We start from the raw sequence: 56,924 nt of genomic DNA on the forward strand, positions 1-56,924 counted from the left end.
CTTACACACAGACTTATCCACAACCACCGTGATATTAGCCGCTGCGCAGGCGGTGAGACGGGGTTCTGAATCATTCGGAGGCTTGCTCTTTTCCTACCAGAACTGTGGTCAGCATAAAGGACAACACCAGTGATATCGCCACGCCTGCCAGGGCGAAGACAAAGTACGGGCCTATATAAGCAGGCAAGCTGAAGATGCTCGACAAGATATAGCCATAAAGACGCACGCCGAAGAAGGCGATGAAGGCAGACGCGAGGGAGCTGGCCACCGTCGCCGCAATCAACGCTTTTTTGTAGCGCGTCAGTACCCCAAAGAGTGCCGGCTCGGTAATGCCCAGCAGCGCAGAGATGGCCGCCGACAGCGTGACGGTCTTCTCCTGACGATTACGGCTCAGGCGCCAGATAGCAAACGTCGCCCCCGCAATCGCCATATTGGCCATAAACATCATCGGCATCAACATGTCGTAGCCACGGTCGCTGAAGTTCTGCAGGGCGATGGGCGTCATCGCGTGATGCATCCCGGTCAGGATCGCCACCGGACGGATGGCCCCAACAATGAGCCCGGCAAAACTGGCCGACACACCAAACAGCCCTTCTATAAAGAAGGCGAGTCCTTTACCCAGCCAGATGCCGATGGGGCCGATCACCACCAGCGCCGCCAGCGCACCTATAAAGAGGGTGAGCGTGGGCGTAAATACGGTTTTGAGCACATCCGGCATAATGCTGTCGACCCAGCGATGGATATAGCTCAGTGCCAGCACCGAGAAAATCACCGGAATCACGCTCGAAGCATAGTTAAAGACGGATACCGGGATCGCATTCATTAACCAGAGGGCACTCACCGCACCTTCCTGATGTGTCGCCAGCGCTTTCGCTGCTTCTATTAAGGAGGGATACATCAGACAGGCAGCAACCGCTGCGGCGAGATACTCATTCGTTTTAAAAATCTTCGCCGCCGACACCGCAAGAAAGAACGGCAGGAAATAAAAGACGCCGCTGGCGATAAGGTCTATCACCATAACGGTATCGCTTTTTGCCGACACCACCTTAAGCGCGATGAGCCCAGCCAGCAGGCCCTTGATCATCCCAGCCCCGGCAATGGCCGGTACAATCGGACCAAATACGCCCGATACGGTATCCATAAAGAGAGAGACCAGGCTTTTACGCCCCTTTTTTGCCGTTGGTGCATTACTGGCATCCTGACCTAGCACGCTGAGCATTTGCTCGTACCAGCTGTTAACCTTGGGACCGATAATCACCTGAAACTGATCGCTCTGGAGTTGTGCCCCCAGCACACCGGGTACATTTTTGATCGCGTTTTGATCCACTTTATTATCGTCGATTAAATCAAACCGCAGCCGCGTCATGCAGTGCCAGACCTTATTAATATTCCCCTGCCCGCCAACCAGACGAATAATATTATTGATGGCTTCTTGCGTCCCCATAAAGACTCCTGCCTTTATTGTTGTCGTTTTATTGATGCAGTGAGCATAAATAAACCACAACAACAAAACAAACCAATAAAATTTGAAGTCGCTCACAATCAGCCTGCATAAGAGAAACAAAACTGTAGATAACGCAAAATTGGTACGGTTTTTAATTAAAAAAAAACCAAATAACTGACCAAAATAAATAATAAAAAAAACCATTTACCCGCCAACATTTTTGGGGTGATGATATTCCCATTCTGTATTTCCACAGCGCAGCAAAGGAGTTTCTCGTGACGCCTGTGATTATCAAAAATATCGAGTGTTTTATTACCCGCCCGGACCGACATAACCTGGTAACCGTGCGCGTCACAACGGAGCAAGGGCCTGTCGGACACGGCTGTGCCACCTTCCAGCAGCGCCCTCTGGCAGTTAAAACACTTGTTGATGAGTACCTTAAACCGCTGCTGATCGGCCGGGATGCTAACAACATCGAAGATCTATGGCAGATGATGAACGTCAACGCCTACTGGCGTAACGGTCCGGTGATGAATAATGCTATCTCCGGCGTAGATATGGCCCTGTGGGATATCAAAGGAAAACTGGCTGGTATGCCGCTGTATCAGCTGCTGGGCGGGAAATCCCGTGATGCGATCCCCGCTTACAGCCACGCCAGCGGCGAGACGCTGGAAGAGCTGTTTGCCTCGGTCGATAAACTGGTGGCGCAGGGTTATCGACATATCCGCTGCCAGCTCGGTTTTTACGGCGGCACGCCGTCGGCCCTGCACGCCCCGGAAAATCCAACGGCAGGTGCGTGGTTCGATCAGCATGAATATATGAGCAATACCGTGGAGATGTTCCGCGCCCTGCGCGAGAAATATGGCTGGAAGCTCCAGCTCTTACACGATGTGCACGAGCGCCTGTTCCCCCAGCAGGCGGTGCTGCTGGCCAAACAGCTGGAGCCTTATCAGCCCTATTTTATCGAAGATATTTTGCCGCCCCAGCAGAGCGCCTGGCTGGAACAGGTTCGTCAGCAAAGCTGCGTCCCGCTGGCGATGGGGGAGTTATTCAATAATCCGGCGGAGTGGCACGACTTGATCGTAAATCGTCGTATCGACTTTATTCGCTGTCATGTTTCGCAGATCGGCGGTATTACCCCCGCGCTTAAGCTGGCGCATTTATGCCAGGCCTTTGGCGTGCGCCTTGCCTGGCATGGCCCCGGCGATATGACCCCGATCGGCGTGGCGGTAAATACGCACCTGAATATTCATCTGCACAATGCCGCCATTCAGGAGTTTATCCCCCGCTCAGCCACGACCGACAGCGTGTTTCCCGGCGCGCCTGAGGTGAAGGACGGGTTTGTCTACCCGCCGGCCGCACCAGGCATCGGCACCGGCTTTAATGAAGAGCAGGCTTTGGCGTATCCGGTGGTTTATCGCCCGCACGAGTGGACGCAAAGCCGCCTGCCGGACGGCACCATTCATACGCCCTGATTTTGCCGCCAGGCTAAATTATCGCGATTCCAGGGGCTGACGTAAGTGCAGGTGTAGTTGATATCAATGATGTCGCTCACCTCAAATACCCGGCCCCCCTCCAGTATTCCCCGGTTATTGATATGCATTGCCGGCCCGCCTTTTTTGCAGCCCAGCAGCACCGCCTGTTCACGGCTGACGCTGACCGCCCGGTAGGTGGTGAGCATATGGGAAATTACCAGCCCCTTACTTAATACGTACTGCTGAATAGAGCGCTCAATGACCTGTTGATTAAGATCGGGGAAATCGGCGGCGGGCATGCTGGATACCTCCAGCTGTACGGGCTGGTCATCGACATAGCGCAGACGACAAAAGTGCCAGATAAAACTCTCTTCATCGATACCGAAGATCTGCTGTACCGCGCGGTCGGGCCGCGTTTTATGCAGGCTGATCATCCGGTAGCGCATCTGGTCGAATCGCTTTTCCGTGATCGAGTTGTAGATCAGCGGGTTATTGCGGGCGTGCTCGTTGATCCAGATACCCGACCCCTGAACTATCCGCACCACGCCAATGCTCACCAGCTTCTCCAGCGCCTGGCGGATAGTGAAACGTGACACGCCATACTCTTCAGCAAGCTGCCTTTCAGGGGGAAGTTTGCGTGGCCCCGCCGTGGTGTCCTGATAGATTTTGCTCAGCAGATCCTGAGTCACAAACTCTTTCTTTTTCATTATTCGATCCTGAAATCCTTCAACCGTCGCCGGGGTGCGTAAGGGTAACATTTTGCGATCGGTTTATTCAGCATCCCGGCAAACCTTGCGCCAGCAGTTGCGGCCAGACGTTAGCCCAGTCCGAGCCATGCGCCATTCCGCCGATCGTTTCTACCCGTGTGCAATTCTCCCCCACCGCCTGCTGAAACCGCCTGGCAACGGCGGGCGGCACGGTAGTGTCATCCCCACCGCTGAAGTGGATCTGCGGCAGACTGCGAAGCGCCGGGGCACTTTCAATGGCGCTCTTAGCCGCGGGCATCGGAGTGACATGATGCAGGGCGTTCACATACGCAATGTCGAGATTTCCCGCCACCGTGCGCAGGGAGCGCACATCGCTCCGCCGTGCCGCCAGCAGCGCGGCAATATTTCCGCCCCCGGAGTAGCCAATCAGATCGATTTTCACCCCGGGATAACGCTGTACAGCCCGGTTAAGCGCCGCGTTCATGGCCTCGATAACCGTAGGTGAGAAGCGATCCTGAGTCCAGATATTGACGCTGCAACGGGCCGGCAAAGGCGGTCCTATAAACTGACAGGGCCGGGCCAGATAAAGCACGCTGGCGTGTTTATCCGCTGCCGCCAGCTTCAGGCCGACGGGATTACGCGGCGTCGGGTTATCGGATGGCGTGGTGCGGTTTTTCCAGGCAAAGCCATCCCCCTCGATGTAGACATGCAGCGTCTTAACCGACGGCGAGATCCGATGCCAGCCGACAATCGGGTAGGGATCTGCGTCAAATTTTTCACTGGTAAGACCACCATGAGCGGCGATCTGCTGCGCGGCGGTGTTGGGATCTACGGAAATACACCCGCTCAATAATAAAGACAAACTAATCAATAAGGTTCCCTGCAAAAGGTGAGGATATATCCTCATGCCGCCACCAGCCTTAACTCAAATTATAAACATTACAAAAAATGTGGAATTAATTCAGCCTGAAATAATTAAGCATCCCTTATTGTTTTCGGCAACAAATTGTATATTCTGCGCCCGAAGATATCGGATTAATCCGAAGAAATCGCCCCAGCATTTTGCACAACATCGCAACTTATGACGGAATACCATGGAAAAGAAACGCCTTAGCCAGCTGATCTCCCTGCTGGTTGCCTCAAGCGCTGCGCAAGCCTTCGCAACGTCTCCCGAGTTAATTATCGACACGCCGACGAGTAATGTTCAGATCGCCGATTCAAAAGAGCTGGTGCACATCACGCAGGCGGGAAGCATTACAGGTACACCTACCACCGCATTAACCCTGAACGCGGACGATACTGTAACCACACTTACCAATGACGGGATCATTAACGGTAGCGTTGATAACCTATTATTGGGAAACGACAATATTGTTCAGATTAATGGAACAGTAGGTACGCTTAACAATAACGGCACCATCTCCAGCCTGAGCCAGTACCAAAACGGCAGCGTCGTGGCGGTGGGTGCAACGGGCGTGGTTGATACCTTCACCAACAGCGGCACCCTTGAGAGCATGCCGGGCTCTTACAGCATCTTCGGGTTTAATAACACCGGGACGCTGAGCAATGCCGGGACTATCGGCACCCTGACCAATACCGCAGATGGCAAGATTGTGGGCTATCGCGGCATCAACAATCTGGGCACCATTGATAACCTGACCAACGCTGGCCTGATCTCTTCCGTGAACAATGAGAACGGCATGTACGTTGGGCAGAAAAGCGCCATTTTTAACAGCGGCACGATTGGCACGCTGCATAACACCGGAACCATTGAAGGCGGCACGACCGACTATTACGGCACCTCCGCTATCATTAACCAGGGCGTCATCAACACCCTCGTCAATGACGATAAAATCAACGGCAGCTCCTACGGCATTATCAACTCCGGCACCCTCGGCACCCTTGAAAATAACGGTACCATCACCGCCAATGACACCGCTGTGTACAACAACAGCAGCAACAGCAAGATTGGCACCATCGAGAATAATGGTGAAATCTCAGGTAACTGGAGCGGGATCTACATCTGGAATTACAACAACCAGGGCAACACCGAGATCGTCAACAACGGTCAGCTAAGCGGTGGCGGCTATGCCCTGTTTGTAAACGGCAATAACAGCGACACGGTGACCCTCAATAATACCGGCACCGTGACCGGTGATATCTACTCCACCAGCGCGACGCCATTAACCATTAACGGCGGCGCCAACATGGGTACCCTGACCGGCCTCGACGGCGCGACGGGCACTATTACCGCCTCCAACGTGACATTCGGCAGCGGCGCCCTGCTGCTCAACGACAACATCAGTACCTTTAGCAGCATCCCCGAGTATGGCCTGATGTCAGTGCAGATGAGCGACGAAGTCGACGTGACGCCCGGCATCGTGCTGAACGAAGCCGCGTCCCTGCAGGTGAATAACAGCCTCAACATCCTGGGCGATTACCATCAGAAAGCGGCCGCCACGCTGATCTCCGGCGTCTCCGATCTGGCCGTGGCTGGCGGCGATCTGCTTGCCGACGCGGGCTATGGTCGTCTGAACGTCAGCGGCAACGCCACTATCGACGCGGGCTCCAGCATCAACCTGCTGCGTACCGGCAGCACCTATCAGTTCGCCGAAGGGCAGCGTTACGTGGTGATCAATGCCGCAGGTGCGCAGACCGACTATCACGCTGACCAGCTGAACTACAAAGCGCTCGGCTACCGTGGCACTGTTAATGGCACCGTCTATGAAGACGCCCAGAGCAAAGCGCTGGTGTTAACCCTGGGCGCAGAGCCGGTCACTCCCGATCCGGTAGAGCCGCAGCCTGAACCTCAGCCTGAGCCGACACCAGAAGTCACTCCGCCGGTGGTCACAGAGCCGGAAGTCACCCCGCCGGTGGTGACAACGCCAGTGCAGCCGACGCAGCCTGCGCCATCACAGCCAGCCCCTGCCCAGCCGGGCAAGCAGGGTTATGCCACTATCCCAAGCGCCACCGCTTCACTCGGCGGCCTGGCGAGCTATTCCGGTATCGCCTCTCCGGAGCTGCTGAACCTGTATAACGCCTCGCTGGCGATTGAAGGTAAAAAGGAGGCGAACCGCGTTGGCGAGCGTCTCTCTACCAGCCAGAACCTCAACACCAGTTCAGCGGCAACCGTTGCCACCTCTACTGCTCAGGCCGTAGTGGGTGCTCACATCGATGCCGTTCGTAACCCGCAAGCCTCCGGCGTCAGCGGGGTAGCAACCGGTGACGACTACGCGAATAACTGGCTCGTCTGGGGACAGCCGTTCGGCGGCTATGCCCGACAGGACAGCAGCGACGACGTGAGCGGTTACTCAGCGAAATTTGGCGGCCTGATCATCGGTGCCGACCGCGCGCTGGGCGACGACTGGCGTCTGGGTGCGGCGCTGAACTACAGCAACACCTCCGTGCACGGTAAAGACAACCTGAGCGGCAACAACTCCACCGCCGACAACTACGGGGTGATTGGTTACGCGGGCTACACCGGAAATCCGTGGTACCTGAACCTTTCCGCGGGCCTGAACCGTCAGAACTACAGCTCGGTTCGCCGGGCAGATTTCACCGGCTTCTCCGGCGCGGCCCACGGCAAGTTCAACGGTCAGTCCGTTACCCTGCAAGGTGAGTTTGGCTACCCGATCGCGCTGCCAGCCGACGTGGTCCTGACTCCGCTGGCGGGCCTGACCTACGGCTATCAGCATGTTGATGGCTACAGCGAAACCGGCGGCAACGGTATGGCGCTGGATGTGAGCAGCACCCACAGCCAGTCGGTCGTGAGCGATATCGGTGCCCGCATCGAGAAGACCTTCGCCACCGGTCTGGGTAACCTGACGCCGTTCGCCCAGGTCTCGTGGATCCACCAGTACGATAACCGTCAGGTCAGCAGCCATGCGACCTACGCCGCCGACGCCATCGGTGAAACCAGCTTTATCACCAAAGGTGCCTCACCGGTGGAAGATATGGCTGGCATCGCCATCGGCAGCACGCTTTACGACGCCAACGACCTGAGCTTCGACGCACGTTACGATCTGCAGGCCGGCGACCGTTACCAGGCGCACACCTTCAGCCTGCGTTTACGCAAGTCGTTCTGATTGTTATAAACGATCAACGGGGCCCACAGCGGCCCCGTTTTTTTATGCCCGGCGTAAAATGTTGTGTTTTTCGCCGGGCAGATCGATAGTGTCTGTTTTACTAAACACTTAAATAACATGACACAATCCGCTCTCTCCTCTGCATTAAAGGTCGGCGCGCTGCTTCTGCTGCTGATCCTCATTTATACCGGCCTGTATACCCAGGACCGCATCACCTGGCTAATGGAAGTGACCCCCGTCATCATCATCGTGCCGCTGCTGCTGGCCACTCAACGCCGCTACCCGCTGACGCCCCTGCTCTACTTCCTGATTTTCTGGCACGCCATCATCCTGATGGTGGGCGGAATGTACACCTACGCCAAAGTGCCCGTGGGCTTTGCCGTGCAGGATATGTTCCACCTGAGCCGTAACCCCTACGACAAGCTGGGGCACTTTTTTCAGGGGCTGGTCCCGGCGCTGGCGGCACGGGAGATCCTGGGGCGCGGCGGCTACGTCAGGGGCAATAAGATGACGGGCTTTCTGGTGTGCTGCGTGGCGCTGGCGATCAGTGCCACCTACGAGCTAATCGAATGGTGGGCGGCGCTGGCTATGGGGCAAGGCGCGGATGATTTCCTCGGCACCCAGGGCGATCAGTGGGACACCCAGTCGGATATGTTCTGCGCCCTGCTCGGCGCGCTCACCACGGTGCTGCTGCTGGGAAGATGGCATCAGCGCCAGCTTACGCCTTCAGGCTGATCCCACTCTCTGCCAGCACGCCCATTTCGCAATACATGGCCCCGGCGGCGCTGACGATCGACATCGCCAGCGCTGCCCCGCTTCCCTCGCCGAGACGCAGATCCAGGTAGAGATAGGGGGTTAACCCGAGGTGTTCCAGCGCCCGCTGGGACCCTTTTTCCGCCGAGAAATGCGACGGAATGCAGTAGTTTTTCACCTCGGGCGCAATCTGGCAGGCGACTATTGCCGCGGCATAGGAGAGAAAACCGTCCAGCACCACCGGCAGCCCGCAGGCTCCCGCCCCGAGGATCACGCCGGTCATCCCCACCAGGTCGTAGCCGCCCACTTTCGCCAGCACGTCGATGGCATCGGCAGGGTTGGGCTGATTCACGTCAATGGCCTGGCGCACCATCGCCTCTTTATGCGCCATCCGCTCCGCCGGCAGGTTCGCGCCGATACCCACAACCTCATGGGGATCGCAGCCGCACAGCACGCTGATAATGGCCGACGCGGGCGTGGTGTTGGCCATACCGAGCTCGCCGGTGCCAAACACCGCAATACCCTCTGCCGCACGCGTTTGCACCAGCTGTGCGCTACGCAGCAGCAGGTGCTCCGCCTCAGAGCGGCTCATCGCCGGGCCACGGGCGATGTTGCCGCTCTTGCGCCCCACCTTCAGGCTCAGCATCCCGTCGATGGGCTCGCAGTCGATGCCGATATCTACCGGCAGTACCGAGGCACCGTTACTTTTCGCCAGCACGCAGACCCCGGAGGTGCCTTTGAGCATGTTCAGCGCCTGCAGATGGGTGACCTGCTGCGGGCTGATAGCCACCCCCTCGTCGTAAACGCCATGATCGGCGCACATCACCACGATCTCTTTTTGCAGGTTGTCGAGCCGGGTTAACCCCGGCATCCCCGCCAGCTGGATCGCCAGCGTCTCGAGGCGGCCCAGGCTGTTGAGCGGCTTCACTAAACCATCGATATGCGCCGCTGCCAGCGCCTGCTTGTGCTGATCCAACGGCCGAATGGCGGCCACCAGGTCCTGTATTGTCTGCATGCTTGTTCTCATTCTTCTGCCCGGAAAGGGCTGCGGTCGTTAAAAACACGTAACACCATAAACCCGTCGCGATTTTCTACCATCGTGTACGCATCCTGCTTAAACGGGAAATGCCATAACGATTCTGTCGGCATGCGTAACCAGTGGGCCAGCAGCAGGCTGAGCACCCCCTGATGCGCCACGATCAGCATATCGCCCGGCTCCTTGCGCAGGGCTAACTCTTCCGCCACCGCCTTCACCCGTTCGGCAAAGTGGGTAAACGGCTCGCCGTCGGTCGGGGTGGCGTTTTGCCAGTCATCTATCCAGCGCTGCCAGGCTTCCGGCTCCTCTTCGGCGATGTCGCTGAAATGGCGCATCTCCCAGCGGCCAAAATCCATCTCGTTCAGCCGGGGGTCGAACCCGGTGATGGGGACGATTAGCTCGGCGGTCTGCTGGGCGCGCGTGAGCTGGCTGGAAAGCACCTGGCTGAAAGCGACTTCCGCCAGCAAACCGGCCACGCGGGTGCTCTGCTCAATGCCGAGCGGCGTCAGGGGAACATCTGTGCTGCCGTAAAACAGGCCGCTGGCGTTGGCCGCGGTCTGCCCGTGACGAACCAGAAAAATTCGCATGCGTTACACCCACAGTAAGGCCAGCAGAAACACCATCTCGGCGGTCTCTGCCAGCGCACCCAGCGTATCCCCGGTCTGCCCGCCCAGACGACGGCGGATAGAGTGCACCAGCGCGTAGCTCACGACGTAAGTGACCAGGATGGCCGCCAGCCCGTGGATGCCGGCGATCAGCCCCACGGCGATCGCCCCGGCCAGCAGCGTGAGCGCCGTTTTCCGCAAGCCTACCTGGCCGATATAGAGACTGCCCATCCCTTCCCCCTCGCGGGCGTAGCGCTGGCCGTACATCCCCAGCACCAGCACGGCGCGCCCGGCAATGGGGGCGCACACCAGCAGCGAGAACCACTCCTTCAGCGGAAGCTGCGCCAGGGTAAAGACCGCGCAGACCTTAATCAGAATGGAGAAGACCAGCGCCAGGCCGCCAAAGGTGCCGAGCCGACTGTCCTTCATGATCTCGAGCATCCGCTCCCGGGTGCGGGCGGAGAAGATGCCGTCGCAGGTATCGGCCAGCCCGTCCAGATGGAACCCGCCGGTCAGCAGCACCAGCGCCAGCACGTATGCCGCGGCAGCGATGTAGATGCCGCCCCCGGTCTGGTTCACCACCACCGCCACCAGCCCGGCCAGCACGCCAATGATGGCGCCAATCAGCACAAACCACGGCACCCCACGGGCAAGCTGGCGAAACTCCACCCCGTCGGCCCATTTTTCCGGCACCGGAATACGTGACATCAGGCGCAGCGTCGCCCATAACATCGCTAAGTTCATTTGATTTTCACTCCAATCCCTGAGACCACCAGCCAGACCTCTTCTGCCGCCCGGGCCAGTTTTTGATTCGCTCGTCCGGCGATGTCGACAAAATGCCGCGCCAGACGGTTTTCCGGGGTGATGCTCATCCCCAGTTCGTTAGTGACGATATAGACCGGGGCGCGGGTTTGCTGGCAGGCGGTAATCAGGGCGTCGATCTGCTGCTGCAACCCCTTCTCCAGCGCGTCAAAATCCAGCGTATCGGGATCGGCTCCGCCGGAAGCGTCGTACAGCAGGTTCGCCAGCAGGGTGGTGATGCACTCGATCACCACCGCTTCGCCCGGCTGCACCTGCTGGCGGATAACCGCATCCAGATCGCGATAACACTCCAGCGTGCGCCAGTGGGCTGGCCGCTGGGCGCGATGCCGGGCGATACGCGCCGCCATTTCATTATCGGTAACGGTGGAGGTGGCGATATATAACACCTGTGAATACTGGCGGGCGACCAGCCCCTCAACGTGGGCGCTCTTACCGCTGCGCGCCCCACCGGTCACAACAATCATTCCCTGCACTCCTGATGCTCACGCATGATCTGATAAATCTTCGCCATATCAATGTGCTGGCGCATGGTCTGCGCCAGCCGGTCAAACTGCTGTGCTTTATAGCTGGCGTATTGTGGCGCGGATCCAAGAGGAAGTAACCCCTTCCGTGCCCGCAGGCTGTCCACCAGCGTACGGGTGAACGTATCGTTGTCGAACAGGCCGTGCAGATAGGTGCCCCACACCAGCCCGTCGTCGCTCACGGCGCCGTCGGCCACCGCCCCCTCTTTTTGCAGCCACAGCGCCGGTTGCGCGCCCTCGGCCAGCGTGGTTTGCCCCATGTGGATCTCGTAACCCTGAAGCGTCATCCCGGCAAGCGGTGCCAGCCAGCCCGGCAGCGTTGCGGCCATTTGCGCGCTGACCTGGGTGGTGGTTTTGTGCGGGGCAAACCGGGTGACGGTATTGAGCAGCCCCAGCCCCGGCATGCGCCCGAGGCCGGATTCGATTTCGTCAATCAGGGTATCGCCCAGCATCTGATACCCGCCGCAGATACCCAGCAGCGGCACGCCGTCGCGGTGTCGTTGCAGCAGGGCGTGGGCCATGGCGCTTTCGCGCAGCCAGTTCAGATCGTGAAGGGTGTTTTTGCTCCCGGGCAGGATCAGCAGGTCGGCACCCGCCAGCGCTTCAGGCTGGCTGACGTAGCGCACCCATACATCCGGCTGCGCTGACAGCGCATTAAAATCGGTGAAGTTGGCGATATGGGGTAAGTGCACCACCGCGATGTCGATAGCGCGAGCCTGGAACTGGCGCGCACTGCCCCGCTGGAGCGCCACGCCATCCTCCTCTTCCAGGTCGAGATCCAGCCACGGCATCACCCCCAGCACCGGTACGCCGGTGAGGGACTCAATCTGCTGTAACCCGGAATAAAGGAGCGCCACATCGCCGCGAAATTTGTTGATGATGACCCCTTTGACCCGCCAGCGCTCGTGATCCTGCAACAGCGCCAGGGTGCCGTAGATGGCGGCAAACACCCCGCCGCGATCGATATCGGCCACCAGGATCACCGGGCATCCGGCGAGCTCCGCCATTCCCATGTTAGCGATATCCCGATCGCGCAGGTTGATCTCCGCCGGGCTCCCGGCCCCTTCCAGCACCAGGATGTCATACTCCTGCGCCAGGCTCTGATACACCCCGGCGATCTGCTCGCGCAGACGCGGCTTGAAGTCGTGATAGCGGGCGGCATCCATATTGCTTGCCACCTCGCCCATCAGCACCACCTGGGCCTGACTGCCCGCGGCGGGTTTGAGCAGAACGGGGTTCATGCGCACATCCGGCACAATCCCGGCGGCTTCGGCCTGCATGATCTGCGCCCGGCCCATCTCTTTGCCGTCCGGGGTGATCCCGGAGTTGAGCGCCATGTTTTGCGATTTAAAGGGGGCAGTGCGCCAGCCATCCTGATAAAAAATGCGGCACAGGCCCGCGGCCAGCACGCTTTTACCTACGTCGGACGCGGTTCCCTGCAGCATTATTGCCTGGGTCATGCACTCTCCTGTTTATAAAGCCCCGATAGCGCGACGCGTGCGCATCGGCATACTGTTTCACGGCGCGGGCTCAAACCTTAAACAACCAACAGGCCGCGTGATGGCCGGGGGCGATCTCCTGCATCGCAGGCACTTCGCGGCGACATACCGGCATCACGTGCGGGCATCGGCTGCAAAACTTACATCCGGGGAGCACCGAGGTTGGGCCGGGGATCTCCCCGCGCAACGTCGCCTGCTCCAGGTTACGAATCCGTGGATCGGGCTGCGGCACCGAGGCCAGCAGCGCCCGGGTATAGGGGTGCGCCGGATGTTGATACAACGCGTTCGCGGGTGCCACCTCCACCAGCTTGCCGAGATACATCACCCCGATGCGGGTCGAGATATGCCGCACCATCGACAGGTCGTGGGCGATAAACAGGTAGGTCAGCCCCAGCTCCTGCTGCAGATCCTGCAAAATGTTCACCACCTGGGCCTGCACGGAAACATCTAGCGCCGACAGCGGCTCATCGCACAGCACAAACTCCGGGCGCACCGACAGGGCGCGGGCGATGCTGATCCGCTGGCGCTGGCCGCCGCTGAACTCGTGCGGGAAACGCTGCAAATGTTCCTGCTTGAGCCCCACTTTATAGAGCAGGGTTTCGGTACGCTCCCGCTGCTCCTCCCGGCTGTAGCCGTGGATCTGCATCGGCTCCGCCACCAGCTGCTGCACCGTCATCCCCGGGTTCAGCGAGGAGTACGGATCCTGGAAGATCGCCTGCATCCGCTTGCGCAGCGGCTTGAGCTGCTTTTCGCTGGCCCTGGCAATCTCCTGCCCGGCAAAGTGGATCTCGCCGGAGGTGATATCAAACAGCCGCAGAATGGCGCGCCCGAGGGTCGATTTACCGCAGCCGGACTCCCCCACCAGGCCAAAGGTCTCGCCCGGCTGGATGTCAAAACTGACGCCATCCACCGCTTTCACCGCCCCCCCTTTGCGCAGCAGACCGCCGTTGAGGGTGAAGTGTTTATGCAGATCCCGCACGCTTACCAGCGGGGCGTGTTGTTCACTCATGGCTGAACCTCCTTATCGGCCAGCAGCCAGCAGGCGGCGCGATGCCCCGGATCGGGGCGATAAAACGGGGGCTGACGCTCGCACTGGGGCATCCGCTTCGGACAGCGTTCGGCAAACGGGCAGCCGGGGGGTGGATCCAGCAGCCCCGGCGGCGACCCTTCAATGGGCGACAGGCGATGGCTGGTCTGCTCCGGGTGCGGCAGCGATGCCAGCAGCCCCTGGGTATAGGGATGCGCCGGGCGATAAAAGATATCCTCCACGCTGCCCTCCTCCATCACCAGCCCGCCGTACATCACCACTACGCGGCTGCACACCTGCGCCACCACGCCCAGATCGTGGGTGATCAGCAGGATAGCGGTGTGGGTTTTCTGCTGCAGGCTCTTCAGCAGACGCAGGATCTGCGCCTGAATAGTGACATCCAGCGCGGTGGTAGGCTCATCGGCGATCAGCAGTTGCGGATCGCACGAGAGCGCGATAGCGATCATCACCCGCTGGCGCATGCCGCCGCTGAACTCGTGGGGATATTGTCCGTAGCGGCGCTCCGCTTCGGCGATGCCCACCTGCTCCAGCATGGCGATACTCGCCGCCTTCGCCGCTCTCTTATTTAAGCCTTTATTGCGCATCAGGATCTCGGACATCTGCCTGCCGATGGTCACCACCGGGTTAAGGGCGGTCATCGGATCCTGGAAAATCATCGCGATCTGGTTCCCAAGGATCGCACGCATCTGCTCCGGGGTTTTCTGCGCCAGATCGTCATTGTTAAAGCGGATCTGCCCGCCGGTAATGCGCCCGTTGCTGCCCAGAAGCTGAATGATCGACTTGCAGGTGACGCTTTTACCGCAGCCGGATTCGCCCACAATGCCCACCAGCTCGCCCGGCTTCACGTGGAAGCTCACCCCGCGCACCGCGTGGACATCGCCATCGCGGGTGCGGAAGGTGGTTTGCAGGTTATCGAGTTCGAGTAAGTTACTCATCACGGTTCGCTCCCGGCTCAAAGGCGGTGCGGAACACGTCGCCCAACACGTTAAAGCTGAACACCGTCAGCAGGATCAGAATGCCCGGGAACATCGCCAGCCAGGAGGCCTCGCCGATATACGACTGGGCGTTGTTAAGCATGCTGCCCCAGGACGCGGCAGGCGCCTGCACGCCGAGCCCGAGAAAGCTGAGGGTCGACTCCATCAGAATTGCCGAGGCGATATTCAGCGTAGCGGCGACGATAATGGTCGGCAGCACGCCGGGGATGATGTGGCGCAGGATGATCCGCAGCGGGTGTTCCCCCGAGGCGCGGGCGTAGAGCACATACTCGCGCTCCTTAACCGACAGGGTTTCGGCCCGCACCAGCCGGGACATGTTCATCCACGTCAGCAGGCTGATGATCATGATGATGTTATCCACGCCGGGCTTCAGGTAGGCGTTGAGCACCAGCAGCAGAAAGAAGGCCGGGATCGCCATCAGGATATCCACCGCGCGCATCATCAGGTTATCCAGCCAGCCGCCGAAATAGCCGCTCAGGGTACCAACAAGCGTGCCGATCAGGGTGGAGAAGACCATCGCCAGACAGCCCACCATCAGCGAAATCTGCCCGCCGTAGAGGGCGCGGGTGAAGTAATCGCGTCCGTACTCGTCGGTGCCGAACCAGTGGGCACCATCCGGTGGCAGCGTTCGTGCGCCGAGCGCCATCTGGTCCGGATCGTAAGGACTTAAGCCCGCACAGAGCGCGGCGACGATAAAAATAAAGAGTACAAACAGAGAGAACTGCGCCGGACGATTGCGGCGCAGCTGGTGTCGAACCTGTTGCCAGCGTCTGCTCATCCGGGGTTACCTCAGGGTGCGAATACGTGGATCGGCGAAGCGATAGAGCACATCGGCGATCAGGTTACCGACGATCAGCATCAGCGACGACAGCATGATGATGGCCATGATCAGCGGGTAGTCGAGGGAGGTGATCGACTGGATCCCCAGCAGCCCCATGCCCGGCCACGAGAAGACGCTTTCGGTGACGTAGGCTCCCACCACCAGCTCGCCAAACGACAGGCCGAACAGGGTGATCACCGGCAGCAGCACGTTTTTCAGCACGTGGCGGAACAGGATGCTGGTGCGCGTGGCCCCATAGGCCAGCTGGGTCTGCACGTAGTCGGCGGAGAGCTGGGAGATGGTGTTGGAGCGGATGTAGCGCACGTAGCTGGAGAGGTTATAGAAGGTGAGCGCAATGCACGGCAGCACGCCGTGGCGCACCACGTCCAGCCAGTTATCCTCCATGCCGATGGTGCGCATTCCCATGCTGGGGAACCAGTTGAGCTGCACGGCAAAGACGGTAATCAGCAGAATGCCAAACCAGAAGATCGGCACCGAGATACCAATATAGGCGAACAGGTTCAGAACATGATCCAGCCAGCGGTGCTTAAAGGCGCCTGCCAGCAGACCCAGCGGAATAGCGAGGATTATCGCCATCAGCAGCGAGGCCCCCATCAGCCCAAGGGTCGCCGGAATACGCTCGGCAATCATCGTCAGCACCGGGCGGTGGTAGATCAGCGAATAGCCGAGATCGCCCTGCAGAATGTTTTTCAGCCACAGAAAATATTGCGTCACCAGCGGCTTATCCAGCCCCAGACTCTGGCGGATTCGCTCGATATCTTCGGGTGCCATGCGCGGTGTGATATAGGCCGCTACCGGATCGCCGGGGGCGAGCTTGACCAGCAGGAACGCCACCAGCGAGATAAAGAACAGCATCGGCACAAGTTGCAGCAACCGACGCGTGAGTAATGTGTTCACGACATGCCCTTACAACGACTTACCCAACAAAAAGCCCCGATCTTCCGACCGGGGCAACAGCTTATTTTTGATAGATTTTCGACAGATCCTGGAACATATACACCGGCTTCGGCTCCGCCTCTTTGGTGCCGCCGAAGCGTTTATCCACCGCGACGGTGGCGTTGGTGTAGGCGATCGGGTAGTAGGTCATGTCGTTGGCCACGGTCTGCTGGATCTGCTTGTAGATCGCCGCCCGTTTGCCAGCGTCGGTTTCCACCGCCCCTTTATCCCACAGGGCATCGAACTGCGGGTTCTTGTAGTGGGCGTAGTTGTAGGCTTCGTTGCTCATAAACAGCGATTTGTAGCCATCCGGCTCGGCACCCATGATGTAGCCGCCAAGATTCAGCTCCCAGGCGGTGTTGTTCATATCCAGGCTGCGCTGGGACATGGCGTTGGAGTCCAGCGGCATCAGCTCGACGTTAACCCCAATCCCCTTCAGCGCCTGCTGAATGTAGAGCGCCTGGCTCTCCTGGGTTTTGTTGGTGTTCACATAGGCCAGACGCAGCTTGAGGTTCTCCGGCGCGCCGGAGGCTTTCAGCAGATCTTTGGCTTTTTGCTGGTCGAATTTGTACTGCTCGACGTCGTCAGTCTGGTAGAGCGTATCCGGGGTCAGGAACGAGGTGGCCGGTTTAGCGTAGTCCAGCGAGGTGAACGCGGTCTGGGTCAGCTCATCTTTATTGATGGCGTAAGCGATGGCCTGGCGCAGCTCCTTGCTCTTCATCACCGGTACGTTCTGGTTGAAGGTCATATAGGCCAGACGCCCTTCCGGGTAGACCACGAAGTCAAACTTGCCGGTGTTCTTCAGGCGCGACACGTCCTGCGGATCGACCATCTTGAGGTTGATCTCGCCGTTCTGCAGGGCGAGGTTGGCGGAGTTGCTGTCTTTGGCGAAACGATAGGTCACGGAGTCGAGCTTCGCTTTACCGTTCCAGTAATCGTCGAAGCGGGTCAGGGCGTAGTACTGCCCGGCGCGGTACTCTTTAAATTTGAACGGACCGGAACCGACCGGCGCATCGTTTTTGGTGCTCTTTTCCAGATCCGCTTCATTAGCAAACACGTGCTGCGGGATCGGGTAGATCTGCACCAGGGTGCCGGTAAAGGCGGCGCTCACCTGCGGCAGGGTGAATTTCACGGTGCGATCGTCCACCTTGCTCACCGCCACCGGCTTGCCGCCGAAGGTGAACATGCTGCGGAAGAAGCTATGCTGCTTCTCTTCCAGCAGCTTATTAAAGGTGAATACCACGTCGTCGGCGGTCAGCGGCTGGCCGTCCTGCCACTTCAGATTCGGTTTTAAGGTCAGGGTATAGCTGAGGTTATCGGCGGATGGCGTCAGGCTTTCGGCGAGACCCCATTCGATTTTGCCATCGTTAAAGCTGTAGAGCGGGGAGTACAGCGCCTGCATGATCGTCAGGGTGGTGCGGTCGCTGGCATACAGCGGGTTCACCGCTAACGGGTCGCCGGAGGTGATGCCGATAATCAGGGAACCGCCCTCTTTCGGCGCATCGCTTTTGGCGGCTGGCGCCGACGCGGTCTCTTTATTTTTGGCATCATCACAGCCTGCGGCGACCAGCGCCAGGGCGACCAGAACAGCAGATACTAATGGCTTACGCATATCTCACTAACTCCTTGCCTTGAAAGTTTTTTTAACTGCTCATTTTTATTTTTCACAGATATCTGTTTGCGCATCATATTCAGCTTCCGCCGCTTTCGCATTAACAATGAAAATGCGATTTTCGATTAAGCTTATGCGGAATTTATATATATAAGCGCCAGAAGGAATAGTGCATATGCTTATGCGCTCAGTTCGTTAAACCGTTCACGGAATGTCACGAATTATAACTTTTGAGTTATTATAACATATAGGTTATGATGACGTTTTCACCAGGGGCTTGATCATGTATGAATTGATTTTTCACCCTGAGGCTGAAAGCGAAATTTATGATCTCGAACCTGTAATGCAGGCAAAAGCTCTTAAAGGACTTGAGAAGCTTGAAGCTAAAGGACACGAGCTACGATACCCCGATACGGACACCATTGGTGGTGGATTGTTTGAGTTGCGGGTTGGCAGAAAAGATCTGACCAGAACGTTTTTTGCATACGCGAAGGGACGTAAGATCTATATTTTAAGAACGTTTATAAAGAAAACCCCTAAGACCCCGAAAGCTGAAATAGCCCTGGCTAAGTCAAGATGGGAGGATATGAAAGATGGCGATTAAAGGTACCAGGTTTGCAGATGTTAAGGCGAAAGCGCTCGCTAATCCTGAGGTTAAAAAAGCCTATGACGAGGAAACCCAGGAAGAAGAACTCCGTGCGGTTTTGATCGAAATGAAGTCTAAATCAGGGCTGACCAGTACAGAGATTGCAGCGCGTATGGGTGTCAGCCAACCCGCCGTGAGCCGCCTGGAGCGAAATGTTTCAAGCGCAAGTCTTTCAACCCTGCTTCGATACGCAGAAGCTTGTGGAATGCATCTAAAACTGTCGCTTGGTTAGATATTGAGCGCATAACCTTATGCGCTCAGTTCGTTAAACCCTTCACGGAACTCCTGCTAAACTGCCTCAACACATCCGCAAAAAGGCAGGTCAACATGTCCGACAATAACTACCAGCCAGCGAAAGTCTGGGAATGGAAGCAGAACCCCAACGGCGGCGCGTTCGCCAGCATCAACCGCCCCATCTCGGGCGCCACGCATGACAAAGAGCTGCCGGTCGGTTCGCATCCGCTGCAGCTTTACTCCCTGGGCACGCCGAACGGCCAGAAGGTAACCATTCTGCTGGAAGAGCTGCTGGCGGCGGGCGTCACCGGCGCAGAATACGACGCATGGCTGATCCGTATCGGCGAGGGGGATCAGTTCTCCAGCGGGTTTGTTGACGTGAACCCGAACTCCAAAATCCCGGCCCTGCGCGACCACTCCACCACGCCGCCGACCCGCGTGTTTGAGTCCGGCAATATCCTGCTTTATCTGGCGGAGAAATTCGGTCACTTCCTGCCAAAAGATCCGGCTGGACGGGTTGAAACCCTGAACTGGCTGTTCTGGCTGCAGGGCTCCGCCCCGTTCCTCGGCGGCGGTTTCGGCCACTTCTACCACTATGCGCCGGTGAAAATTGAGTATGCGATTGACCGCTTCACCATGGAAGCCAAACGCCTGTTCGACGTGCTGGATAAACAGCTGGCGCGCGGTCGTTACGTGGCCGGCGAGGAGTACACCATCGCCGATATCGCCATCTGGCCGTGGTTTGGCAGCGTGGCGCTGGGACAGGTCTACGGCGCGGCCGAATTCCTGGATGCAGAGAGCTACAAGAACGTTCAGCGCTGGGCGAAAGATATCGCCAGCCGTCCGGCGGTGAAACGCGGGCGTATCGTCAACCGCACCAACGGGGAGCTGAACGAGCAGCTGCACGAGCGCCACTCGGCGAGCGATTTTGAGACCAGTACCGAGGATAAACGTCAGGGTTAAGATGTTTGCAAATGCCCGGTGGCGCTTCGCTTACCGGGCCTACGAGTCAGGTTTTGTAGGCCGGGTAAGCGCAGCGCCACCCGGCAGAATTACCCACCGAACCCCGCCTGATGCAGTATCGCTTTTGACTCATCCGACTGTAAAAAACCCGCCAGCCCCTGCCCCTGCGGCGTTATCACTGCGCACGCATACTCCGCACGCGTATTAAAGAGGGCCGGGATGTCGAGGACCGTCAGCCCTGCGACCTTCCGCAATGCTGCCGCGTAGCTGGCGTAGCCGATAAATATCTCCGCCTGCCCGCCCAGGATAATCCACTCTGCCGCCAGCCTGCCCGCCGGAACAGGTGTCGAGTCTCGTCCCCCCACCAGCGCCCTCGCCCTTCGCCTTACCGCCTCGCCCGCGTCACCCATCCGGGTAAAGAGCGTCTGGGTGTAATCCCCGGAGGGATCGGCTCCCGCCGTCGAGGTGGCAATACGCAGGTCATCCCGGGATAACACCGAGCGCCAGTCATCGCTGTCGCGCAGCACATCGCTACGCACGGTCAGGCAGAGCATATTGCTGGCAAACGGCACCACGGACTGCGCCAACCCGGCCGCCAGCAGCGCCTGCGGGTGGGCCAGATTGGCCGAGGCAAAGAGATCGCAGGCCTCGCCTGCTTCTATACGCTCCCGTAACAGCCCGGCCGGGCCGAACTGCGTTTCCACCGGTTGCGGGAAGTGCGCCATTAGCTGCGGCCATACCATCCGCAGGCTGCCCGCCGCCAGGACCCGCATCAGTCGATCCCCTGATAACTGGTGCGATAGAAACGCTGATACCAGTCGTTGGCGACCTTGCGCATATCCACGTCCTTAAATTTCTCCGGGTAGAGCTTTTTCGCCATCCACAGCTCGCCAATGCCCATCGCCTCCGGCATCGGATAGCCCCAGGCTTTGGCGTAGTCCGGCATCAGGTAGACGCGCTGATTTTTCACCGCGTCGATGGTCCGCCATTGGGCACCGGTTTTGATCTCATTGACCACCGAAGGGTAGCGGTCCTGAACGAAGATCACCTGCGGATTCCAGGCGATCACCTGCTCCATCGCCACGGTTTTGAATCCCCGAATGGTCGCCGCCGCCACGTTAACCGCCCCCGCGTGGGCCATCATCAGCCCGGTGTATTTCCCGGAGCCGTAGGTGGTGAGTTCCGGGTTAGCCATGTACGCGCGAACGCGTTTTTCCGCCGGGATATCTTTCAGGCGGTCGCTGACCATGTCGCGGCCTTTGTCCGTGGCCTCGAGCAGCGCTTTCGCTTCCGGTTGTTTATTGACGATCTCGCCGATCAGGGTGATCCCTTCGCGCAGCCCCAGATCGTACGCCTGCTCTTCGTCGGCCATCGTCGGGTTCATCTTCGCTTTTTCACCCGCGGCATCGTGACGCAGGGAGATGGCAACCACCGGAATGCCAAGGCTGCTGATCTTGTCGATCATCTCCTGCGGCGCGTAGTTGGTGACAAACACCACGTCCGGCTTCAGGGCCACCAGCTTTTCCGGGTCGACGTGGGTGAGATCCCCAAGCGCCGCTTTCTGGCTCAGCTCCGGGGCCAGACGGGCGTACCCCTCGCCCAGCTGCTGTTTCCAGTTCGCCATCACGCCGACGATTTTGTCGGTGGCGTTCATTTGCACCAGCAAGTTCAGGGTCTGATGCTGGAGCACCACTACCCTGGAGACGGCGTCCGGGACGGTCACCTGACGGCCAATCTGGTCGGTAATCAGGCGGGAAGCCCGGGAAGAGAGAGGGAGTAAAGCCACTGCACACAGGGTTAATGCTTGCCAGAATCGTTGTTTCATCATGTCCTCACATTCGTTATATATATTATTATACAGCGATGAGGTTATGACGTCGCGCCTCCTTTAGGGGTAAAAATCCTTAACGCAAATCCTCCTCTTTTTTCAACATCATATTTACAAGCGCCGGGTAAATGGCAAGAATCGTTCTTATTTCCTGAAGAATCCGGGTATGTCAGAAAAGGCGCTGAAACAGCAGATTCAGAATCTCAAAAAGCATAATGCCCGGCTTGCCAGGCTGGCGCGTGACGCCCGCAACAAGCTCAGTGCTGCGCTCGACGGAACCGGTCTCTGTTTATGGCAGCTCGACGTCCCTACCGGGAAGCTGATCATCTATAACCGCCGCTGGGGTTCGATGCTGGGCTATCAGCCCAAGGAGCTGAACGCGCAGTTTGAGATCTGGCGTGAGCATCTGCATCCGGATGACAGGCAGAACGTGCTGGATGCGTTCTACGATCACCTGCACGGCAAAACCCCCTTCTATGAAGCGCTGCACCGCATGCAGCACAAAAACGGCACCGTCACCTGGGTGCTGGACCGGGGTCGGGTCACCGACCGGGATGAACACGGCAACCCCCTGAAGGTGACCGGCACCCATATCGACATGACCAAAGAGAAGCAGTACGAGGAGCAGCTGGCCCAGCTGGCGAATCACGATCCGCTTACCGGCCTTGCCAACCGCCACGCCCTGATCAAGCACTTCGCCCAGCTCAAAGCCCAGGGGCCGCTCTGCATCGCCTTTATCGATCTGGATGACTTTAAAACGGTTAACGACACCTTTGGGCACCGCAGCGGCGACGAGCTGCTGATCCAGCTTAGCCAGCGTCTGCGCGAGGCCTGCCCGCCGGGGGCGGTTGTCGGGCGTCTGGGGGGTGATGAGTTTGTGCTCCTGCTGCCCTTCCCGCTCAGCAGTTTGCTGGTGAACAGCACCGCCCACAGCTGCCTGAAGGCGGCGCTGACCCCATTCGAGCTGGATAACGGCCAGGCGCAGGTCGGCGCCTCGGTAGGTATTGACGACGTGCAGGAGGAGGATGATTTCGTCAATGCCCTGCGCCGCGCCGACCGATCGATGTATCAGATTAAGCACACCGGCAAGAACGGCGTGGCGATCGGCCAGACGCTGCTCTCCATCACCCGCAGCGGAACAGACGCATGAAAAGCACCCGCCATCAGGATCTCCTTCGCCTGCTGGCGGCCTCCGACTGGCTGTCGACAGAGGCGCTGGCCGCCGGGCTTGGGGTGAGTAAAGAGACGATTCGCCGCGATCTGAACCAGCTCCAGCAGCAGGGGAAGATCGTACGGCATCACGGGCGGGCGCGGGCGATCCACCCGGATCACCGCGACGGCGGCGAGCCCTTCGGCGCGCGGCTGAAGAGCCACTGCGCCGATAAAGCCGATATCGCCCGTCACGCGCTGGACTGGGTCAGCGAAGGGATGACCCTGGCGCTGGATGCCAGCTCCACCTGCTTTCACCTCGCACGACAGCTGCCAGATATCGCCCTGACGGTGTTCACCAACAGCCTGCCCATCTGCCATGAAATGGCGAAGCGCGAGCGCATCACCCTGATCTGCTCGGGCGGAACGCTGGAGCGCAAATACCGTTGCTATGTCAATCCGGCGCTGGTCACGCAGCTGAAATCCCTGGAGATCGACCTGTTTATCTTCTCCTGTGAAGGGGTGGATGAGCAGGGTGTGATGTGGGATCCCACCCCGCACAGCGCCGGGTTTAAGTCGCAGCTGCTGAGCCGCGCCAGCCAGTCGCTGCTGCTGATCGACAAAAGCAAGTTCCGGCGCTCCAGCGAAGTGAAAATTGGTCACCTGTCGCAGGTGACGCAGTTGATCAGCGACGCACAGCTCGCCCGGCGTTAGCCCGCCAGACGGAACTTCTGCACCGAGCGTTGCAGCTCTTCGGTCTGGCGCTCCAGCGCGGAAGCCGCCGCCGACACCTGCTCCACCAGCGAGGCGTTCTGCTGGGTCACGCCGTCCATCTGGGTGATTGCCACCCCAACCTGCGAAATGCCCTTGCTCTGCTCTTCCGAGGCGCTGGCAATCTGCTTCATGATGGTGGTGACGCCGGTGATGTCGCGCAGCACCGCTTCCATGGTGGTGCCGGTATCATTCACCAGCTTTGCCCCCTCCTCCACACGGGAGACGGAGTCGGCGATCAGCCCTTCGATCTCTTTTGCCGCGTTGGCGCTGCGGCTGGCGAGATTACGCACCTCTCCGGCCACCACCGCAAAACCACGCCCCTGCTCACCGGCCCGCGCCGCTTCTACCGCCGCGTTGAGGGCCAGAATGTTAGTCTGGAAGGCGATGCTGTTAATAACGCTGGTGATCTCGGCAATCTTCTTCGAGCTCACAGAGATGCCGGTCATGGTGTGGACCACGTTGTCCACCAGCGCGCCGCCGCGACTGGCGCTGGCCGAGGCCACGTCCGCCAGCTCGCTGGCCTGACGGGCGTTGTCCGCGTTGAGCTTCACCGTGGCGGTGAGCTGCTCCATGCTGGCGGCGGTCTCTTCCAGCGCCGCCGCCTGTTCCTCGGTACGGGAGGAGAGATCGTTGTTACCGCTGGAGATCTCCGTCGCCCCGCGCCAGATGTTCTCGCTGCCGTTACGGATGGTGCTTACCGCGTCGCGCAGGCTGTCCTGCATCGCCGTCAGCAGCGGCACCAGCTGGCCCACGCAGTTACGACCAAAAGGCACGATCGGCTGGCTGAGATCGCCCTGCGCAATCTGGCGGAAATGGTGGCGAAGCTGCTCAAGGGGTTTCACCAGCATGGCGACCAGGTAGCGGTCGGCGAACAGCAGGATCAGCAGGCCGACGATCGTCGCGGTAATGATCACCGTGCGGGTGACGCTGGTGAAGCCGTCCACCGTAACGCGGGTCCGGTCGAGGATGGTATCGGCGGCCTTATTGAACTGCCCGGCGCTCTCGCCAAAGGCGCGGCTTAGCGCTGGGGTTACGTTGTTCGCCTGCTGGCGATAGCCTTCGATGTTGCCCTGCTCTGCCAGCTGCATCTGCGGTTTGACGCCGTTATCCAGCAGCGCCTGCCAGCTGGCGATCACCCGGGAGGAGATCTCTGCATCCATTGGCCCCGGCGACATGGCTTTCAGCTCATCGAGCCTGTTGCTCATGGTCTGTAGCGCCTGCTGCACGGAGGTGAGATCCGCCGTACCGCCCGCCGCCTGCGTCTCTATCGCCCGGCTCAGCCGGGTGACAAAACGGAAGTACTGATCGTTGCCCTGACTGAGCACCGTCATCTGTTTGACCAGCTGGCGATCGACCTCGTTGCCATCCGCCACGCGGGAGAGCGCCCAGGAGCCATACAGCCCCACGCCCGCCCACATTAAACAGAAAATACCCAGAATCGTCAGCATGACGAAGCGGATCGTGAAATTACGAAATACGCGCATAACTCTTTCCTTGCCTGAGGGAGATGTCGCCCGGAGGCGAGTAATATCCTCGTTATCGGCAACAAAATGCGAAGCAATACCTTTTCTTGTTTAATTTTATAAAACTTTTCATTTCGGTTTACCGGGCCGGAAAAGGATAATCACGCCCGGGCAAATACCCCTTCAAATAACGTGATATTAGATTTCATACAGCTTACAAATGTAAATCAGGCTCTCCGTTCATTACCCACATAACCCTGAAGGATTAGTCCTCGATTCTTGTTTGATGCACAATTTTCCTTCCTCCTGCCAAAAAAACTTATTTTTTGTACGTTAATAAAACTGCAACATTCACAAGCCGAATATATTTTAAATAATTAATCATTTAATTTTATAAAACTGTTTACTTAATGACTTGATATCATTTCAAATTTCATTACATCCTTTTCACCCCAGAAAGTTCTTAATTACGCATATGTGGTTTAAAAAGAGTGCACTTTGATCCGCTTATAAGAGATGAACAAATGCGTATTTCTATGAAAAAAACTCTGTTATCACAGTGTGTGTTACTGTCGCTTGCCTCGTTTGCTGCTCAGGCAGGCGAGACCCCTGCTACACCTTGCCAGAATGGCGACACCACCCAGACCTGCGGCCTGAAAGAATATAAAGATGGTAATTTCTATCAGGACCCGGGCGTCACTGATGCCGTTATGGCGAATGAAACGGCAACCAATATTTATATGGATGGCCACCGTGAAGCCGGAGATACGCAGACCTTAACGGTGACAGGCACTGACATGTCAGGTCATTATATTCAGGGAAGCAATGGCGGCACCGTGAATATTAACGTCACCAATAATGCCAAAGTGGATATGATCGAAGCAGGTGCTGCATTAAAGACCACTAATACCACGATCAATGTCAACGACTCCACCCTGAACGGCCAGAACAGCGACGGGACGTATGAGCGAGACAAAGATTATATGATGGGCGCCGCCATTTATCTCGATCCGCTCGATGCGGGATACCACAATGTGGATATCAGCAACGGTAGCGCACTGCATGGCAGTATTATCAGCGCTGGCCAGGGCTCCCAAACCATCGCCATGAGCGACAGCATCATGGATAATGGCGGCATCTACGTCGGCAGTGACAAATCAGACACTTCCCTTACCCTGACTAACGCCACCGTGGACGCAACGAACAGTCAGGTGGCGCAAAAGCTCGATACCATCGTAGAAACACTGAGCCAGTACCAGCCCTTCCAGAATATCAACGTTGATGCCTTTGGCGACCTGGCAGTGGCAATGTACGGTACTACTCAGGATACGCTGGCACTGAATAACAGTACCGTAACCGGTGACATCGGCATCATTAACGAAAAAGGCCAGACCAATCTGTCGTTCACTAATAACAGCGTCGTGAACGGCAATGTTACGCTGGACGGGAACTCCACCAATACCCTGCTGGTGGATAACAGCACCATTAATGGCGACCTGAACACCAGCCAGAATAGCGGCGATACCACCATCACCCTGCAAAACGGTGCTAACGTTGACGGCAATATTACGACCGGCGCAGGAAATGACACCGTGGTCCTGGTGAATGATTCACACGTCACCGGCAATGTCACCGGCGGGGATGGCGACGATACCCTGTCGATGGATGCCGGTAGCTCTATTTCCGGGCAAATTAATCAGTTTGAAACGGTGAATACCACCAGCGACAACAGCATCACTCTCGACAACATTAACGATTCAACCACATGGAGTCTGCAAAACGGCTCCACCCTGACCGCCGACACGACGGGTAGCAATGCCGAAGTGAACATGAGCACCGATAGCCGGGTTAACTTCGGCCAGATCACCGGCTCCCGTAACGCTGTAGTGGTAAATAACATCACCTCTTCGGCGATCAATCAGCAAAATATCGTGCTGGGAACCTTTACCACCACGACGGCAACCACCACGCCGCAAACGGCCGCCAATGCAACCTTCAGCAACGGTCAACAGCAGGTTGAAAACCGCAGCGCCGCTTACAACTACAACAATGACCTGAGCATTGTGGCCGCTGATTCTGCGCCGCAGGGCATGCTCACCGCTGACAGTAGCCAGAACTGGAATATTGTCTTTAGTAGCTCACGCGGCGCCCTGGCCAGCGATGTCCAGGGGTTAGTCGCCGGGCTCGATGCGGCCGAACAGGCGGGCCATCAGGTCACCGATGACATCGCCAGCCATCTGGATCGCCTGCACTTTGCTGGCCTGACGGGTGAACAGCAGGAAGGGGCCCAGCTGTGGGGAGATTTCCTCTATCAGAACGGTAACTTCAGCAACGATGTGGATTACAAGAGCATCACCCAGGGCGCGCAGGGCGGCGTTGACTGGACGGCATACCTCGCTAACGGGGACAGCGTCACCGGAGGCGTGGCGCTGGCCTGGACCCGCAGCCGCGTTGAAGATACTGCCAACGGCCCGGACAGCTTCAAGGACACCGTCTATGGTAACTACTACAGCCTCTACGGCGGCTGGCAGCAGGCCTTGAATGGTCGTCAGTGGGGACTGTTCGCCGATGCCAGCTTCAGCTATGGCGATATGCGCTATTCCCTCTCTGCGCAGAACGTCACCGGCGACACCAGCGGAATGACCGAAGCGCTGCACGGCTCCACCGATGGTAGCCTGTATATGGCTCAGGCTCGTACCGGGGTGAACGTGCTGTTGCCAGGCGAAACCGTGCTGCAACCGTATGCCATCCTCGGCTGGGATCAGACCAAAGCTAACGGCTTCTCCGACAGAGAAGTGACCTTTGCCGACAGCCAGGTCTCTTCCTGGAACGGCGGCGCGGGTCTGCGTCTGACCACCACCCTGACCGATCTGAACAAAAACGTGCAGATCATGCCTTGGGTGGATGCCCGAGTGCAGAAAGAGTTCAGCGATGATACCGATATCCAGGCCGCGGATTATCACAATACCCAAGGCCATAACAACAGTATGGGAATGTTTGGGGCGGGCGTGAATGCCACTATCGCACACAACTTCTCGTTGAATACCGGCATTTACTATGGCACGGGCGATGTTGATAACGACGCCAGCGTTCAGGCAGGTATGAGCTACAGCTTCTGATGACCACGCATACCCGGTAGCCGGAGGCTGCCGGGTATTTTCACGCGGGTTAACTCAAATACTTTTCAAACCATCCCAACGTCCGTTTCCAGGCTAACTCTGCGGCAGGCTCGTCGTAGCGCGGAGTGGAGTCATTGTGGAAGCCGTGATTCACCCCGGGATAGATGTACGCCTCATACACTTTACCGTTCGCTTTCAGCGCGGCCTCATAAGCCGGCCAGCCTTCATTCACATTTTTGTCGAGCTCGGCGTAGTGCAGCAGCAACGGCGCCTTAATTTTGGCGACATCCGCCGCAGGTGCCTGTCGGCCATAGAACGGCACGGCGCAGGCCAGTTCCGGCCAGGCCACCGCTGCGGCATTAGAGACCCCGCCGCCGTAGCAGAAGCCGGTGATCCCCACCTTACCGGTGGCGTCCGGGTGTTTTTGCATAAACCCGACCGCGGCAAAGAAGTCGTTCATCAGCTTCGTCGGGTCGACCTTCTGTTGCAGGATCTTCCCCTCTTCGTCGTTACCGGGGTAACCGCCCACCGAGCTTAAGCCATCCGGCGCCAGGGCGATGTAGCCCGCTTTTGCCACCCGGCGGGCCACGTCCTCGATGTACGGATTAAGGCCGCGGTTTTCATGGACCACCACCACCGCCGGGACTTTGCCCGTGGCTTTAGCCGGTTTCACCAGATAGCCGCGCACCTGGCCATGCCCGTCCGGTGAGGGATAAGTGATGTACTCCGGCAGAATATCGGGATCGGTGAATTTTACCTGCTCTGCGAGGGCGTAATTGGGCTTGAGCATATTAAACAGCGCCAGCGCCGTGACGCCGCCAACCGTATAGCGGGCCGCCAGATTGAGGAACTCACGTTTGTTGATTTTGCCGTGAGCGTAATAATCGTAGTAGTCGAGCAATTCCTGAGGAAAGTCTTTGGCGGTCATACGCGTCATCGCATATCTCCATGAATTGTGAACGAACTAAGGATAGAATAGAAACGCTGTTTCGAAAATCAATCACTAAGAAAGGAGACATCATGCCCTGGAACGCCTCCCCTGACCGCTACGAGACGATGCAGTACCGCTACTGCGGTAAAAGCGGCCTGCGCTTACCCGCCCTGTCACTCGGCCTGTGGCACAGCTTCGGCCACGTCCACGCCCTCGACTCACAGCGCGCCCTGCTGCGAAAAGCCTTCGATTGCGGCATCACCCACTTTGATCTCGCCAATAACTATGGCCCACCGCCGGGCAGCGCGGAGGAAAATTTTGGCCGCCTGCTGCGCGACGATTTCGCGGCCTATCGCGACGAGCTGATTATCTCCACCAAAGCGGGCTACGACATGTGGCCTGGCCCGTACGGTGCGGGCGGTTCACGCAAGTACCTGCTCGCCAGCCTCGATCAGAGCCTGAAGCGGATGGGGCTGGAGTACGTGGATATCTTCTATTCACACCGGGTAGATGAAAACACCCCAATGGAGGAGACCGCCTCTGCGCTGGCGCAGGCGGTGCAGAGCGGCAAAGCGCTCTACGTCGGTATTTCATCCTATTCGCCGGAGCGGACGCAGAAAATGGCGGAGCTGCTGCGCGAGTGGAAGATCCCGCTGCTTATCCATCAGCCTTCCTACAACCTGCTTAACCGCTGGGTGGACAAGAGCGGCCTGCTGGACACCCTGGCCGCCAACGGTACGGGCTGCATCGCCTTTACGCCGCTGGCCCAGGGGCTGCTGACCGGAAAATATCTGAACGGCATTCCCGACGGCTCCCGCATGCAGCGCGAGGGCAAAAAGGTGCGCGGCCTGACGGAAAACATGCTCACCGAAGCCAACCTGAACAGCCTGCGTTTGCTGAACGAGATGGCCCAGGCGCGCGGGCAGACGATGGCGCAGATGGCGCTGAGCTGGCTGCTGAAGGATGAACGCGTGACGTCGGTGCTGATTGGTGCCAGCCGGACGGAGCAGCTGGAGGAGAACGTGCAGGCGCTGAATAATCTGCACTTTAGCGAAGAAGAGCTGCAGCGGATTGACCAGCACGTGGCCGACGGGCAGCTGAATTTGTGGCAGGCGTCGTCGGATAAGTAAGTTTTTTCCTCTCTCCCCGATGGGGAGAGAGGCCCGTAGGCCTGATAAGCGCAGCGCCATCAGGCGTTTTTAACTTATTTGCGGCTCAGCTTATCCAGATACCCCATCACAAACGCCGACAGCACAAAGGTCAGGTGAATAATCACGTACCACATCAGCTTGTTGTCCGGGATATTTTTGGCATCCATAAACACCCGCAGCAGGTGAATGGAAGAGATTGCCACAATCGACGCCGCCACTTTGTTTTTCAGCGACGAGGCATCCATTTTACCCAGCCAGCTCAGCTTCTCTTTATCCGAGGAGATATCCAGCTGCGAGACGAAATTCTCATAACCCGAGAACATCACCATCACCAGCAGGCCACCCACCAGGGTCATATCCACCAGCGACAGCAACAGCAGGATCAGATCGGATTCTGCGATGCTGAAAATATGCGGCAGGACATGAAAAATTTCCTGGAAGAATTTAATACAGAGGGCCACCAGCGCCAGCGAGAGGCCAAAATAGACCGGGGCTAACAGCCAGCGGGAGGCATACATTGCGTTTTCAAAAAAGCGTTCCATAAAGTCCTGTCTGCAAACGAAACCAGCGCGCAGTATATCGCAAGGGTCCAAACTGTTTGCAACAACTAAACAAAGACCCTATACCTGATCGGGCTTTATTACCGGGCGCTGATATTCCGGCCACACCAGCACCACCAGCGACGGATAGGCCTCAAGGCTGAATTCGCGAAAACACTGGCGCAGGTTCATTACCTCCAGATCCGAGTGCGACACTTTTTCACCGTTCAGGCAGCGCTTCTTGATATTGTCGTAATATTTATACACCGCAGAGTTAAGATCGCTGCAACGACGCTGAGCTTCAAACAGGTCAGGAATGCTATTTATTTCCACCATATTCATTCGTTTAATTGTGGCATGGAGGAAATCAATATATTCATGATTAACGCGCCAGTACCAGACTGGCGTAATCGCATTCATTAACACTGAAAAATGGTCTTCGCCCTCTTCTTTTGACAACCGCTCCGGCGGGGCCGGGACATGCGCGCTCTCTGCATCGCTGCTTTTATTGAACTCGCGCATCAATAAAAGAACCACGGCAGTAAGCAATAACAAAGTAATGACAGTATAAAAAATGCTGTTCATATAGGCAGGCTCCATTTTTTTTGATTTTAAATTTGCCTCATGTTATTGTCAACGAATCTCACACTCCAGACAACCCTACCCCGTTGAAATTAAAGGAAATATAAAATGTTGCCCGACAATCTGGTCCCGGCCAAGTTTCACATTTCTTCCGTGGAACCGAAACCGCCAGAAGCAGAAAGCAATGCCAATTTCACTAAGGGGAAAAGAACACTCGCTGATTACGCGCCGGATATATTAATTGGTGTTACCCGTACCGGTAACTCCCGCAATATGTTGCTCGAAGAGCACGATCGGCATATTAAAGACCGGTTATTTCGCGTCATTAAAATCGAGGTGTTTGCCCGCCTGTTGAATGATTTGCAGGCGGAGGGGGAAATAGACGCGCAGGCACTAAGTCAAATATTGGCGGAAAAAACCGATGAGATTAACGAGGCCGGTAATGAAATCTGGTTGAACCTAATTACCTGCGAGAAAAATACGCCCGTATTTTATAAGCTAGAGGATGAATAACGTGAAGGATGTTGATAACAACAACGTTTATTTAGCTTTAGATGACAAAAAAAGCGATGAATTTATCTTAGAGCAAAACCTTACCGCGCTAAAAGAGATTAAAAACGCGGAAATACAACGTATTGCAAAAGATTTGCTCTCCATTCCGGCCGGTCTGGTACGCCTGAAATGGCAGAATCGCCGGGAAATTTATCCGTTGCAGGTAAAAGAAGAGATCTACGGCGCGGCAATAAACGTCATCATGGAACAGCGTCCCGACTTAAAAGAGAAAATACTGGCGCGGCTGGAAACCAATTATCAATATTTGCTGGCACGCGAAACCGCGACCCTGCGCGTCACACGCAAGCTGGCCGATGAAGGCTATCGCACCTCCAGCGTGACGACCGTGGCGTTGAATGAAGACGTGCTGGCCGCCAAAGCTGACGTTCCCCCGCAAAAGCCGTAATCCTCGACAAACCTGCCGCACCGCCTGTTTCCGCTCCGCCCGATTCATTTAAGGATTATCCTGAATGATCCTCACAGCCCAGTTGATTCTCCTAAACTTAAGGTCTGATTAACCCCTCAAGGAGAACCTCAATGGCAAATTCTCAGAGCAAAATTCAGGATCCGACCACCCAGTACTACACCGGTGAGTATCCGCAGCAGAAACAGCCTGCGCCCGGCGTACAGAGCAAAATGGACCCGGTGCCGGATTGCGGCGAAAAAACCTATAAAGGCAGCGGCAGACTACAGGATCGTAAGGCACTGGTGACAGGGGGCGACTCCGGGATTGGGCGCGCTGCCGCCATCGCTTACGCGCGTGAAGGCGCAGACGTTGCCATCAACTACCTGCCCGCCGAGGAAGAGGACGCTCAACAGGTTAAGAAGCTTATTGAAGAGGCCGGACGCAAGGCGGTGCTTATTCCTGGCGATCTGAGTGATGAAAAATTTGCCCGCTCGCTGGTGCATAAAGCCCATCAGGAACTAGGCGGACTGGACGTGCTGGCGCTGGTGGCCGGTAAGCAGGTGGCGGTGGAGAAGATTGCCGATCTGACCACCGAGCAGTTTAAGCAGACCTATGCCGTGAACGTGCTGGCACTGTTCTGGATAACCCAGGAGGCGCTGCCGCTGCTGCCTGCCGGGTCGAGCATCATCACCACCTCGTCGATTCAGGCCTATCAGCCGAGCCCGCACCTGCTGGACTACGCCTCAACCAAAGCGGCGATCCTCAACTTCAGCCGCGGGCTGGCAAAACAGGTGGCGGAGACCGGCGTGCGCGTCAACGTGGTGGCCCCGGGGCCTATCTGGACGGCGCTGCAAATCTCCGGCGGCCAGACCCAGGAGAAGATCCCGCAGTTTGGTCAGCAGACCCCGATGAAGCGCGCAGGGCAGCCTGCGGAGCTGGCGCCGGTGTACGTCTATCTGGCGAGTCAGGAATCAAGCTACGTGACGGCAGAAGTGCACGGCGTGTGCGGTGGGGAACATCTGGGATAGTTGTTCGTTGCCGGGTGGCGGCTTCGCCTTACCCGGCCTACTTTTCTGCGGCCTGATGCCCTCACCCTGACCCTCTCCTTTGGTCCGAGGGAACAAACATTAAAAAAGGCAACTTACGTTGCCTTTTTGCTTTTATTTCGCCACTGTCTTCTCTTCGCCGACTAAACCTATCTTCAGGTAACCCGCCTGGTGCAGCGTGTCCATTACCTTCATCATGGTTTCGTAGTCGACCGTTTTATCGGCACGGAAGAAGACCGTCGTGTCTTTCTTGCCTTCGGTCAGGGCGTTCAGCGCCGGGATCACCGACTCATCAGTCACCGGATCGTTACCCAGGAACATGGATTTATCGGCTTTAACGGACAGATAAATCGGTTTTTCCGGGCGCGGCTGCGGCTGACTGGATGACGCAGGCAGATTCACCTTCACGTCTACGGTCGCCAGCGGCGCCGCAACCATGAAGATAATCAGCAGAACCAGCATGACGTCGATAAACGGCGTCACGTTGATTTCGTGCATTTCGCCGTTATCGTCCAGATTTTCATTAAGACGCATTGCCATGGCGAATCAACCTACGTGAAATTTCTGAGCAGAACGGACCGGCTTCGCAGCGCTGGCGCTGAGATCCAGATCGCGGCTTTGCAGCAGCAGAACCTGAGCGGCAACGTCGCCGAGGGTCGCTTTGTAGCTGCCAATCATACGGGCGAAGATGTTATAGATAACCACCGCCGGGATGGCCGCAACCAGACCAATGGCCGTCGCCAGCAGCGCTTCGGCGATGCCGGGTGCCACAACCGCGAGGTTGGTGGTTTGCGTCTGGGCAATACCGATGAAGCTGTTCATGATGCCCCAGACGGTACCGAACAGACCGACGAACGGTGAAATAGCACCGATGGTCGCCAGGTAGCCGTTGCCGCGTCCCATATGACGGCCAATAGCCGCAACGCGACGCTCCAGGCGGAAGCCGGTACGCTCTTTAATACCTTCGTTGTCTTCACTGCCTGCGGAAAGTTCCAGCTCGTTCTGTGCTTCGTTGATTAACTGGGTGGTCAGGCTCTTCGCCTGGAAGGAAGAAGCCATGTCGCTCGCCTGATTCAGGGTGCGGGCTTCGGCCAGCTGCTGCTGCTCGCGCTTAAGACGACGCTTATGCGAAATAAGCTCAGTGCTCTTACTAAAGAAAATAGCCCAGGTGACGACAGACGCCAGAATCAGGCCGATCATGACAATCTTCACCACGATGTCGGCATGATGATACATGCCCAAGACGGAGAGATCCGTCTGCATCAAATTATTACCCACTCGGTATCTCCAGGACACAAATCACAAAATCTGAGCATAATAATATCAAAACAGCGTCGAATTGATAGTAGTTCTCATTAGTATTTACATAGTGCCGTAAATTCGTTTCATTTTCCTTGCGCTTACGCAGGAAAAATTTCCCGGAAACAAATTTTAAAAAATTTTCCGCTGAACCAGTGAGCGTTGACGTGACCATTTTTACTTTCGTGATAGTGTGGACGTCCAGACGTATAAAAACAGGTTGCGCAGACATGAAAGAGAAGCATCTTGATACTACCCTCGTCCAGGCGGGACGCAGTAAGAAATATACCCTTGGCTCGGTGAACAGCGTCATCCAGCGCGCCTCGTCGCTGGTGTTTGATACCGTCGAAGCGAAAAAACACGCCACCCGCAACCGGGCCAACGGCGAGCTGTTTTACGGACGTCGCGGGACGCTAACCCATTTCTCGTTACAGGAAGCGATGTGCGAGCTGGAAGGCGGCGCGGGCTGCGCGCTGTTCCCCTGCGGCGCGGCGGCGGTAGCGAATACCATTCTGGCGTTTGTCGAACAGGGCGACCATATCCTGATGACCAACACCGCCTACGAGCCAAGCCAGGACTTCTGCACCAAAATCCTCAGCAAGCTGGGCGTCACCACCGGCTGGTTCGACCCGCAGATTGGCGCCGGGATCGCCGAACTGATCCAGCCTAATACCCGAATTGTGTTCCTGGAATCTCCGGGCTCCATCACTATGGAAGTGCATGACGTGCCTGCCATCGTAGAGGCGGTGCGCAGCAAAGCGCCGGACGCCATCATCATGATCGATAACACCTGGGCGGCGGGCGTGCTGTTTAAGGCGCTCGATTTTGGTATCGATATTTCTATTCAGGCAGCAACCAAATATCTGATTGGCCACTCTGACGGCATGATCGGCACTGCGGTCTCTAATGCCCGCTGCTGGGAGCAATTGCGTGAGAATGCCTATCTGATGGGCCAGATGGTGGATGCCGATACCGCCTACATGACCAGCCGCGGCCTGCGTACCCTTAGCGTGCGCCTGCGTCAGCATCATGAAAGCAGCCTGCAGGTTGCCCGCTGGCTGGCGCAGCATCCGCAGGTGGCGCGCGTTAACCATCCGGCGCTGCCGGGCAGCATCGGGCATGAATTCTGGCAACGTGACTTTACGGGCAGCAGCGGTCTGTTCTCGTTTGTGCTCAATAAGCGCCTGAGCAACGACGAACTCTCCGCGTATCTGGACAACTTCTCGCTGTTCAGCATGGCCTATTCGTGGGGCGGCTTTGAATCGCTGATTTTACCCAACCAGCCAGAGCAGATTGCGGCCCTGCGTCCGGGTGGTGAAGTGGACTTTACCGGCACCCTGATCCGCCTGCATATCGGCCTGGAAAACGTCGACGATTTAATCGCCGATCTGGAAGCCGGGTTTGCGCGAATCGAATAGCGCAGGGCGATAAAAACACTCCGCGGACACTTTTCTCCACAATCCCTGCAGAAAAGTCTGATTTGTTGCGCCTGCGATCAAAGCCCGCAGGCGAAATAGGGAGTACAATAGCCTTATAAATGCTGTTCCACAGGAAAGCCCATGGCTGTTATTCAAGATATTATCGCTGCACTCTGGCAACACGATTTTGCAGCACTGGCGGACCCGCACGTGGTTGGGATTGTCTATTTCGTCATGTTCGCCACGCTGTTTCTGGAAAATGGGTTACTGCCCGCCTCCTTTTTACCGGGCGACAGCCTGCTGCTGCTGGCAGGCGCGTTAATCGGTAAAGGGGTCATGGACTTCACTCCCACCATGGTGATCCTCACCTCGGCCGCCAGCCTGGGCTGCTGGCTCAGCTATCTGCAGGGCCGCTGGCTCGGCAATACGCGGGTGGTGAAAAGCTGGCTGGCGCAGCTGCCGCATAAATACCACCAGCGGGCGACCTGCATGTTCGATCGCCACGGCCTGCTGGCACTGCTGGCCGGGCGTTTCCTGGCGTTTGTCCGCACCTTGCTGCCTACCATGGCGGGCATTTCCGGGCTCTCTAACCGCCGCTTCCAGTTCTTTAACTGGTTGAGCGCGCTGCTGTGGGTCGGCGTAGTGACCACGCTCGGCTACGCGTTAAATATGATCCCCTTTGTGAAACATCATGAAGATCAGGTCATGACCTTCCTGATGATCCTGCCGATTTTCCTGCTGGTCGCGGGCCTGGTGGGGACGATTGTGGTGGTGATCCGCAAGAAGTACTGCAGCGCCTGAGAAAATCCCCTCACCCTGACCCTCTCCCCAAAGGGGAGAGGGAATTTGCCCCCACCCTACCCCTGCATTGTTCTGATCCGCGCCGCATCTTCCCCCGGCGTCACGCCAAAGTAGCGCTTGAACTCCCGGCTGAACTGCGAGGCGCTCTCATACCCCACCCGCAGCGCGGCGGCGCTGGCCTTCATGCCGTCGTGAATCATTAACATGCGCGCCTTGTGCAGGCGGTAGCTCTTGAGATACTGCAGCGGCGAGGTGCTGGTCACCGATTTGAAGTTATGGTGGAACGCCGACACGCTCATGTTGGCCTCGGCCGCCAGCTGGTCCACGCTCAGGTTTTCGGTGTACTGGCTCTCGATGCGCTTTAGCACCCGGCCAATGAGGCTGAAGTGGGTCTGACGGCTGACCAGCGCCAGCAGCGCCCCGCCACCCGGCCCGAGCAGGACGTGGTAGAGGATCTCGCGCACAATCTGCTTGCCCAAAATGCGCGCATCCAGCGGGCGCTCCATCACATCCAGCAGCCGTTCAATGGCGCAGAGGATCTCATCGGTCAGGGTGGCGGAGTTGATGCCGCTCGCCGCCATCGACGGGCGAAACAGTTCATCCTCGCCAATGTCCATCAGCAGCTCCTGGAGCTGCAGAATGTCAATATTTAAGCGGATCCCTGCCAGCGGGACCGTCTCAGTCGCGAAGGTTTCACATTCGAAGGGTAAAGGTACTGTCAGGAGCAGATATTCGTTGGTGTCGTAACGGAAGACGCGCTCGTTGATATAGCCAATTTTGTGGCCGGAAAAGAGAAAAATGATACCCGGCTGGTACATCACCGGGGTGCGGGCGTAGGGCTGGGTGCCGTACAAAAGGCGAACGTCCGGCAGCAGGGTGTCGAGATTATTTTCATTATCTTTCAGCCTGTTAATTTGTTGCGTTAGCTGCTGGCAGATCGCGTCACGTTTCATCTTCTCTCACTCAGGGGTTGTTTTCCGACACCTGCAGTGTGCGCATTTTTACTTATTTTCTCCAGTACTGTGTAGAAATGGGCAAGACAACGGCAGGAATGTGCATTGAGAGAAACCTGTGCGCTCGCCACAATGAGCACCATCAGGCAGCCCCGTGGCCGCCCCGTTTTTTCACCCACCAAAGGGAACGAACAATGAACAATTTCAATCTGCATACCCCGACCCGCATCCTGTTTGGTAAAGGCGCTATCGCCGACCTGCGCGAGCAGATCCCGGCCGATGCCCGCGTGCTGATCACCTACGGCGGCGGCAGCGTGAAGAAAAATGGCGTGCTGGATCAGGTCTACTCCGCGCTGGAAGGTCTGGACGTGCGTGAGTTTGGCGGCATCGAGCCAAACCCGTCTTACGAAACGCTGATGAACGCGGTGAAAATCGCCCGTGAAGAGCAGATCACCTTCCTGCTGGCGGTAGGCGGTGGTTCCGTACTGGACGGCACCAAGTTTATCGCCGCAGCGGCCCACTACGATGAAAACATCGACCCGTGGCACATCCTGCAAACCGGCGGCAGCGACATTAAAAGCGCCATCCCGATGGGCTCCGTGCTGACCCTCCCGGCCACCGGCTCCGAGTCTAACAAAGGCGCGGTGATCTCCCGTAAAACCACCGGCGACAAGCAGGCCTTTATGAACGAGCACGTGCAGCCGGTATTCGCGGTGCTGGATCCGGTTTACACCTACACCCTGCCGCCACGTCAGGTGGCGAACGGCGTGGTGGATGCCTTTGTTCATACCGTTGAGCAGTACGTCACTTATCCGGTGAATGCCAAAATTCAGGATCGCTTCGCCGAGGGTATTCTGCTGACCCTGATCGAAGACGGCCCGCTGGCGCTGCAGGAGCCAGAAAACTACGAGGTGCGTGCCAACGTAATGTGGGCCGCGACTCAGGCGCTGAACGGCCTGATTGGTGCCGGCGTGCCGCAGGACTGGGCGACCCATATGCTGGGCCACGAGCTGACGGCGATGCACGGCCTCGATCATGCCCAGACCCTGGCGGTGGTACTGCCTGCGCTGTGGAACGAAAAACGCGATACCAAACGCGGCAAACTGCTGCAGTACGCTGAGCGCGTCTGGGGTATTTCCGCCGGTTCTGAAGATGAGCGCATCGATGCCGCCATTGCCGCTACCCGCAACTTCTTCGAGCAGCTGGGCGTGCCAACGCGCCTCTCCGGCTACGGCCTGGACGGGAGCTCCATCCCTGCCCTGCTGGCAAAACTCGAAGAGCACGGCATGACGCAAATCGGCGAACATCACGACATTACCCTCGACGTCAGCCGCCGTATTTACGAGGCCGCGCGCTAAGCGATTTTACGCGATTGCCTTTCGTTTTTCGGCATTTAGGCCAGGCTTAATGCACATACGCCACCGGGGGATTACCCCTGGTGGATGTCCAATGAAGGAGGAAAAATGGCAAACCAAACCGTAATCAAGCTTCAGGACGGCAACGTAATGCCCCAGTTGGGGCTCGGCGTATGGAAAGCCGGTAACGACGAGGTCGTCTCCGCCATTCACAAAGCACTGGAAGTCGGCTATCGCTCCATCGATACCGCTGCCGCCTACAAAAATGAAGACGGCGTCGGCAAGGCTCTTGCCAGCGCTGGCCTGCCCCGCGATGAGTTATTCATCACCACCAAGCTGTGGAACGACGACCAGAAGCGTCCGGCAGAAGCCCTGCAGGAGAGTCTGGACAAGCTGCAGCTCGACTTTGTCGATCTCTACCTGATGCACTGGCCGGTTCCGGCTATCGATCACTATGTTGAGGCCTGGCAAGGGATGCTCGACCTGCAGAAAGCCGGGCTGGTGAAGAGCGTCGGGGTCTGTAACTTCCAGGTCCACCATCTGCAACGACTGATTGATGAGACGGGCGTCGCCCCGGTAATCAACCAGATTGAACTGCACCCGCTGATGCAGCAGCGTCAGCTGCACTCCTGGAATGCGACCCACAAGATCCAGACCGAATCCTGGAGCCCGCTGGCGCAGGGCGGCGAAGGGGTGTTCGATCAGAAGATCATCCGCGACCTGGCCGACAAGTACGGCAAAACCCCGGCACAGATTGTCATTCGCTGGCATCTGGACTGCGGACTGGTGGTGATCCCGAAATCCGTTACGCCGTCGCGCATCGCGGAAAACTTCAACGTCTGGGATTTCCGTCTGGATAAAGACGAACTGGGTGAAATTGCGAAGCTGGATAAAGGCAAGCGTTTAGGCCCGGATCCGGACCAGTTTGGCGGGTAATCCCCTCACCCTGCCCTATCCCCATAGGGGAGAGGGTATTCAATTATGTAGGCCCGGTAAGCGCTAGCGCCACCGGGCATTTTTTCAGGCTTAACCGGCCTTGCGTTTTACACTCTTCTTCGCCGTTGCCCCACCGTTCGAACGCTGGTGCACAATCGGCGTGTGCTTGGTCAGGGCCGGACGCGTGTTGCGGTTCTGGCGACGCGCTTCGCGCATCTCTTCAACCGTTGGCGCAGGCACCAGGCAGTCGCGGCGGGAACCGATCAGGTGCTTTTTACCCATCTCTTCCAGCGCCTGGCGGATCAGCGGCCAGTTTTTCGGATCGTGATAACGCAGCAGGGCTTTGTGCAGACGACGCTGCTTGTCACCCTTCGGCACCACCACATCCTCACTCTTATAACCAATCTTACTCAGCGGGTTCTTACCGGTGTAATACATGGTGGTCGAGTTGGCCAGCGGCGACGGATAGAAGTTCTGCACCTGATCCAGACGGAAGCGGCGCTGCTTCAGCCACAGGGCGAGGTTGACCATGTCTTCGTCACGCGTACCCGGGTGCGCGGAGATGAAGTACGGGATCAGATACTGCTCTTTCCCGGCCTGTTTCGAGTAGGTATCGAACAGCTCTTTGAAGCGGTCGTAGCTGCCCATCCCCGGCTTCATCATCTTCGACAGCGGCCCCTCTTCAGTATGCTCCGGGGCAATCTTCAGGTAGCCGCCCACGTGGTGGGTCGCCAGCTCTTTGATGTAGCGCGGATCTTCCACGGCGATGTCGTAACGCACGCCGGAAGCGATGAGGATCTTCTTGATGCCCTTCAGGTCGCGGGCGCGACGGTAGAGGTTGATCGTCGGCTCGTGGTTGGTGTCCATGTGTTCGCAAATGCTCGGATAGACGCAAGACAGGCGGCGGCAGGTCTGCTCCGCACGCGGCGACTTACAGCGCAGCATGTACATGTTGGCGGTCGGGCCACCCAGATCGGAGATCACGCCGGTAAAGCCCGGGACCGTGTCGCGAATGGCTTCGATCTCGTTGACGATGGAATCTTCAGAGCGGCTCTGGATAATGCGCCCTTCGTGCTCGGTGATCGAACAGAAAGAGCAGCCGCCGAAGCAGCCGCGCATGATGTTGATCGAGAAGCGGATCATCTCATACGCCGGGATGCGCGCGTTGCCGTATGACGGGTGCGGCACACGCTTGTACGGCAGGGCAAACACGCTGTCCATCTCTTCGGTAGAGAGCGGGATCGCCGGCGGGTTAACCCAGATGTAGCGCTCGCCGTGCTTTTGCATCAGGGCACGCGCACAGCCCGGGTTGGTTTCGTGGTGCAGAATACGCGACGCGTGCGCATACAGCACTTTGTCGCCTTTCACCTTCTCAAAGGAGGGCAGCAGCACGTAGGTCTTTTCCCACGGCTTCGGACGCGGCGGCTGCACGACGATGGCTTTCGCTTCGGCCTTCTTCGGCGCTACGGGTTTGTTATCCGCACACGGCAGATCTTCGCCGTACGGATGCGGGATCGGGTCGATTTTACCCGGCATGTCGATGATACGAGAATCCACCCCTTTCCAGCCCGGCAGCGCCTCTTTCACCATGATGGCGGTATTGCGCACGTCGCGGATGTCGCCCACCGGCTCGCCCTGGGCCAGACGGTGCGCCACTTCCACCAGCGGACGTTCGCCGTTGCCGAAGATCAGCATGTCGGCTTTGGAGTCCACCAGCACCGAACGGCGCACGGTATCAGACCAGTAGTCATAATGCGCGGTACGGCGCAGGCTCGCTTCGATACCCCCGAGGATGACCGGCACGTCTTTCCATGCTTCTTTGCATCGTTGGGTATAGACGAGGGTGGCGCGATCCGGGCGCTTGCCCGCCACGTTATCCGCGGTGTAGGCGTCGTCGTGACGCAGTTTGCGGTCGGCGGTGTAGCGATTGATCATCGAGTCCATGTTGCCGGCGGTGACGCCGAAGAACAGGTTCGGTTTACCCAGACGCATAAAGTCGTCTTTGCTGTTCCAGTCCGGCTGGGCAATGATCCCGACGCGGAAGCCCTGGGCTTCAAGCATACGACCGCAGATCGCCATGCCAAAGCTCGGGTGATCGACATAGGCATCGCCCGTCACCAGGATAATGTCGCAGCTGTCCCAGCCAAGTTGGTCCATCTCTTCACGAGACATCGGCAGGAAAGGTGCCGGTCCAAAGCAGGCCGCCCAGTACTGGGGCCAGGAGAAGAGGTCACGATCCGGCTGGATCAGGGAAATGGCGCTCATAATGCTTCCGAAGAAAAAATAATCAAAGGGCGGCGATTATACGCTGTTCTTCTGCCATAAATGAAGGGGGGAAATGCGCCAAACTGGCGCCAGGTTAACGAAACTTTTACAAACCCTGTAAACAACCTGCCATAATGCCGCCTGCTGGCGAATTACCCTGACAATACTCAGGTCTTTGCCAGTTTATGCACAGCAAAAAAAGGCTATAACGGGGAATTTCACTTTGCGACGCAACCGCTCTTCTCAGGTTTCTCAGCTACAGGTCGTACTGCATCTGTGCGGATTTTTAGTATTGCTTTACAGCTTCTCGATGCTGCCGCCGATGGCCATCGCGCTGGCAAATAAAGAGCGCAGCTATCTGGCCTTTTTGAGCACCTTTGTGACCTTTTTCACCCTCGGTGGCGGCACCTGGTTGATGACCCGCCATGCCGGGATCCAGCTGCGCACCCGCGACGGGTTTGTCATTATCGTCCTGTTCTGGTTTCTCTTCTCAATAATTAGCGCCATGCCGCTGTGGATGGATGACGTTCAGGAACTGTCGCTGGCGGATGCGCTGTTTGAAGGGGTATCGGGGATCACCACCACCGGGGCGACGGTGATTGGCGACGTCAGCGCTCTGCCCAAATCGTACCTCTACTATCGCGCCCAGCTTAACTTTATCGGCGGCCTCGGAGTCATCGTGCTGGCGGTGGCGGTACTGCCGTTCCTCGGCATCGGCGGCATGAAGCTTTATCAGTCTGAAATGCCGGGGCCGTTTAAAGAGGAGCGGCTCACGCCCAGGCTGGCGGATACCTCGCGCACCCTGTGGCTCACCTATCTGCTGCTGGGGCTGACCTGCACCCTGGCCTACTGGCTGGCCGGAATGTCGTTTTTCGACGCGCTGTGTCATGGACTTTCTACCGTCTCCCTCGGCGGTTTTTCCACCCGTAGCGAAAGTATCGGCTTTTACGACAGCCATGCGGTAGAGCTGGTCGCCGGGCTGTTCTCCCTGCTCTCCGCCTTCAACTTTACTCTCTGGTATGTGGCCATTGCCCGCCGCACGCTGAAACCTTTTCGCCGCAACCTGGAGCTGAAGTTCTTTCTGGCCGCCGCCGCCATTATCACTCTGATCACCGCCTGGCAGGTGTGGCACGCAGGCATGTACAACATTCCTGACAGTCTGGTGCATGCCTTTTTCCTCGCCAGCTCGATGATGACCGATAACGGCCTGTCTACCGGTGACTATGCCCAGTGGCCCGCGCACACCATTTTCCTGCTGCTGCTGGCCAGCTTCTTCGGCGGCTGTGTCGGCTCAACCTGCGGCGGCATCAAGGCGCTGCGCTTTCTGATCATGTTCAAACAGTGCCGTCAGGAGCTGCATCAGCTCGGCCATCCGCGCGCCCTTCTGCCGGTGCGCATCGGCAAAAGCGTGGTAAACGAGCGCGTGCTACGGTCGGTCTGGAGCTTCTTCTTTCTCTACGTGCTGTTCACCGCCTTTTTTATCTGGGCGCTGAATCTGATGGGGTACGATCTGTTCACCTCCTTCGCCACGGTCGCTGCCTGCATCAACAACATGGGGCTGGGGTTCGGTGAAACCGCGTCGACGTTCGGCACGCTGACGGAAGGGGCAAAATACCTGATGTGTATGGCGATGATTCTGGGGCGTCTGGAGATCTATCCGATTCTGATCCTCTGCTCGCGCTTCTTCTGGCGAGCGTAGAAACAGTACGCCCGGCAGGGATGCCGGGCGGAAAGAATTACGGGGCCGGGTTCACCAGCAGCTGTCCCACCGAGCCTCGATCCGCCATCTCAAGCGTCTGGCTGTGGAACAGGAATGGGAAGTGCGGCCACGAAGGTTGCCCGTAATAGACCAGCAGCTCCACCTGCCCGTCGACCCAGACGGTATCTTTCCAGCCGCGATCTTCCGGGAACGGCATGGCGCCGTTGACGTTGCGGATCAGGAAACTCACTCCTTCGATGTGGAACGACTGCGGCATGTCGGCGCGCACCGTCCAGCGCTCCCAGGAGCCCTGCTGGGCGGTGATATCGATGCGATTAACGTCCCACAGCTGGCCGTTAATGCCCGGATCGTCGCCGAGGCTGATATCCCGGCTGCGCACCGGCGTGCCGCCGAGGATCTCTTCCGGCAGCAGGCGCATCGGCAGGGTATCGGTGACCAGCGGCAGCAGGCCGGTTGGACGCAGGGTTAACACCAGGGTGGAGACCAGAATGCTCGACGGCTCAAAGAAGCCGCGCAGGCGGTCAACGATGCCTGCCGCCTCACCACAGGTAACCGACACCTCTTCCCCGTTGGTCATATCCACGAGGATTTCGCGCCGCTCGCCCGGAGCCAACGCCAGCTGCTTAACCGACACCGGTGCCGGTAAAAAGCCCTGATCCCCGGCGATCACGTGCAGCGGGCGGCCATCGCTCATCTGCAGCTGATAGCGACGGGAGTTGGAGGCATTGAGCAGACGCAGGCGCACCCAGCCGCGGGATACCTCGACATAGGGGCTTTGCGCGCCGTTAACCAGCAGCGTATCGCCAACAAAACCGCCGCTGCCCGGCTCGCTGTACTCCGGCGTGCCGAAGTTATCCAGACGCTTATCCTGAATAATGAGCGGAAAGTCATCGACCCCGTAATGATTGGGGATCGGCAGAGATTTACTGACTTCATCCTCTATCAGCCACATCCCGGCCAGGCCGTTGTAGACCTGCTGCGCGGTGCGGTTCGGGGTATTGGCGTGATACCAGAGGGTAGAGGCGCGCTGGCGGACCGGCAGAACCGGCGCCCAGTCGGCGCTTGCGGACATCATGCGTGGGGCGCCGCCCAGCAGCGGACCCGGCACCTGCATACCGCTGATGGTCATGGCGACGTTATCCGCCAGGCGGTTGCTGTAGATCAGTTTGACGTCATCGCCGCTCCAGACGCGCACCGTCGGGCCCAGGTAGCGCCCGTTGATGCCCCAGACCGAGGCCCGCGTACCCTGAGTGAATGACCAGTGGGCGCGCTGCAGCGTCAGGAACAAAGGCTGTCCGCGGCGGGATTCGAGTAACGGCGGGATGGGCAGCTGCGGCTGCTGCCCGGCGGCGTTTGCCCTCAGCGGAACCGCGCCTGCACAAAGGGCGATCCCTGATGCCTGAATAAACTGACGGCGACTGAGTGACATATTGGCTCCATGTATAAACGTGCTAACAACACGGGAATTCGTTTTCCCTTTAAGCCGGCTTAAACCTTGCCAGCGGCTTCTCGCTCGGCGACTTCTTTATCGAGCTCAGCGATTTTATTCAGCATTAATTCGCGGCAATGTGCCGCCAGCTCGCGCACCTGATCTTTGCCATATTTACTGACATCCACCGGCGGCAGCATCTCGACAATCACCAGACCGTTACGCAGACGGTTGAGGTTTATCTTATTCGATGTATTGGAAACACACACTGGAATAATCGGAACGCCTGCCGCAATTGCGGCATGAAACGCGCCAGTTTTGAACGGCAGCAGGCCGCGACCCCGGCTGCGGGTCCCTTCCGGGAACATCCAGATGGAGATTTTGCGCTTTTTGAAGTGGTTCACCACTTCGGCAATGGTGCCATGCGCTTTGGCGCGGTTGTTACGGTCAATCAGCAGGTTGCCGGTCAGCCAGTAGAGCTGGCCAAAGAACGGGATCCACAGCAGGCTTTTTTTGCCCACGGTAACGGTTGGCGGCTGCACGATTTTCGCCGCGGTGACCATGTCGTAGTTATTCTGATGGTTACCGATATAGATAGCGTTGCCATAGCTCTCTGCCCCTTCCGGCAGACGGGTCTCGACTTTCAGGCCAAACAGCGGCCCCAGACGGGCAAACATGTGGCCAAAGGTGGCAACGTGCTTTGGATTACGCGGGCTGAACAGGCAGTAAACAGAGCCGAAGATACAGACCAGAATGCAGTAGATAACGGCAATAATGGCACGAACAATTAATAGCATAGCGACCTCAAAAACCCCTGACAGCTGACAATTATACTGCAACTGGAAGCGGGTAACTCTTTTGTTTTTATAACGGATATTTTTCGCAAGCCCCCTCCTGAACGGAGGGGGAGAGACGCTGTTACTCTGCGCTGTCGTCCGCGTTACCACGGTTCGGAGAGTCGATCTCCACGCGGTCAATACGCTGCAGGCCACGCATCAGCGATCCCCTGCGTCCACGTTCGCCCACCACTTTCTGCAGCTCTTCCGGACGCAGTTTGATTTTGCGTTTACCCACATGGATGGTCAACGTGCTCTGCGGTGGCAGAATAAAGAGGTGCGCCAGGCTGTCCTCCCCCGCTGCCGCATCCGCCGCGGAGATGTTGATAATCTTATTGCCTTTGCCTTTCGACAGCTGCGGTAGATCGCTGAGCGGGAACATCAGCATGCGGCCGGCAGCGGTGATCGCCAGCAGCATGTCGCTCTCGTTTTCAATCACCAGCGGCGGCATGACCCGGGCATTGTCCGGCAGGCTAATCAACGCCTTGCCCGCACGGTTACGCGAGATCAGATCGTTAAAGGTACAGATGAAGCCGTAACCCGCATCGGAGGCCAGCAGCAGCTTCTGCTCATCGCCTTCCATCAGCATATGTTCGACGGTCGCCCCCGGCGGCAGCGTCAGCTTGCCGGTGAGCGGCTCGCCCTGCCCGCGCGCAGACGGCAGGGTAATAGGATCGATGGCATAGCTGCGCCCGGTGGTGTCGATAAAGGCCACCGGCTGGTTGCTCTTGCCCTTCACCGCGGCTTTGAAGCTGTCGCCCGCTTTATAACTCAAGCCCGGCGCGTCGATGTCGTGACCTTTGGCGCTGCGCACCCAGCCGCTCTGTGACAGCACAATGGTCACCGGCTCGGACGGCTGCATGTCGTGCTCGCTCATCGCTTTGGCTTCTTCGCGCTCGTGCAGCGGTGAACGGCGATCGTCGCCGAAGGCGTCGGCATCGGCCTGCAGCTCTTTCTTCAGCAGGGTGTTCATCTTGCGCTCGGAGGCGAGGATCGCCTGGAGCTGATCGCGCTCTTTTTCCAGCTCGTTCTGCTCACCGCGGATCTTCATCTCCTCCAGTTTGGCGAGATGGCGCAGTTTCAGTTCGAGGATCGCTTCGGCCTGGGTTTCGCTGATGCCAAAGCGCGACATCAGGGCCGGCTTCGGCTCGTCCTCGGTGCGAATGATCTCAATCACTTCGTCGATGTTGAGGAACGCCACCAGCAAACCTTCAAGGATATGCAGGCGCTTAAGCACTTTCTCCAGACGGTGGTTCAGACGACGGCGCACCGTATCGCGGCGGAACGTCAGCCACTCGGTGAGGATCTCCAGCAGGTTTTTCACCGCCGGACGGCCGTCCAGCCCGATCATGTTCAGGTTGATACGGTAGCTTTTTTCCAGATCGGTGGTGGCGAACAGGTGGTTCATCACCGGCTCCATGTCCACGCGGTTAGAGCGCGGCACGATCACCAGACGGGTCGGGTTCTCGTGGTCGGATTCGTCGCGCAGGTCATCAACCATCGGCAGCTTTTTATTGCGCATCTGGGCCGCGATCTGCTCCAGCACTTTCGCGCCCGAGACCTGGTGCGGCAGCGCGGTGATGACCACGGCGCCGTCCTCTTTGGTCCACACGGCACGCATGCGCACGGAGCCGCGACCGTTCTGGTAGATTTTGCGGATTTCCGCGCGGGAGGTGATGATCTCCGCTTCGGTCGGGTAGTCCGGCCCCTGCACGATATCCAGCAGCTCGTCCAGCGAGGTCTTCGGCTGTTCAATCAGGGCGATCGCCGCTTTCGCCACTTCACGCAGGTTGTGCGGCGGGATATCCGTCGCCATCCCGACGGCGATGCCGGTGGTGCCGTTCAGCAGAATGTTCGGCAGACGCGCAGGCAGCATCTTCGGCTCCTGCATCGTACCGTCGAAGTTCGGTACCCACTCCGCGGTGCCCTGGCCCAGCTCGCTGAGCAGCAGTTCGGCATATTTAGAGAGACGGGATTCGGTGTAACGCATCGCCGCGAACGACTTCGGATCGTCCGGCGCGCCCCAGTTCCCCTGGCCGTCGACCAGCGGGTAACGGTAGGAGAACGGCTGGGCCATCAGCACCATCGCTTCATAACAGGCGCTGTCGCCGTGCGGATGGTATTTACCCAGAACGTCACCCACGGTACGGGCGGATTTTTTAAACTTGGCGCTGGCGTTCAGGCCCAGCTCAGACATCGCATAAACGATGCGGCGCTGAACGGGTTTCAGGCCATCTCCAATAAACGGCAACGCCCTGTCCATGATGACGTACATGGAGTAGTTCAGGTAGGCGTTTTCCGTAAATTCATGTAGCGCGAGGCGCTCTGCCATATCGCTCATTTAATGGGATTCCTCAACTCAGAAACCTGCTGGTTTCAGGCAATATTGCCGCAGATACTACCTCATCTGGCGAGTCGAGTCACAAAGAAAAAGGGCCGGAATACCGGCCCCTTCACGGGTTATTTATTCAGCTTGATAACCTGTTTCACGTCGATTTCGAAATCGTTCCACTCTTTATCCACTTTGCCCTGCAGTTCAACCTTATCCTGCGGGGTAATGGTCTGGCCGTTCCAGTGCTTGTTGTCGATCTCCACGTTTACCGTGCCGCTCTCATCGCGGAAGGTGTAGCGGTCATCAGACAGCCGCTCGGTGATGTTTCCGCGCAGTTTCACCCAGCTGTCGTCCTTCATATCCTTGACCTTCTGCGCCGTGGTGAGGTTGGCGTCATTATCGACAAAACCACCCTGCTGAGTTTGCGTCTGGGTTGCCGTTGCGGATGGGCCGTTAAACCCGCCCTGCGCCGCAAAAACCGGCGCGGTGGTGATCATCATGATGGCAGCAATAGCAGCGAATTTTTTCATCTTAACTCTCCCTTTAATGTCGTTTCGCAGTCCATTAAACAGGGTAAACCTTAACGACTTCTTAAGCGGAAAATTTAAATTTTTTTACTGTACAGCCGGGCGTTACAGAGGGTTTACTGGCGGCATCAGGGAGGGAAACATGCGCATTTTACTGGTAGAAGACGACAAACTGATTGGCGATGGCATCAAGGCCGGGCTGACGAAAATGGGCTTCAGCCTGGACTGGTTCACCGACGGTGATACCGGCCGCGCGGCGCTCTACAGCGCCCCCTATGACGCGGTGGTGCTCGACCTGACGCTGCCGGGTCTTGACGGGCTGCAGATCCTGCGCGAGTGGCGGGAAAAGGGGCGCAGCGAGCCGGTGCTGATTTTAACCGCGCGGGATGCCCTCGACCAGCGCGTCGAGGGGTTACGTCTGGGGGCTGACGATTATCTCTGTAAACCCTTTGCCCTGATCGAGGTGGCCGCCCGCCTCGAAGCGCTGGTGCGCCGTAGCCACGGGCAGGCGCACAGCGAACTGCGCCACGGCGGCGTGACGCTCGATCCCTCCCGTCTGGTGGCCGCGCTCAATGGCGACACCCTGGTGCTGAAACCGAAAGAGTTCGCCCTGCTGGAGCTGTTAATGCGCAACGCTGGCCGCGTGCTGCCGCGCAAACTGATTGAAGAGAAGCTCTATACCTGGGATGACGACGTCTCCAGTAACGCCGTGGAAGTCCACGTTCACCATCTGCGCCGCAAGCTCGGCAGCGACTTTATCCGCACCGTGCACGGCATCGGTTATACCCTGGGTGATGCATGAAACTGACCCAACGCCTGAGCCTGAAGCTGCGCCTGACGCTGCTGTTCATGGTGCTGTCGCTGGCGGCGTGGTTCGCCGCGAGTATCGTCGCCTGGCATCAGACTACCGATAAGCTCGATAAGCTGTTCGATACCCAACAGATGCTGTTTGCTAAACGGCTGCTGACGATGGATCTCGATGAGATCCGCGCCCCGGCGCGCATGCGCGAGGTGCCAAAAAAAGCGAAACACGGCCATCTAGATGACGACGCCCTGGCCTTCGCCATCTACACCCCCGACGGCAAAATGGTGCTGAACGACGGCGAGAACGGGCGTGATATTCCGTATCACTATCGTCGGGAGGGCTTCGACAACGGGCGGCTGGACGACGATAACGACGAATGGCGATTCCTGTGGCTCACCTCACCGGACGGCAAGTACCGGGTGGTGGTCGGCCAGGAGCGGGAGTACCGTCAGGAGATGGCGCTGGACGTGGTGCGCTCGCAGCTCACGCCGTGGCTGGTGGCGCTGCCGGTGATGCTGCTGTTGCTTATCGTGCTGCTGAGCCGTGAACTCTGGCCGCTGAAAAAGCTGGCGCATACCCTGCGCACCCGCTCGCCGGATGCCACCGATCGGCTGGCGACGCACGGCGTGCCCGTTGAGGTTCGCCCGCTGCTCGACGCGCTGAATCATCTCTTCGCCCGCACCCAGGCCATGATGGCCCGCGAGCGCCGCTTTACCTCCGATGCCGCCCACGAGCTGCGCAGCCCGCTTACCGCCCTGAAGGTGCAGACCGAGGTGGCGCAGCTGTCGCTGGACGATCCTGAGGCGCAGGCGAAAGCCCTGATCCAGCTGCATGCCGGTATCGACCGGGCAACGCGGCTGGTTGAGCAGCTCCTGACGCTGTCGCGCCTGGATTCGCTGGAGAGCCTCGAGGATGTGGGATCCCTGAACATGGCCGATCTGCTTCAGTCGGCGGTGATGGATAGCTATCATCCGGCGCAGCAGGCCGGGATCGAAATGCGCCTGAATATTAACGCTCCGCAGGTCACGCGTCCCGGCCAGCAGCTGCTGCTGAGCCTGCTGGTGCGCAACCTGCTGGATAACGCCGTGCGCTACAGCCCGCGCGGCAGCGTGGTGGATGTGACTCTTGATAGCCGCAGTTTTACCGTGCGTGACAACGGTCCGGGCATTGCCCCCGACGCGCTGGCGCGGATCGGCGAGCGTTTCTATCGCCCGCCCGGACAGGAGCAAACCGGCAGCGGGCTGGGGTTGTCCATCGTGAAGCGGATTGCCGCCCTGCACCGGATGACGGTCACGCTCAGCAATGCACCGGACGGCGGGTTTGCCGTTACCGTCGGCTGGTAGGGATTATTGCGTTTTTAGCAAAAGACTTTGCACATTTTGCTCATTTTACCGCACCGCTGTCGCGCGTAGAATGGCCCTCAGACTCGCTACTCTGAGGACAACTTAATGAGCAATATTCTGATTATCAACGGCGCGAAAAAATTCGCCCACTCCAATGGCCAACTGAATGACACCCTGACCGAGGTCGCGGACGGTTTCCTGCGCGACGCCGGACATGATGTTAAGGTCGTGCGCACCGACGGCGAATACGATATCCAGGCCGAAGTGCAGAACTTCCTCTGGGCTGACGTGGTTATCTGGCAGATGCCAGGCTGGTGGATGGGCGCGCCGTGGACCGTGAAAAAGTACATGGACGATGTCTTTACCGAAGGTCACGGCTCGCTGTACGCCAGCGACGGTCGCACCCGTTCAGACGCCTCGAAGAAGTACGGTTCCGGCGGTCTGATCCAGGGCAAAAAATACATGCTCTCCCTGACCTGGAACGCCCCGATGGAAGCCTTCACCGAAGAAGATCAGTTCTTCCACGGCGTGGGCGTTGACGGTGTTTATCTGCCGTTCCACAAAGCCAACCAGTTCCTGGGAATGGAGGCGCTGCCGACCTTTATCACTAACGACGTGATCAAAATGCCGGACGTGCCACGCTATATCGCAGAATATCGCAAGCATCTGGCTGAGATTTTTGCTTAACTGGTAGCATGTTATCAGGAGAAATGACCATGCTTACCGTTATTGCTGAAATCCGTACCCGTCCTGGACAACATCACCGCCAGGCGGTGCTGGATGAGTTCGCGAAGATTATCCCAACCGTTTTAGAAGAAGCTGGCTGCCACGGCTATGCGCCGATGGTGGACACCGCCGCAGGCGTCAGCTTCCAGACCACCGCCCCGGACTCCATTGTGATGGTTGAGCTGTGGGAAACCGTGGCGCACCTCGAAGCGCATCTGCAGACTCCGCACATGAAGGCGTGGAGCGAAGCGGTGAAAGGTGACGTTCTGGAAACGCATATCCGTATTCTGGAGAGCGGGGTTTAACCCTCACCCCAGCCCTCTCCCAAAGGGAGAGGGAGAAAATCGTAGGCCCGGTAAGCGTAGCGCCACCGGGCTTTTTTTATCACCTTAAAGCGCACCTGCTATGCTTATTCCTGATTTCATTGTTATCTGGAGGAAGGAATGGGAATTTTTAACTTCGTTAAAGAAGCAGGTGAAAAGCTGTGGGACAACCTGACCGATCACAAAGGTCAGAGCGATAAAGTCTCGGAGCATCTTAAAAAGCTCAATATCCCGGGCGCCGAGAAGGTGCAGGTCAACGTCAACGACGGCAAGGCCGTGGTGACGGGCTACGGGTTGACCCAGGAGCAGAAAGAGAAAATCCAGGTCGCGGTGGGGAACATCGCCGGGGTCAGCGAGGTGGAAAACAGCATCACCGCCACCGACACCCAGCAGGAAGCCACCTACTACACGGTTAAATCGGGCGACACCCTGAGCGCCATCTCCAAAACCGTGTATGGCGATGCGTCGAAGTACAACAAAATCTTTGAAGCCAACCGCCCTATGCTCTCCAGCCCCGATAAAATTTATCCGGGCCAGACGCTGCGTATCCCTGAAGCCTGAGGATAAGCTATCCCCTCTCCTCTGTCAGGAGAGGGGAAAATGACTACCAGTACAGTTTCCAGCTCTGGGTAAAGCGCACCAGCGCTTCGACGTAGAAGTAATCTCCCCAGCTGGCACACTCATCCACGCCTTTATTGCTGGCGAGGTGGTACACCGAGTGCTTCAGCACGCCGTTGCCCTTCTCCTCTTTGCCCATCAGATAGTGCTTCGTCAGCGACGACATAATGCCTTTCGCCCACGCCAGATAGCGCGCCCGGTCGGGGTCGGTCACCGGCAGGTGCTTCACCAGCTCCAGCAGACCGCAGACCGCAATCGCCGCCGAGGAGGCGTCGCGCAGGGCGTCGGTGCCCACCAGGGCCAGATCCCAGTGACAGACGTAATCTTCCGGCAGGCGGTTGAGGAAGTAGTTCGCCAGCCGCTTCGACAGGGCGATCATCGTCTCGTCGCCGGTGTAGATGTAGCTCAGCAGGAAGCCGTAAATCCCCCACGCCTGGCCGCGCGACCAGCAGGAGTCATCCGCATAGCCCTGCTGGGTATTGCCGTAGCGCGGCGCGCCGGTGACCACATCCATATAGTAGGTGTGGAAGGTGGAGGCATCTTCACGAATCAGCCAGGTCGCGGCCTGCATCACGTGGGCTTTAGCGGCCTCGGCAAAGCGCGGATCGCCGGTCTGCTCGGTTGCCCAGTAGAGCAGCGGCAGGTTCATGTTGCAATCGATGATCATCCGTCCGGCCTGCTCCGGATCGGAGAGATCGCCCCACGCCTGGATGATCTTCGCCTTCTCGTGGAAGCGCTCCAGCAGGGCTTCCGCCGCCAGCAGCGAGAAGCCGCGCGCCTCGCGGTTACCGGTCAGTCGCCAGTCCGCCACGCAGGAGAGCGTATACAGGAAGCCGAGATCGTGGGTGTTGGTGTCGCTGCGCCCGGCAATGCGCAGGCCAAACGAGCGGGTGTGCTTGCGGGCCATCGCGCGAAACTTCTCGTCGCCGCTCATCTCCCACGCCAGCCACAGCTGCCCGGTCCAGAAGCTGGTGGTCCACTCGACGTTATCGGTCAGGGGATAGAACCCCTCCCGGCAGGTTTCTGCCGGGAACTTGTCGCCGAATTCCGTTAAATGACGGCTAATCAGGTCGAGGATGTGGCGGCGCGCCGAGCTTAATTCATCGCTAAAGGCATGTTCATCCACGGGCACAGGAATATCGCCCAGGTGCTCCTCAGTGATACGACTTAACATAATTCGGTTCCTTCTTTGACGGCGTAAATTAGTGGTGTTCTGCAACGTTCAGCGTTTTTGCCCCGCGCCATTTGCTCTGGCAGGCGGATAACGTGAAGGCGGAAATAAGGGTAAAGGTCAGCGCCGTAGCGCCCATGATGATATAGGTCTGCTCAAAGCCGATGCGGTCATACATATATCCCGCAGGGGAAGAGACCACCACGTTGCCGACGTAGAGCATCGCCTGATAGCCCAGCAGGTACATGGTGGCGTTGACGCGTTTATCGAAATGCTCGGCGATATATTTAAAGACCGACACCAGCAGGAGACAGATTTCCAGGCCGTAGAGCGGCTTGAGAACGGAAATAAGCAGGTGCGAATCGCACATTCCGGAAATAATCAGCCGCGCCCCGACAATCAGGCCAACAATTAATAACCCGCGTTTGGCGCCAATAAAGTTCACGAACAGCGGGATCACCATATACATGACGAACTCCATCCCCGACTGGACGGTGCCCAGATAGCCAAACACCGCGTTGCCCTGGTGAACATCATCGAAGAAGGTGACGAAATAGCGGGAGAACTGCTGCTCGGCGATAAACATCATCCACGCCACGCCCGCCACGTAGAGGCAGAAGGCCCAGAACTTGCGGCTGCGCAGTAAGGCATAGACATCCGCCGGGGCGATTTTCTCTTTGGTCAGCACCTCACCGGCGTGCGCCGAGTTAGTGTTCACCTTCAGGCTCAGGAGGACAATCAGCATGATCACCGACGCCACGCTGCCCATAATGAAGTTGTACGCCGGAGAGAGGTTAAACAGCAGGCCGGAGAACGAAGATGCCACCGCCCAGCCGAGCGATCCCCACATGCGGATCTGACCAAACTCCATACCGTTGAGACGGCTGAAACGGTCGGAATAGGATTCGCACGCCGCCACGCCCGCATACCAGGCGAAACTTAAATAGAGCGCGCCGATAATAATCCCCAGCATGGTGTTGGACATTAACAGCGGCTGATAAACGTAAATAAAGAACGGCGCCATCAGGGCGGACATCGCCACCACGAAATAGAGCAGGTATTTGCTCATGCCGATCTTATCCAGAATATAACCGTAGATCGGTTTGAGAATAACGGAGAAGACGCCGTTCACCGCAAATACGGTGCCGATGACCGAACCGCTCAGATTCGCTTTTTGCCCGAGCCAGATTGCCAGCAGGCCAATACTGGCCGACCAGGTAAAGAAATAGAGAAAAATAAAACTGCTGATTTTGTAATATTCAGTTTTGTTACTCATACCATCCTCGCCGATATCCAGGGTAAGGCGCTTATAAAATGAACGACAGCTTACGTTCGCTTCCGGACGCGCAAATCACGGCCCGGTTATCTTTTATGTCCAGTTGCGGAGTGTTTGCTTCCTGAATCTCTTCCCCGGTGGCGAGCACCGCGCTGCACAGCCAGCTCTCTCCAGGTAAAAGCGTGGTGGTGAGCACCGGAATGGCGGCACACTCCGCAAACATGATGCTGCTGTTCGGCGGCGTCACCACGCTGTCGGGCTGACGGGTGATGGCCGGCGAGAGATCGACAATCGCGCTGCTACCGTTCTTCGCATTCAGGAAACTGCCGCGTCCGATAAGCCGGGGGTCGGTTTTCATGACCGCAAACCCGCCCTCCACCGTCTGTAGGGTGCGCGCGCTGTTGATACGGTGCAGGCGCAGATGCCACTCGCCGAACGGCACCAGCCAGCTCTCGATGTGGACGTCATGCCACGGCGACCAGCGCGAAAAGATGAAGTTCTCGTCGACGCGAACCTCCCCGCATTCGCGGCGTCCGCGGAAGTAGTTATCGCCATCCGCCAGCAGCAGCATGGAGTCACAGGCGGCATGTTTAAGCCCGAAGCGTCCGCGCTCGATGGTGAAACCAAAGCGGCTGGAGTAGGCAAATTTGGTGTATTTCGCCTCGGTGTTGACGTAGTTGTTCAGCTCCAGCTGCCCGGCGGTGAGCATCGTGACGTGATCCGCCTGCATCAGGATCTGCCCGGCATGGGGGATGACCCGTTTTTCGGCCAGCGCAGGCAAGGGCTGCTCTTGTGCCTGCCAGAACGGATGGCTCTCCGGCAGGGCCAGGATCAGGTAGGTTTTCAGCGCCCAGTAGGGCGAGCCCGGCGCGTTATAGTCCTCGCACATCGCCAGATTCGGGTAGGCAAAGCCGAGCGTCAGGATGCCGTCGCGATCGGTAATCGGCTGCTGCTGCCACCAGCGCAGATGACGCAGAACGATCCCTTTCACGATGCCCGGCGTGAAGACCTCCAGCCCGGAGAAGGCCA

Annotated in this window: 53 protein-coding genes (1 of these 53 running past the window's edge); 23 read left to right on the forward strand and 30 right to left on the reverse strand. The window is 58.0% G+C overall.

The window, feature by feature from the left end:
• Positions 1-70: 70 nt before the first annotated feature.
• On the reverse strand, positions 71-1,444 hold the full coding sequence (locus ACOYA6_RS17550) for a PTS transporter subunit EIIC (RefSeq protein ID WP_422655113.1): 1,374 nt from the start codon (positions 1,442-1,444) through the stop codon (positions 71-73).
• A 275-nt stretch (positions 1,445-1,719) separates the two neighbouring features.
• On the opposite strand from ACOYA6_RS17550, the gene ACOYA6_RS17555 reads away from it, so the two are divergent.
• Positions 1,720-2,919: an enolase C-terminal domain-like protein gene (locus tag ACOYA6_RS17555; RefSeq protein WP_138370204.1), complete on the forward strand. Its 1,200-nt coding sequence runs from the start codon at positions 1,720-1,722 to the stop codon at positions 2,917-2,919.
• Here ACOYA6_RS17555 and ACOYA6_RS17560 read toward each other — a convergent pair.
• Both ACOYA6_RS17560 and ACOYA6_RS17565 read right to left on the reverse strand, forming a co-directional pair.
• Positions 2,907-3,626: a GntR family transcriptional regulator gene (locus tag ACOYA6_RS17560; RefSeq protein WP_039031828.1), complete on the reverse strand. Its 720-nt coding sequence runs from the start codon at positions 3,624-3,626 to the stop codon at positions 2,907-2,909. The two genes, ACOYA6_RS17555 and ACOYA6_RS17560, sit on opposite strands and share 13 nt — an antisense overlap.
• A gap of 67 nt (positions 3,627-3,693) precedes the next feature.
• Entirely contained in the window at positions 3,694-4,533 is an 840-nt protein-coding gene (locus ACOYA6_RS17565) for an alpha/beta hydrolase (protein ID WP_422655114.1), read from the reverse strand.
• A gap of 187 nt (positions 4,534-4,720) precedes the next feature.
• On the opposite strand from ACOYA6_RS17565, the gene ACOYA6_RS17570 reads away from it, so the two are divergent.
• Both ACOYA6_RS17570 and ACOYA6_RS17575 read left to right on the forward strand, forming a co-directional pair.
• Positions 4,721-7,711, forward strand: a complete 2,991-nt coding sequence (locus ACOYA6_RS17570; RefSeq protein WP_422655115.1) for an autotransporter family protein — start codon at positions 4,721-4,723, stop codon at positions 7,709-7,711.
• A 117-nt stretch (positions 7,712-7,828) separates the two neighbouring features.
• Positions 7,829-8,446 (forward strand): DUF2238 domain-containing protein, encoded by a 618-nt coding sequence (locus ACOYA6_RS17575; protein WP_422655116.1) that lies wholly within the window; start codon positions 7,829-7,831, stop codon positions 8,444-8,446.
• Here the strand turns inward: ACOYA6_RS17575 and cobT are convergent.
• From cobT to ACOYA6_RS17625, 10 genes are all read right to left on the reverse strand, one after another.
• Positions 8,430-9,479: a nicotinate-nucleotide--dimethylbenzimidazole phosphoribosyltransferase gene (gene cobT / locus ACOYA6_RS17580; RefSeq protein ID WP_422655117.1), complete on the reverse strand. Its 1,050-nt coding sequence runs from the start codon at positions 9,477-9,479 to the stop codon at positions 8,430-8,432. The genes ACOYA6_RS17575 and cobT overlap by 17 nt on opposite strands.
• Before the next feature lie 8 nt (positions 9,480-9,487).
• The gene (locus ACOYA6_RS17585) at positions 9,488-10,087 is read right to left on the reverse strand and encodes an adenosylcobalamin/alpha-ribazole phosphatase (protein WP_223074629.1); all 600 of its coding nucleotides are present in this window, start codon (positions 10,085-10,087) and stop codon (positions 9,488-9,490) included.
• A gap of 3 nt (positions 10,088-10,090) precedes the next feature.
• Positions 10,091-10,849, reverse strand: coding sequence for an adenosylcobinamide-GDP ribazoletransferase (gene cobS / locus ACOYA6_RS17590; RefSeq protein WP_039031823.1), 759 nt, complete (start codon positions 10,847-10,849; stop codon positions 10,091-10,093).
• The gene (gene cobU / locus ACOYA6_RS17595; RefSeq protein WP_422655118.1) at positions 10,846-11,391 is read right to left on the reverse strand and encodes a bifunctional adenosylcobinamide kinase/adenosylcobinamide-phosphate guanylyltransferase; all 546 of its coding nucleotides are present in this window, start codon (positions 11,389-11,391) and stop codon (positions 10,846-10,848) included. Before cobU ends, cobS begins: the two co-directional genes overlap by 4 nt.
• Positions 11,388-12,908 (reverse strand): cobyric acid synthase, encoded by a 1,521-nt coding sequence (locus tag ACOYA6_RS17600; RefSeq protein WP_422655119.1) that lies wholly within the window; start codon positions 12,906-12,908, stop codon positions 11,388-11,390. The genes cobU and ACOYA6_RS17600 overlap by 4 nt, the downstream gene beginning before the upstream one ends.
• Positions 12,909-12,978: 70 nt before the next feature.
• A complete protein-coding gene (locus tag ACOYA6_RS17605; RefSeq protein ID WP_422655120.1) occupies positions 12,979-13,956 on the reverse strand; it encodes an ABC transporter ATP-binding protein in 978 nt (325 codons plus the stop codon).
• Complete coding sequence (locus ACOYA6_RS17610) at positions 13,953-14,930, reverse strand: ABC transporter ATP-binding protein (RefSeq protein WP_422655121.1); 978 nt, start codon at positions 14,928-14,930, stop codon at positions 13,953-13,955. The genes ACOYA6_RS17605 and ACOYA6_RS17610 overlap by 4 nt, the downstream gene beginning before the upstream one ends.
• The gene (locus ACOYA6_RS17615) at positions 14,923-15,768 is read right to left on the reverse strand and encodes an ABC transporter permease (RefSeq protein WP_039031818.1); all 846 of its coding nucleotides are present in this window, start codon (positions 15,766-15,768) and stop codon (positions 14,923-14,925) included. The genes ACOYA6_RS17610 and ACOYA6_RS17615 overlap by 8 nt, the downstream gene beginning before the upstream one ends.
• Positions 15,769-15,774: 6 nt before the next feature.
• Positions 15,775-16,728, reverse strand: coding sequence for an ABC transporter permease (locus tag ACOYA6_RS17620; protein ID WP_039031817.1), 954 nt, complete (start codon positions 16,726-16,728; stop codon positions 15,775-15,777).
• 61 nt (positions 16,729-16,789) lie between these two features.
• Positions 16,790-18,379 (reverse strand): ABC transporter substrate-binding protein, encoded by a 1,590-nt coding sequence (locus ACOYA6_RS17625; RefSeq protein ID WP_039031816.1) that lies wholly within the window; start codon positions 18,377-18,379, stop codon positions 16,790-16,792.
• A gap of 283 nt (positions 18,380-18,662) precedes the next feature.
• Between ACOYA6_RS17625 and ACOYA6_RS17630 the strand changes: the two genes are divergently transcribed.
• From ACOYA6_RS17630 to yghU, 3 genes are all read left to right on the forward strand, one after another.
• A complete protein-coding gene (locus ACOYA6_RS17630; protein ID WP_422655122.1) occupies positions 18,663-18,983 on the forward strand; it encodes a type II toxin-antitoxin system RelE/ParE family toxin in 321 nt (106 codons plus the stop codon).
• Positions 18,973-19,257 (forward strand): helix-turn-helix domain-containing protein, encoded by a 285-nt coding sequence (locus ACOYA6_RS17635; protein WP_039031814.1) that lies wholly within the window; start codon positions 18,973-18,975, stop codon positions 19,255-19,257. The genes ACOYA6_RS17630 and ACOYA6_RS17635 overlap by 11 nt, the downstream gene beginning before the upstream one ends.
• A 95-nt stretch (positions 19,258-19,352) precedes the next feature.
• The gene (gene yghU / locus ACOYA6_RS17640; protein ID WP_039031813.1) at positions 19,353-20,222 is read left to right on the forward strand and encodes a glutathione-dependent disulfide-bond oxidoreductase; all 870 of its coding nucleotides are present in this window, start codon (positions 19,353-19,355) and stop codon (positions 20,220-20,222) included.
• Between the two features lie 89 nt (positions 20,223-20,311).
• Here the strand turns inward: yghU and ACOYA6_RS17645 are convergent, their stop codons facing one another.
• Positions 20,312-20,995, reverse strand: coding sequence for a molybdate ABC transporter substrate-binding protein (locus tag ACOYA6_RS17645; protein WP_422655123.1), 684 nt, complete (start codon positions 20,993-20,995; stop codon positions 20,312-20,314).
• On the reverse strand, positions 20,995-22,047 hold the full coding sequence (locus ACOYA6_RS17650) for an ABC transporter substrate-binding protein (protein WP_422655207.1): 1,053 nt from the start codon (positions 22,045-22,047) through the stop codon (positions 20,995-20,997). The genes ACOYA6_RS17645 and ACOYA6_RS17650 overlap by 1 nt, the downstream gene beginning before the upstream one ends.
• A 169-nt stretch (positions 22,048-22,216) precedes the next feature.
• On the opposite strand from ACOYA6_RS17650, the gene ACOYA6_RS17655 reads away from it, so the two are divergent.
• Entirely contained in the window at positions 22,217-23,200 is a 984-nt protein-coding gene (locus ACOYA6_RS17655) for a sensor domain-containing diguanylate cyclase (protein WP_039031811.1), read from the forward strand.
• On the forward strand, positions 23,197-23,913 hold the full coding sequence (fucR, locus tag ACOYA6_RS17660; RefSeq protein WP_422655124.1) for an L-fucose operon activator: 717 nt from the start codon (positions 23,197-23,199) through the stop codon (positions 23,911-23,913). Before ACOYA6_RS17655 ends, fucR begins: the two co-directional genes overlap by 4 nt.
• Here fucR and ACOYA6_RS17665 read toward each other — a convergent pair.
• Positions 23,910-25,457, reverse strand: coding sequence for a methyl-accepting chemotaxis protein (locus ACOYA6_RS17665; protein WP_422655125.1), 1,548 nt, complete (start codon positions 25,455-25,457; stop codon positions 23,910-23,912). The two genes, fucR and ACOYA6_RS17665, sit on opposite strands and share 4 nt — an antisense overlap.
• Positions 25,458-25,972: 515 nt before the next feature.
• Here ACOYA6_RS17665 and ACOYA6_RS17675 point away from each other — a divergent pair.
• The gene (locus tag ACOYA6_RS17675; protein WP_422655126.1) at positions 25,973-28,555 is read left to right on the forward strand and encodes an autotransporter domain-containing protein; all 2,583 of its coding nucleotides are present in this window, start codon (positions 25,973-25,975) and stop codon (positions 28,553-28,555) included.
• 49 nt (positions 28,556-28,604) lie between these two features.
• On the opposite strand, the gene yghX is transcribed toward ACOYA6_RS17675, so the two are convergent.
• Positions 28,605-29,492: a YghX family hydrolase gene (gene yghX, locus ACOYA6_RS17680; protein WP_422655127.1), complete on the reverse strand. Its 888-nt coding sequence runs from the start codon at positions 29,490-29,492 to the stop codon at positions 28,605-28,607.
• Positions 29,493-29,575: 83 nt separating this feature from the next.
• On the opposite strand from yghX, the gene ACOYA6_RS17685 reads away from it, so the two are divergent.
• Positions 29,576-30,616, forward strand: coding sequence for an aldo/keto reductase (locus ACOYA6_RS17685; RefSeq protein ID WP_139563611.1), 1,041 nt, complete (start codon positions 29,576-29,578; stop codon positions 30,614-30,616).
• Between the two features lie 74 nt (positions 30,617-30,690).
• Here the strand turns inward: ACOYA6_RS17685 and ACOYA6_RS17690 are convergent, their stop codons facing one another.
• Together ACOYA6_RS17690 and ACOYA6_RS17695 are read right to left on the reverse strand one after the other, a co-directional pair.
• A complete protein-coding gene (locus tag ACOYA6_RS17690; RefSeq protein ID WP_039031805.1) occupies positions 30,691-31,179 on the reverse strand; it encodes a TIGR00645 family protein in 489 nt (162 codons plus the stop codon).
• A 78-nt stretch (positions 31,180-31,257) separates the two neighbouring features.
• Entirely contained in the window at positions 31,258-31,761 is a 504-nt protein-coding gene (locus ACOYA6_RS17695) for an ESA_00282 family adhesion-associated protein (protein WP_039031804.1), read from the reverse strand.
• A 105-nt stretch (positions 31,762-31,866) separates the two neighbouring features.
• Here ACOYA6_RS17695 and ACOYA6_RS17700 point away from each other — a divergent pair, with 105 nt between their 5' ends.
• From ACOYA6_RS17700 to ACOYA6_RS17710, 3 genes are all read left to right on the forward strand, one after another.
• Entirely contained in the window at positions 31,867-32,271 is a 405-nt protein-coding gene (locus ACOYA6_RS17700; protein WP_039031803.1) for a hypothetical protein, read from the forward strand.
• Positions 32,264-32,716 (forward strand): cytoplasmic protein, encoded by a 453-nt coding sequence (locus tag ACOYA6_RS17705; protein ID WP_138370220.1) that lies wholly within the window; start codon positions 32,264-32,266, stop codon positions 32,714-32,716. Before ACOYA6_RS17700 ends, ACOYA6_RS17705 begins: the two co-directional genes overlap by 8 nt.
• A gap of 131 nt (positions 32,717-32,847) precedes the next feature.
• On the forward strand, positions 32,848-33,744 hold the full coding sequence (locus tag ACOYA6_RS17710) for an SDR family oxidoreductase (protein WP_422655128.1): 897 nt from the start codon (positions 32,848-32,850) through the stop codon (positions 33,742-33,744).
• Between the two features lie 132 nt (positions 33,745-33,876).
• Here ACOYA6_RS17710 and exbD read toward each other — a convergent pair whose 3' ends face one another.
• Together exbD and exbB are read right to left on the reverse strand one after the other, a co-directional pair.
• A complete protein-coding gene (exbD, locus tag ACOYA6_RS17715) occupies positions 33,877-34,302 on the reverse strand; it encodes a TonB system transport protein ExbD (RefSeq protein ID WP_039031800.1) in 426 nt (141 codons plus the stop codon).
• Between the two features lie 6 nt (positions 34,303-34,308).
• A complete protein-coding gene (gene exbB, locus ACOYA6_RS17720; protein WP_422655129.1) occupies positions 34,309-35,040 on the reverse strand; it encodes a tol-pal system-associated acyl-CoA thioesterase in 732 nt (243 codons plus the stop codon).
• Positions 35,041-35,291: 251 nt separating this feature from the next.
• On the opposite strand from exbB, the gene metC reads away from it, so the two are divergent.
• Positions 35,292-36,479 carry a cystathionine beta-lyase gene (gene metC / locus ACOYA6_RS17725; RefSeq protein WP_039031798.1) on the forward strand — a complete coding sequence of 396 codons (1,188 nt, stop codon included), beginning with the start codon at positions 35,292-35,294 and terminating at the stop codon, positions 36,477-36,479.
• 141 nt (positions 36,480-36,620) lie between these two features.
• Positions 36,621-37,280 (forward strand): DedA family general envelope maintenance protein YghB, encoded by a 660-nt coding sequence (yghB, locus tag ACOYA6_RS17730; RefSeq protein WP_039031797.1) that lies wholly within the window; start codon positions 36,621-36,623, stop codon positions 37,278-37,280.
• A gap of 56 nt (positions 37,281-37,336) precedes the next feature.
• On the opposite strand, the gene ACOYA6_RS17735 is transcribed toward yghB, so the two are convergent.
• A complete protein-coding gene (locus ACOYA6_RS17735) occupies positions 37,337-38,233 on the reverse strand; it encodes an AraC family transcriptional regulator (protein WP_422655130.1) in 897 nt (298 codons plus the stop codon).
• A 194-nt stretch (positions 38,234-38,427) separates the two neighbouring features.
• Between ACOYA6_RS17735 and yqhD the strand changes: the two genes are divergently transcribed.
• Both yqhD and dkgA read left to right on the forward strand, forming a co-directional pair.
• Positions 38,428-39,591 carry an alcohol dehydrogenase gene (gene yqhD / locus ACOYA6_RS17740; protein ID WP_422655131.1) on the forward strand — a complete coding sequence of 388 codons (1,164 nt, stop codon included), beginning with the start codon at positions 38,428-38,430 and terminating at the stop codon, positions 39,589-39,591.
• A gap of 105 nt (positions 39,592-39,696) precedes the next feature.
• Entirely contained in the window at positions 39,697-40,524 is an 828-nt protein-coding gene (gene dkgA / locus ACOYA6_RS17745; protein WP_039031794.1) for a 2,5-didehydrogluconate reductase DkgA, read from the forward strand.
• Positions 40,525-40,614: 90 nt separating this feature from the next.
• Here dkgA and ACOYA6_RS17750 read toward each other — a convergent pair whose 3' ends face one another.
• On the reverse strand, positions 40,615-42,789 hold the full coding sequence (locus ACOYA6_RS17750) for a YgiQ family radical SAM protein (RefSeq protein WP_039031793.1): 2,175 nt from the start codon (positions 42,787-42,789) through the stop codon (positions 40,615-40,617).
• Between the two features lie 223 nt (positions 42,790-43,012).
• Here ACOYA6_RS17750 and ACOYA6_RS17755 point away from each other — a divergent pair, with 223 nt between their 5' ends.
• Positions 43,013-44,488 (forward strand): TrkH family potassium uptake protein, encoded by a 1,476-nt coding sequence (locus tag ACOYA6_RS17755; RefSeq protein WP_039031792.1) that lies wholly within the window; start codon positions 43,013-43,015, stop codon positions 44,486-44,488.
• A gap of 37 nt (positions 44,489-44,525) precedes the next feature.
• On the opposite strand, the gene ftsP is transcribed toward ACOYA6_RS17755, so the two are convergent.
• The 4 genes from ftsP to ACOYA6_RS17775 form a co-directional block, all read right to left on the reverse strand.
• A complete protein-coding gene (gene ftsP, locus ACOYA6_RS17760) occupies positions 44,526-45,938 on the reverse strand; it encodes a cell division protein FtsP (protein ID WP_039031791.1) in 1,413 nt (470 codons plus the stop codon).
• Between the two features lie 59 nt (positions 45,939-45,997).
• Positions 45,998-46,735, reverse strand: coding sequence for a 1-acylglycerol-3-phosphate O-acyltransferase (gene plsC, locus ACOYA6_RS17765; RefSeq protein ID WP_039031790.1), 738 nt, complete (start codon positions 46,733-46,735; stop codon positions 45,998-46,000).
• Between the two features lie 121 nt (positions 46,736-46,856).
• The gene (gene parC / locus ACOYA6_RS17770) at positions 46,857-49,115 is read right to left on the reverse strand and encodes a DNA topoisomerase IV subunit A (RefSeq protein WP_422655132.1); all 2,259 of its coding nucleotides are present in this window, start codon (positions 49,113-49,115) and stop codon (positions 46,857-46,859) included.
• Between the two features lie 119 nt (positions 49,116-49,234).
• Positions 49,235-49,636 carry a YgiW/YdeI family stress tolerance OB fold protein gene (locus ACOYA6_RS17775; protein ID WP_138370223.1) on the reverse strand — a complete coding sequence of 134 codons (402 nt, stop codon included), beginning with the start codon at positions 49,634-49,636 and terminating at the stop codon, positions 49,235-49,237.
• Between the two features lie 139 nt (positions 49,637-49,775).
• Between ACOYA6_RS17775 and qseB the strand changes: the two genes are divergently transcribed.
• From qseB to lysM, 5 genes are all read left to right on the forward strand, one after another.
• Complete coding sequence (gene qseB, locus ACOYA6_RS17780; protein ID WP_139563628.1) at positions 49,776-50,435, forward strand: quorum sensing response regulator transcription factor QseB; 660 nt, start codon at positions 49,776-49,778, stop codon at positions 50,433-50,435.
• Positions 50,432-51,781, forward strand: a complete 1,350-nt coding sequence (gene qseC / locus ACOYA6_RS17785) for a quorum sensing histidine kinase QseC (RefSeq protein WP_422655133.1) — start codon at positions 50,432-50,434, stop codon at positions 51,779-51,781. Before qseB ends, qseC begins: the two co-directional genes overlap by 4 nt.
• 105 nt (positions 51,782-51,886) lie before the next feature.
• Positions 51,887-52,468, forward strand: a complete 582-nt coding sequence (locus ACOYA6_RS17790) for an NAD(P)H-dependent oxidoreductase (protein WP_138370226.1) — start codon at positions 51,887-51,889, stop codon at positions 52,466-52,468.
• 29 nt (positions 52,469-52,497) lie between these two features.
• On the forward strand, positions 52,498-52,812 hold the full coding sequence (locus ACOYA6_RS17795) for a putative quinol monooxygenase (protein ID WP_039031847.1): 315 nt from the start codon (positions 52,498-52,500) through the stop codon (positions 52,810-52,812).
• A 138-nt stretch (positions 52,813-52,950) separates the two neighbouring features.
• Positions 52,951-53,391, forward strand: coding sequence for a peptidoglycan-binding protein LysM (gene lysM / locus ACOYA6_RS17800; protein ID WP_422655134.1), 441 nt, complete (start codon positions 52,951-52,953; stop codon positions 53,389-53,391).
• A gap of 43 nt (positions 53,392-53,434) precedes the next feature.
• Here the strand turns inward: lysM and ACOYA6_RS17805 are convergent, their stop codons facing one another.
• The 3 genes in view from ACOYA6_RS17805 to ACOYA6_RS17815 are tightly spaced (at most 31 nt apart) and all read right to left on the reverse strand, a layout consistent with a single transcriptional unit that may run on beyond the window.
• Positions 53,435-54,622, reverse strand: coding sequence for a glycoside hydrolase family 88 protein (locus tag ACOYA6_RS17805; RefSeq protein ID WP_139563631.1), 1,188 nt, complete (start codon positions 54,620-54,622; stop codon positions 53,435-53,437).
• A gap of 28 nt (positions 54,623-54,650) precedes the next feature.
• On the reverse strand, positions 54,651-55,895 hold the full coding sequence (locus ACOYA6_RS17810; protein ID WP_171029962.1) for an oligosaccharide MFS transporter: 1,245 nt from the start codon (positions 55,893-55,895) through the stop codon (positions 54,651-54,653).
• Positions 55,896-55,926: 31 nt separating this feature from the next.
• Positions 55,927-56,924: the 3' portion of a DUF2264 domain-containing protein gene (locus ACOYA6_RS17815; protein ID WP_422655135.1), read on the reverse strand. The gene runs 811 nt beyond the window's last position; only the last 998 of its 1,809 coding nucleotides appear in the window; the start codon falls outside the window, past its right edge; its stop codon occupies positions 55,927-55,929.

The organism is Leclercia barmai, assembly GCF_049312895.1.
Lineage (GTDB): Bacteria > Pseudomonadota > Gammaproteobacteria > Enterobacterales > Enterobacteriaceae > Enterobacter > Enterobacter barmai.

What these genes read in the sequence shown, in the direction of transcription:
- plsC (WP_039031790.1), bottom strand. Translation starts at nt 46,735, where the DNA reads ATGCTATTAATTGTTCGTGCCATTATTGCCGTTATCTACTGCATTCTG.
- ACOYA6_RS17775 (WP_138370223.1), bottom strand. Translation starts at nt 49,636, where the DNA reads ATGAAAAAATTCGCTGCTATTGCTGCCATCATGATGATCACCACCGCG.
- cobS (WP_039031823.1), bottom strand. Translation starts at nt 10,849, where the DNA reads ATGAACTTAGCGATGTTATGGGCGACGCTGCGCCTGATGTCACGTATT.
- ACOYA6_RS17695 (WP_039031804.1), bottom strand. Translation starts at nt 31,761, where the DNA reads ATGAACAGCATTTTTTATACTGTCATTACTTTGTTATTGCTTACTGCC.
- ftsP (WP_039031791.1), bottom strand. Translation starts at nt 45,938, where the DNA reads ATGTCACTCAGTCGCCGTCAGTTTATTCAGGCATCAGGGATCGCCCTT.
- ACOYA6_RS17710 (WP_422655128.1), top strand. Translation starts at nt 32,848, where the DNA reads ATGGCAAATTCTCAGAGCAAAATTCAGGATCCGACCACCCAGTACTAC.
- lysM (WP_422655134.1), top strand. Translation starts at nt 52,951, where the DNA reads ATGGGAATTTTTAACTTCGTTAAAGAAGCAGGTGAAAAGCTGTGGGAC.
- ACOYA6_RS17810 (WP_171029962.1), bottom strand. Translation starts at nt 55,895, where the DNA reads ATGAGTAACAAAACTGAATATTACAAAATCAGCAGTTTTATTTTTCTC.
- ACOYA6_RS17615 (WP_039031818.1), bottom strand. Translation starts at nt 15,768, where the DNA reads ATGAGCAGACGCTGGCAACAGGTTCGACACCAGCTGCGCCGCAATCGT.
- ACOYA6_RS17600 (WP_422655119.1), bottom strand. Translation starts at nt 12,908, where the DNA reads ATGACCCAGGCAATAATGCTGCAGGGAACCGCGTCCGACGTAGGTAAA.
- ACOYA6_RS17750 (WP_039031793.1), bottom strand. Translation starts at nt 42,789, where the DNA reads ATGAGCGCCATTTCCCTGATCCAGCCGGATCGTGACCTCTTCTCCTGG.
- fucR (WP_422655124.1), top strand. Translation starts at nt 23,197, where the DNA reads ATGAAAAGCACCCGCCATCAGGATCTCCTTCGCCTGCTGGCGGCCTCC.
- cobU (WP_422655118.1), bottom strand. Translation starts at nt 11,391, where the DNA reads ATGATTGTTGTGACCGGTGGGGCGCGCAGCGGTAAGAGCGCCCACGTT.
- ACOYA6_RS17560 (WP_039031828.1), bottom strand. Translation starts at nt 3,626, where the DNA reads ATGAAAAAGAAAGAGTTTGTGACTCAGGATCTGCTGAGCAAAATCTAT.
- ACOYA6_RS17685 (WP_139563611.1), top strand. Translation starts at nt 29,576, where the DNA reads ATGCCCTGGAACGCCTCCCCTGACCGCTACGAGACGATGCAGTACCGC.
- dkgA (WP_039031794.1), top strand. Translation starts at nt 39,697, where the DNA reads ATGGCAAACCAAACCGTAATCAAGCTTCAGGACGGCAACGTAATGCCC.
- yghU (WP_039031813.1), top strand. Translation starts at nt 19,353, where the DNA reads ATGTCCGACAATAACTACCAGCCAGCGAAAGTCTGGGAATGGAAGCAG.
- ACOYA6_RS17585 (WP_223074629.1), bottom strand. Translation starts at nt 10,087, where the DNA reads ATGCGAATTTTTCTGGTTCGTCACGGGCAGACCGCGGCCAACGCCAGC.
- exbD (WP_039031800.1), bottom strand. Translation starts at nt 34,302, where the DNA reads ATGGCAATGCGTCTTAATGAAAATCTGGACGATAACGGCGAAATGCAC.
- yghX (WP_422655127.1), bottom strand. Translation starts at nt 29,492, where the DNA reads ATGACGCGTATGACCGCCAAAGACTTTCCTCAGGAATTGCTCGACTAC.
- ACOYA6_RS17635 (WP_039031814.1), top strand. Translation starts at nt 18,973, where the DNA reads ATGGCGATTAAAGGTACCAGGTTTGCAGATGTTAAGGCGAAAGCGCTC.
- yqhD (WP_422655131.1), top strand. Translation starts at nt 38,428, where the DNA reads ATGAACAATTTCAATCTGCATACCCCGACCCGCATCCTGTTTGGTAAA.
- cobT (WP_422655117.1), bottom strand. Translation starts at nt 9,479, where the DNA reads ATGCAGACAATACAGGACCTGGTGGCCGCCATTCGGCCGTTGGATCAG.
- ACOYA6_RS17570 (WP_422655115.1), top strand. Translation starts at nt 4,721, where the DNA reads ATGGAAAAGAAACGCCTTAGCCAGCTGATCTCCCTGCTGGTTGCCTCA.
- ACOYA6_RS17605 (WP_422655120.1), bottom strand. Translation starts at nt 13,956, where the DNA reads ATGAGTGAACAACACGCCCCGCTGGTAAGCGTGCGGGATCTGCATAAA.
- ACOYA6_RS17735 (WP_422655130.1), bottom strand. Translation starts at nt 38,233, where the DNA reads ATGAAACGTGACGCGATCTGCCAGCAGCTAACGCAACAAATTAACAGG.
- ACOYA6_RS17705 (WP_138370220.1), top strand. Translation starts at nt 32,264, where the DNA reads ATGAATAACGTGAAGGATGTTGATAACAACAACGTTTATTTAGCTTTA.
- ACOYA6_RS17665 (WP_422655125.1), bottom strand. Translation starts at nt 25,457, where the DNA reads ATGCGCGTATTTCGTAATTTCACGATCCGCTTCGTCATGCTGACGATT.
- ACOYA6_RS17565 (WP_422655114.1), bottom strand. Translation starts at nt 4,533, where the DNA reads ATGAGGATATATCCTCACCTTTTGCAGGGAACCTTATTGATTAGTTTG.
- ACOYA6_RS17645 (WP_422655123.1), bottom strand. Translation starts at nt 20,995, where the DNA reads ATGCGGGTCCTGGCGGCGGGCAGCCTGCGGATGGTATGGCCGCAGCTA.
- ACOYA6_RS17575 (WP_422655116.1), top strand. Translation starts at nt 7,829, where the DNA reads ATGACACAATCCGCTCTCTCCTCTGCATTAAAGGTCGGCGCGCTGCTT.
- ACOYA6_RS17700 (WP_039031803.1), top strand. Translation starts at nt 31,867, where the DNA reads ATGTTGCCCGACAATCTGGTCCCGGCCAAGTTTCACATTTCTTCCGTG.
- ACOYA6_RS17795 (WP_039031847.1), top strand. Translation starts at nt 52,498, where the DNA reads ATGCTTACCGTTATTGCTGAAATCCGTACCCGTCCTGGACAACATCAC.
- ACOYA6_RS17675 (WP_422655126.1), top strand. Translation starts at nt 25,973, where the DNA reads ATGAAAAAAACTCTGTTATCACAGTGTGTGTTACTGTCGCTTGCCTCG.
- ACOYA6_RS17550 (WP_422655113.1), bottom strand. Translation starts at nt 1,444, where the DNA reads ATGGGGACGCAAGAAGCCATCAATAATATTATTCGTCTGGTTGGCGGG.
- ACOYA6_RS17610 (WP_422655121.1), bottom strand. Translation starts at nt 14,930, where the DNA reads ATGAGTAACTTACTCGAACTCGATAACCTGCAAACCACCTTCCGCACC.
- ACOYA6_RS17790 (WP_138370226.1), top strand. Translation starts at nt 51,887, where the DNA reads ATGAGCAATATTCTGATTATCAACGGCGCGAAAAAATTCGCCCACTCC.
- parC (WP_422655132.1), bottom strand. Translation starts at nt 49,115, where the DNA reads ATGAGCGATATGGCAGAGCGCCTCGCGCTACATGAATTTACGGAAAAC.
- qseB (WP_139563628.1), top strand. Translation starts at nt 49,776, where the DNA reads ATGCGCATTTTACTGGTAGAAGACGACAAACTGATTGGCGATGGCATC.
- ACOYA6_RS17625 (WP_039031816.1), bottom strand. Translation starts at nt 18,379, where the DNA reads ATGCGTAAGCCATTAGTATCTGCTGTTCTGGTCGCCCTGGCGCTGGTC.
- ACOYA6_RS17690 (WP_039031805.1), bottom strand. Translation starts at nt 31,179, where the DNA reads ATGGAACGCTTTTTTGAAAACGCAATGTATGCCTCCCGCTGGCTGTTA.
- ACOYA6_RS17805 (WP_139563631.1), bottom strand. Translation starts at nt 54,622, where the DNA reads ATGTTAAGTCGTATCACTGAGGAGCACCTGGGCGATATTCCTGTGCCC.
- qseC (WP_422655133.1), top strand. Translation starts at nt 50,432, where the DNA reads ATGAAACTGACCCAACGCCTGAGCCTGAAGCTGCGCCTGACGCTGCTG.
- ACOYA6_RS17650 (WP_422655207.1), bottom strand. Translation starts at nt 22,047, where the DNA reads ATGAAACAACGATTCTGGCAAGCATTAACCCTGTGTGCAGTGGCTTTA.
- ACOYA6_RS17655 (WP_039031811.1), top strand. Translation starts at nt 22,217, where the DNA reads ATGTCAGAAAAGGCGCTGAAACAGCAGATTCAGAATCTCAAAAAGCAT.
- yghB (WP_039031797.1), top strand. Translation starts at nt 36,621, where the DNA reads ATGGCTGTTATTCAAGATATTATCGCTGCACTCTGGCAACACGATTTT.
- metC (WP_039031798.1), top strand. Translation starts at nt 35,292, where the DNA reads ATGAAAGAGAAGCATCTTGATACTACCCTCGTCCAGGCGGGACGCAGT.
- ACOYA6_RS17630 (WP_422655122.1), top strand. Translation starts at nt 18,663, where the DNA reads ATGTATGAATTGATTTTTCACCCTGAGGCTGAAAGCGAAATTTATGAT.